At 66.6% G+C, this 45350-nt stretch carries 44 protein-coding genes; 18 read left to right on the top strand and 26 right to left on the bottom strand.

Annotation, left to right across the window (positions count from 1 at the left end; translation table 11 throughout):
* Positions 1–215: 215 nt before the first annotated feature.
* Positions 216–2309: a prolyl oligopeptidase family serine peptidase gene (locus RT456_RS16280; RefSeq protein WP_313348082.1), complete on the bottom strand. Its 2094-nt coding sequence runs from the start codon at positions 2307–2309 to the stop codon at positions 216–218.
* 34 nt (positions 2310–2343) lie between these two features.
* Entirely contained in the window at positions 2344–2700 is a 357-nt protein-coding gene (locus RT456_RS16275; protein ID WP_313348081.1) for a hypothetical protein, read from the bottom strand.
* A 139-nt stretch (positions 2701–2839) separates the two neighbouring features.
* On the opposite strand from RT456_RS16275, the gene RT456_RS16270 reads away from it, so the two are divergent.
* Complete coding sequence (locus RT456_RS16270) at positions 2840–3442, top strand: lipocalin family protein (RefSeq protein WP_313348080.1); 603 nt, start codon at positions 2840–2842, stop codon at positions 3440–3442.
* Here the strand turns inward: RT456_RS16270 and RT456_RS16265 are convergent, their stop codons facing one another.
* The 5 genes from RT456_RS16265 to RT456_RS16245 all read right to left on the bottom strand — a co-directional run bounded on the left by RT456_RS16265 (position 3443) and on the right by RT456_RS16245 (position 6961).
* Positions 3443–3745 (bottom strand): HigA family addiction module antitoxin, encoded by a 303-nt coding sequence (locus tag RT456_RS16265; RefSeq protein WP_313348079.1) that lies wholly within the window; start codon positions 3743–3745, stop codon positions 3443–3445.
* 11 nt (positions 3746–3756) lie between these two features.
* The gene (locus tag RT456_RS16260; protein WP_313348078.1) at positions 3757–4035 is read right to left on the bottom strand and encodes a type II toxin-antitoxin system RelE/ParE family toxin; all 279 of its coding nucleotides are present in this window, start codon (positions 4033–4035) and stop codon (positions 3757–3759) included.
* A 203-nt stretch (positions 4036–4238) separates the two neighbouring features.
* Positions 4239–4928, bottom strand: coding sequence for a methionine ABC transporter permease (locus RT456_RS16255; RefSeq protein ID WP_313348077.1), 690 nt, complete (start codon positions 4926–4928; stop codon positions 4239–4241).
* Positions 4925–5932 (bottom strand): methionine ABC transporter ATP-binding protein, encoded by a 1008-nt coding sequence (locus tag RT456_RS16250; RefSeq protein ID WP_313348084.1) that lies wholly within the window; start codon positions 5930–5932, stop codon positions 4925–4927. The genes RT456_RS16255 and RT456_RS16250 overlap by 4 nt, the downstream gene beginning before the upstream one ends.
* Positions 5933–6064: 132 nt before the next feature.
* Positions 6065–6961, bottom strand: coding sequence for a DMT family transporter (locus RT456_RS16245; RefSeq protein WP_313348076.1), 897 nt, complete (start codon positions 6959–6961; stop codon positions 6065–6067).
* 79 nt (positions 6962–7040) lie between these two features.
* On the opposite strand from RT456_RS16245, the gene RT456_RS16240 reads away from it, so the two are divergent.
* From RT456_RS16240 to RT456_RS16230, 3 genes are all read left to right on the top strand, one after another.
* The gene (locus tag RT456_RS16240; RefSeq protein ID WP_095362991.1) at positions 7041–7523 is read left to right on the top strand and encodes a YajQ family cyclic di-GMP-binding protein; all 483 of its coding nucleotides are present in this window, start codon (positions 7041–7043) and stop codon (positions 7521–7523) included.
* Between the two features lie 178 nt (positions 7524–7701).
* Positions 7702–8280 (top strand): DUF1415 domain-containing protein, encoded by a 579-nt coding sequence (locus tag RT456_RS16235; RefSeq protein ID WP_313348075.1) that lies wholly within the window; start codon positions 7702–7704, stop codon positions 8278–8280.
* Positions 8271–9086: an SDR family oxidoreductase gene (locus RT456_RS16230; RefSeq protein ID WP_313348074.1), complete on the top strand. Its 816-nt coding sequence runs from the start codon at positions 8271–8273 to the stop codon at positions 9084–9086. Before RT456_RS16235 ends, RT456_RS16230 begins: the two co-directional genes overlap by 10 nt.
* Positions 9087–9433: 347 nt before the next feature.
* Here RT456_RS16230 and RT456_RS16225 read toward each other — a convergent pair whose 3' ends face one another.
* Positions 9434–11467 (bottom strand): M3 family metallopeptidase, encoded by a 2034-nt coding sequence (locus RT456_RS16225; RefSeq protein ID WP_313348073.1) that lies wholly within the window; start codon positions 11465–11467, stop codon positions 9434–9436.
* A 94-nt stretch (positions 11468–11561) separates the two neighbouring features.
* Complete coding sequence (locus RT456_RS16220) at positions 11562–12674, bottom strand: PLP-dependent cysteine synthase family protein (RefSeq protein ID WP_313348072.1); 1113 nt, start codon at positions 12672–12674, stop codon at positions 11562–11564.
* A gap of 104 nt (positions 12675–12778) precedes the next feature.
* Here RT456_RS16220 and gloA point away from each other — a divergent pair, with 104 nt between their 5' ends.
* The 5 genes from gloA to RT456_RS16195 all read left to right on the top strand — a co-directional run bounded on the left by gloA (position 12779) and on the right by RT456_RS16195 (position 17809).
* Positions 12779–13306 carry a lactoylglutathione lyase gene (gloA, locus tag RT456_RS16215; RefSeq protein WP_313348071.1) on the top strand — a complete coding sequence of 176 codons (528 nt, stop codon included), beginning with the start codon at positions 12779–12781 and terminating at the stop codon, positions 13304–13306.
* Between the two features lie 108 nt (positions 13307–13414).
* Positions 13415–13849 (top strand): VOC family protein, encoded by a 435-nt coding sequence (locus RT456_RS16210; RefSeq protein WP_313348070.1) that lies wholly within the window; start codon positions 13415–13417, stop codon positions 13847–13849.
* A 100-nt stretch (positions 13850–13949) separates the two neighbouring features.
* A complete protein-coding gene (locus RT456_RS16205; protein WP_313348069.1) occupies positions 13950–15254 on the top strand; it encodes a putative DNA modification/repair radical SAM protein in 1305 nt (434 codons plus the stop codon).
* A 1-nt stretch (position 15255) separates the two neighbouring features.
* A complete protein-coding gene (locus RT456_RS16200; RefSeq protein WP_313348068.1) occupies positions 15256–16719 on the top strand; it encodes a UdgX family uracil-DNA binding protein in 1464 nt (487 codons plus the stop codon).
* 391 nt (positions 16720–17110) lie between these two features.
* Positions 17111–17809, top strand: a complete 699-nt coding sequence (locus RT456_RS16195; RefSeq protein ID WP_313348067.1) for a hypothetical protein — start codon at positions 17111–17113, stop codon at positions 17807–17809.
* Positions 17810–17837: 28 nt separating this feature from the next.
* Here the strand turns inward: RT456_RS16195 and RT456_RS16190 are convergent, their stop codons facing one another.
* From RT456_RS16190 to glmS, 3 genes are all read right to left on the bottom strand, one after another.
* Positions 17838–18269 (bottom strand): CBS domain-containing protein, encoded by a 432-nt coding sequence (locus RT456_RS16190; protein WP_313348066.1) that lies wholly within the window; start codon positions 18267–18269, stop codon positions 17838–17840.
* Positions 18270–18529: 260 nt separating this feature from the next.
* A complete protein-coding gene (locus RT456_RS16185; RefSeq protein WP_313348065.1) occupies positions 18530–19504 on the bottom strand; it encodes a polysaccharide deacetylase family protein in 975 nt (324 codons plus the stop codon).
* Positions 19505–19608: 104 nt separating this feature from the next.
* On the bottom strand, positions 19609–21450 hold the full coding sequence (glmS, locus tag RT456_RS16180; RefSeq protein ID WP_313348064.1) for a glutamine--fructose-6-phosphate transaminase (isomerizing): 1842 nt from the start codon (positions 21448–21450) through the stop codon (positions 19609–19611).
* A 203-nt stretch (positions 21451–21653) separates the two neighbouring features.
* Here glmS and RT456_RS16175 point away from each other — a divergent pair, with 203 nt between their 5' ends.
* The 7 genes from RT456_RS16175 (at position 21654) to RT456_RS16145 (ending at position 29406) form a co-directional block, all read left to right on the top strand.
* Positions 21654–22922 (top strand): efflux RND transporter periplasmic adaptor subunit, encoded by a 1269-nt coding sequence (locus RT456_RS16175; protein WP_313348063.1) that lies wholly within the window; start codon positions 21654–21656, stop codon positions 22920–22922.
* Between the two features lie 32 nt (positions 22923–22954).
* The gene (locus RT456_RS16170) at positions 22955–23674 is read left to right on the top strand and encodes an ABC transporter ATP-binding protein (RefSeq protein WP_313348062.1); all 720 of its coding nucleotides are present in this window, start codon (positions 22955–22957) and stop codon (positions 23672–23674) included.
* A 10-nt stretch (positions 23675–23684) separates the two neighbouring features.
* Positions 23685–24986 carry an ABC transporter permease gene (locus RT456_RS16165; RefSeq protein ID WP_313348061.1) on the top strand — a complete coding sequence of 434 codons (1302 nt, stop codon included), beginning with the start codon at positions 23685–23687 and terminating at the stop codon, positions 24984–24986.
* A 16-nt stretch (positions 24987–25002) separates the two neighbouring features.
* On the top strand, positions 25003–26223 hold the full coding sequence (locus tag RT456_RS16160; protein WP_313348060.1) for an FtsX-like permease family protein: 1221 nt from the start codon (positions 25003–25005) through the stop codon (positions 26221–26223).
* Position 26224: 1 nt separating this feature from the next.
* The gene (locus RT456_RS16155) at positions 26225–26635 is read left to right on the top strand and encodes a PDZ domain-containing protein (RefSeq protein WP_313348059.1); all 411 of its coding nucleotides are present in this window, start codon (positions 26225–26227) and stop codon (positions 26633–26635) included.
* A 78-nt stretch (positions 26636–26713) separates the two neighbouring features.
* Complete coding sequence (locus RT456_RS16150; RefSeq protein WP_313348058.1) at positions 26714–28054, top strand: sigma-54 dependent transcriptional regulator; 1341 nt, start codon at positions 26714–26716, stop codon at positions 28052–28054.
* Complete coding sequence (locus tag RT456_RS16145; RefSeq protein ID WP_313348057.1) at positions 28051–29406, top strand: HAMP domain-containing sensor histidine kinase; 1356 nt, start codon at positions 28051–28053, stop codon at positions 29404–29406. The genes RT456_RS16150 and RT456_RS16145 overlap by 4 nt, the downstream gene beginning before the upstream one ends.
* A gap of 100 nt (positions 29407–29506) precedes the next feature.
* Here the strand turns inward: RT456_RS16145 and glmU are convergent, their stop codons facing one another.
* From glmU to RT456_RS16095, 10 genes are all read right to left on the bottom strand, one after another.
* Positions 29507–30871 (bottom strand): bifunctional UDP-N-acetylglucosamine diphosphorylase/glucosamine-1-phosphate N-acetyltransferase GlmU, encoded by a 1365-nt coding sequence (gene glmU / locus RT456_RS16140; protein ID WP_313348056.1) that lies wholly within the window; start codon positions 30869–30871, stop codon positions 29507–29509.
* A gap of 135 nt (positions 30872–31006) precedes the next feature.
* The gene (locus tag RT456_RS16135; RefSeq protein ID WP_313348055.1) at positions 31007–31429 is read right to left on the bottom strand and encodes a F0F1 ATP synthase subunit epsilon; all 423 of its coding nucleotides are present in this window, start codon (positions 31427–31429) and stop codon (positions 31007–31009) included.
* Between the two features lie 2 nt (positions 31430–31431).
* Positions 31432–32838 carry a F0F1 ATP synthase subunit beta gene (gene atpD, locus RT456_RS16130; protein ID WP_313348054.1) on the bottom strand — a complete coding sequence of 469 codons (1407 nt, stop codon included), beginning with the start codon at positions 32836–32838 and terminating at the stop codon, positions 31432–31434.
* 38 nt (positions 32839–32876) lie between these two features.
* On the bottom strand, positions 32877–33740 hold the full coding sequence (atpG, locus tag RT456_RS16125) for a F0F1 ATP synthase subunit gamma (protein WP_123730109.1): 864 nt from the start codon (positions 33738–33740) through the stop codon (positions 32877–32879).
* Between the two features lie 78 nt (positions 33741–33818).
* A complete protein-coding gene (atpA, locus tag RT456_RS16120; protein WP_313348053.1) occupies positions 33819–35366 on the bottom strand; it encodes a F0F1 ATP synthase subunit alpha in 1548 nt (515 codons plus the stop codon).
* Positions 35367–35410: 44 nt separating this feature from the next.
* Entirely contained in the window at positions 35411–35938 is a 528-nt protein-coding gene (locus tag RT456_RS16115) for a F0F1 ATP synthase subunit delta (protein WP_313348052.1), read from the bottom strand.
* A gap of 3 nt (positions 35939–35941) precedes the next feature.
* On the bottom strand, positions 35942–36412 hold the full coding sequence (locus tag RT456_RS16110) for a F0F1 ATP synthase subunit B (RefSeq protein WP_313348051.1): 471 nt from the start codon (positions 36410–36412) through the stop codon (positions 35942–35944).
* A 111-nt stretch (positions 36413–36523) separates the two neighbouring features.
* Positions 36524–36826 carry a F0F1 ATP synthase subunit C gene (gene atpE, locus RT456_RS16105; protein WP_038686092.1) on the bottom strand — a complete coding sequence of 101 codons (303 nt, stop codon included), beginning with the start codon at positions 36824–36826 and terminating at the stop codon, positions 36524–36526.
* Positions 36827–36893: 67 nt separating this feature from the next.
* Positions 36894–37688, bottom strand: a complete 795-nt coding sequence (gene atpB, locus RT456_RS16100; RefSeq protein ID WP_313348050.1) for a F0F1 ATP synthase subunit A — start codon at positions 37686–37688, stop codon at positions 36894–36896.
* A gap of 36 nt (positions 37689–37724) precedes the next feature.
* On the bottom strand, positions 37725–38093 hold the full coding sequence (locus tag RT456_RS16095) for an ATP synthase subunit I (protein WP_313348083.1): 369 nt from the start codon (positions 38091–38093) through the stop codon (positions 37725–37727).
* Between the two features lie 554 nt (positions 38094–38647).
* Here RT456_RS16095 and RT456_RS16090 point away from each other — a divergent pair.
* Positions 38648–39463, top strand: a complete 816-nt coding sequence (locus RT456_RS16090; RefSeq protein ID WP_313348049.1) for a hypothetical protein — start codon at positions 38648–38650, stop codon at positions 39461–39463.
* 143 nt (positions 39464–39606) lie between these two features.
* On the opposite strand, the gene lpdA is transcribed toward RT456_RS16090, so the two are convergent.
* From lpdA to RT456_RS16070, 4 genes are all read right to left on the bottom strand, one after another.
* Positions 39607–41412 (bottom strand): dihydrolipoyl dehydrogenase, encoded by a 1806-nt coding sequence (lpdA, locus tag RT456_RS16085; protein ID WP_313348048.1) that lies wholly within the window; start codon positions 41410–41412, stop codon positions 39607–39609.
* Between the two features lie 17 nt (positions 41413–41429).
* Positions 41430–42083, bottom strand: a complete 654-nt coding sequence (locus RT456_RS16080) for a hypothetical protein (protein WP_313348047.1) — start codon at positions 42081–42083, stop codon at positions 41430–41432.
* 14 nt (positions 42084–42097) lie between these two features.
* Positions 42098–43501 (bottom strand): dihydrolipoyllysine-residue acetyltransferase, encoded by a 1404-nt coding sequence (aceF, locus tag RT456_RS16075; RefSeq protein ID WP_313348046.1) that lies wholly within the window; start codon positions 43499–43501, stop codon positions 42098–42100.
* A 212-nt stretch (positions 43502–43713) separates the two neighbouring features.
* Positions 43714–44238 carry a DNA-deoxyinosine glycosylase gene (locus RT456_RS16070; RefSeq protein ID WP_313348045.1) on the bottom strand — a complete coding sequence of 175 codons (525 nt, stop codon included), beginning with the start codon at positions 44236–44238 and terminating at the stop codon, positions 43714–43716.
* A gap of 189 nt (positions 44239–44427) precedes the next feature.
* Between RT456_RS16070 and RT456_RS16065 the strand changes: the two genes are divergently transcribed.
* On the top strand, positions 44428–45057 hold the full coding sequence (locus RT456_RS16065) for an OmpW family outer membrane protein (protein WP_313348044.1): 630 nt from the start codon (positions 44428–44430) through the stop codon (positions 45055–45057).
* The last annotated feature ends 293 nt before the right edge of the window (positions 45058–45350 follow it).

Raw genomic sequence — 45350 nt, 5'->3', positions numbered from 1 at the left:
CGAAGGCCGACGCCGGGGGACATTCGCCGGAAAGGGTAAGGCGGCCCGGCGCTCGATTCACCGGCAGCCGCGTCTGCTTCAGAGCGCTAGCCCCGCCGGCAGCCGCGTCTGCTCCAGCGCATCACCCTGTTGGGCGAAGAACCAAAAAAAACGCCGCGCATTACGCGCGGCGTCGAAAAGGGGTGGAGCCAACCTGACGCCCCACCACCCGGAGGTTATTTCAGGCGTTCCCACAGGAAGCTGTACGCCAGCGCCGACATATGCGCCGCCTGCGCGTTGTTCGCCGCACCGCCGTGGCCACCTTCGATGTTCTCGTAGTAGGTCACGTCCTTGCCGGCCGCGAGCATCTTGGCCGCCATCTTGCGCGCATGGCCCGGGTGGACGCGGTCATCGCGGGTCGAGGTGGTGAACAGCACCGGAGGATACGTCTTCTTCGGGTCGAACAGGTGGTACGGCGAGAAGGTCTTGATGTAGTCCCAGTCGGCCGTGTCGGGATTGCCATACTCGGCCATCCACGAGGCGCCGGCCAGCAGGTGGCTGTAGCGCTTCATGTCCAGCAGCGGCACCTGGACCACCACCGCGCCGAACAGCTCGGGGTACTGGGTGAGCATGTTGCCGGTGAGCAGGCCGCCGTTGCTGCCGCCCTGCACGCCCAGGTGCCTGGGCGAGGTGATCCTGCGGTTGACCAGGTCACGCGCGACGGCCGCCATGTCCTCGTAGGCCTTGTGCCGGTTCTGCTTCAGAGCCGCCTGGTGCCAGCGCGGACCATACTCGCCACCGCCACGGATGTTGGCGACCACGTACACGCCCCCCTTGTCCAGCCACGCACGGCCCATGCCGCCGGAGTAGGACGGGGTCAGCGAGATCTCGAAGCCACCGTAGCCGTACAGCAGGGTCGGGTTGGACCCGTCCAGCGTCATGTCCTTGGCATGCACCACGAAGTACGGCACGCGGGTGCCGTCCTTGCTGGTGGCGAAGTGCTGCTCGATCACCTTGCCCTCGGCGTTGAAGAACGCCGGCATGGTCTTGAGCACTTCCGGCGGCTTGCCGACCTCGGCCAGCGCCAGGGTGGTCGGCGTGAGGTAGTCGGTGACGGTCATCCACACCGCGTCACTCTCATCTGCATCCACCGCGCCTACTGCCACGGTACCGAACGACGGTGCACCGGTGAAATCGCTCTGCGTCCAGCCATTCGCCGACGGGGTCAGCACCACCAGACGGCTCTTGACGTCATCCAGCACGTTGAGCACCAGGTGGTTCTTCGTCCAGGTCGACCCGGCCAGCGAGGTGGTCGCGGTCGGGGTGAACAGCACCTCGAAGTCGCGCTTGCCGGCGACGAACTCATCCAGCGTGGTCACCAGCAACGAACCGGCGGTATAGGTCTTGCCGCCCACCGTCCACGGATCGCGCAGCTCCAGAGTCAACCACTGCTTGCGCAGGCCCTTCTCGGCCGAGTTTGGCGCATCGATCCTGGTCAGCGTGCCGTCGTCGGCGCGCAGGTAGAGCTCGTTGTTGTAGAAGGCCAGCGTACGGCTGACCAGGTTGCGCTCGTACCCGGGGGTGTCGTCGTGCATGGCCGCGATGTACATGTCATCGGACTTGCCTTCGTACACCACGCTGGCCGCCGTCAGCGGCGTGCCGCGCTTCCACAGCTTGGCCACGCGCGGGTAGCCGGAGGTGGTCATGCTGTCCTTGCCGAAATCGGTGTAGACGAACACGGTGTCGCGGTCGATCCAGCCCAGGCCGCCCTTGGACTCCGGACGGAAGAAGCCGTCCTTGATCCAGGTCTTGCTGGTCAGGTCGAATTCGCGGGTGACGTCGGCGTCCGCGCCACCGCGCGACAGCGCGATCAGGCAGCGCGCGTAGTCCGGGCGCAGGCACTCGGCGCCATGCCACACCCAGTTTTCGCCTTCCGCCTTGTTCAGCGCGTCCAGGTCGAGCACGGTTTCCCACGTCGGCGCGGGCTTTCGGTATTCGTCCAGGGTGGTGCGACGCCACAGGCCGCGCTCGTGCTGCTTGTCCTTCCAGAAGTTGTAGTAGTAGTCGCCGATCTTCTGCACGCCGGGAATCTTGGCGTCCGAATCGAGCACCTCGCGGATGCTGGCTTCCATCTGCTTGAACGCCGGCGTCTGGGCCAGGCGGCCTTCGGACAGGGCGTTCTGCTCCTTCACCCAGGCCAGCGAGGCGTCGCCGCCGACATCTTCCAGCCAGGCGTACGGGTCGGCCGGGGTCTCAGCGGCCATGGCGGTACCCGCGGTGCCGGCGGACATCAGGCCTGCCATCAGGCAGGCGGAGGCGAATCGTGACATTGCTGCTCCAGGCGTTCATATCCCGATGACGCTATCACACGGCCTGCCCGGCGTTCCCCTGTCGAAGGTCAGGGCGGACCGGGCGCTGCGGCACCCGGCCGCGCCGACGCGCCTGCGGTCCGCGCCGGCGCGGGGCCGGGCGCCGCAGCAGGCGCACGGGCAGTCGGAACCGGTACAGCGCCCACCAGGCCAGCCACGGCATGGCCACCAGCCACATCGGCAGCCAGCCCAGCCACTGGCTGTCACCGCGTGCGGCCGGCCAGACCAGCACCAGTGCAAGACCGGCCAGGGCAACCTGCCTGACGCAGCGCAACACACGCGGATCGGGCGCGTCATGGGACCGCGAGGCGGACTGTGAAGGCCGGGAACGACGCGAAGACGACAGGGACATGACACGACTCCGTGCGAAAGTGATGCGCTACCTTGCCCCGCGTCCATCTCACTGGCTGCGACCTCGGTGTCGATCGCCATTGACGTTCTTCGTCGTCCCACCCACCATGCCCCTGCAAGCCACTGGAGCTCTCCGCCGCATGTCTTCGAACCGCCCGCTTCGCGTTGTCCTGCTGCTGTCGACGCTGTCGCTGCTGTCCGCCTGTTCCTTCGGTGAGAGCAAGCCGACACCCGCGCCGGCGGTCAGCACCACGGCCAATGCCCCGATCGACCTGCAGCGGTTCATGGGTACCTGGTATGTCATCGGCCGCGTACCGAACCCGGTGGAGCGCGGCCACGTCGCCAGCGTCAACCAGTACTCCCTGCGCGGCGACCAGAAGGTTTCCATCTCCTATCGCTTTCGCGATGGCTTCTCCGAGCCCCAGCAGGAACTGACCGTACGCGCGTCGGTGGACGAGGAGAGTGGCAACCACAACTGGCGCACCTGGTTCTACAAGGTCGTGCCGACCCATACCCGCGTGCTGGAAGTGGCGCCGGACTACTCCTGGGCGATGCTCGGCTACCCGGGCCGCGAGATGGCCTGGATCTTCGCGCGCAAGCCGGACATGGACAAAGACCTGTACAAGGAGCTGGCAACGCGCCTGCGCGACCAGTACGGGGTCAACACCGACAAGCTCAAGCGCGTGCCGCAGCACCCCGAGCAGGTGGACCGGCTGGGGTACGAGGTACCGAACGTAAGGTGATCATGCCGCCTGTCGCGGTAAGACCCGGCGTTCGATGTCCTGCCACGTGGCCAGCGTCTTGAGATCGTATTCGGCCTGCAGCGCAAGCCATGAGGCGGGGTCGCCACCGAAGTGACGGGCCAGCCGCGCCGCCGTATCGGCGGTCACGGCGCGGGTTTCATGCACGATGGCATGCAGCCGGGTGGCTGGAACATCCAATGCACGCGCCAGCGCGTTGATGCTCAGCTCCAGCGGCACCAGGAACTCCTCACGCAGGACTTCGCCCGGGTGAATGGCCCTGAGTTTGTTGGTGGGGCGGCTCATGGTCGGCATCCTCAGTGGTAATCAACGATTTCGACACGACAGGGACCCGCGTCTGTCCAGATGAAGCACACGCGCCACTGGGCGTTGATGCGGACGCTGTACTGTCCTCGCCGGTCGCCCCCGAGCGCCTCAAGGCGGTTGCCGGGCGGACAGCGCAGGAACTGAAGGGTCTGCGCCGCGTCGAGCATCTGCAGCTTGCGTTCGGCAACGGCCTGGATGCTGCGGAACTGCCGAGGGCAACGGCCTTCGAAAAGGGCACGCGTCTGACGGCAGTGGAAGGACTGGATCATTCCGTAAAGCGTATTACGTGAAACGGAATATATCACAGACGCGGGTCACGCAACGCCGAACGGGGCCAACGCTCCATCAATCGCACCGGCGCGCTTCAGGCGTTCATGGCGATGCCTTCATCGCAGTGGTGCCCTATGGTCATCGGGCGCGGCGTGGCATTGCGCCAAGGTGCGGCAGCACCGGCCGTTGGCCGGCACCCGCGTCATTTCCGCGAATACCGCCCCACCAGCCAGTCGCCCAGCATCTGCAGCAGCTGCACCAGCACCAGCAGCAGCACCACGGTGACCAGGGCCACGTCGGTGTGCGAACGCTGGTAGCCATCGCGGAAGGCCAGGTCGCCCAGGCCGCCGGAGCCGATCGCGCCGCCCATGGCGGTGAAGCCGATCAATGCGATCACGGTGACGGTGGCGCCGGCGATCAGGCCGGGGCGCGCTTCGGGCAGCAACACGCGGCTGACCAGCTGCCAGGTGGTGGCCCCCATGGCCTGGCTGGCCTCGATCACGCCGCGGTCCACTTCGCGAAGCGCGGTTTCCACCAGGCGGGCGTAGAACGGGGCGGCGCCAATCACCAGCGGCACGATCGCGCCGCGCACGCCCAGCGAGGTCCCCATCATCGACAGCGTGATCGGGATCAGCACGATCATCAGGATGATGAAGGGCACCGACCGCAGCAGGTTCACCAGCAGCGCCAGTCCGCCGTACAGCACCGGCTTGCGGTGCAGCTGCGGCGAGCCGGTCAGGAACAGCAGCACGCCCAGCGGCAGGCCGATGGCCAGCGTCAGTGGCAGCGATCCCCCCAGCATCAGCAGCGTGTCGAGGGTGGCCTGGCCGATGTCGGCCCACTTGGCGGCGTCGAGGTGGCGGAAGAATCCGCCGGCAGCAGCCAGGATCATCGGCGCAGCTCCTCCAGGTGAACGCCCGCAGCGACGAACCCGGCCTGTGCGGCCTGCACGTCGCCGCCGACCAGCGATACCGTCAGCTGGCCATACGGGGTGTCCTTGATGCGGTCGATGCGTCCGGACAGGATGTTGTAGTCCACGCCGGTCTCGCGTGCGATACGACCCAGCACCGGTTCGTAGGTATCGGTACCCAGGAAGGTCAGGCGCACGATGCGCCCGGCCACGGCGTCGAAATCCTTGTGCAGCTCGCCCTCGTCCACCTGCTCGGATTCGTTGACGAAGCGGCGCGTGGTGGGGTGCTGCGGGTGCAGGAACACCTCGGTGACCGGACCGGTCTCGACCAGGTGGCCGGCATCGAGCACGGCGACGCGGTCGCAGACGCGGCGGATGACGTCCATTTCATGGGTGATCAGCACGATGGTCAGGCCCAGCTCGCGATTGATCTTCCCCAGCAGCTTGAGCACCGACGCGGTGGTCTGCGGATCCAGCGCGCTGGTGGCCTCGTCGCACAGCAGTATCTGCGGGCGCGTGGCCAGCGCACGGGCGATGCCGACGCGCTGCTTCTGCCCGCCGGACAGCTGCGCCGGGTACTTGCTGGCATGCGCCTCCAGGCCCACGGTGTGCAGCAGCTCATCCACCCGCGCATCGATCTCGGCGCGCGGCGTGCCGGCGAGTTCCAGCGGGAAGGCGACGTTGGCCGCCACCGTGCGCGAGGACAGCAGGTTGAAGTGCTGGAAGATCATGCCGATGCGCCGGCGCAGTGCGCGCAGGCCGTCGCTGTCCAGCGCGGTCACGTCCTCGCCGTTGATCAGCAGGCGCCCACCGGTGGGCTCTTCCAGCCGGTTGATCAGCCGGATCAGGGTCGACTTGCCCGCGCCGGAATGGCCGATGATGCCGAATACCTCGCCGGCCTGGATGGTCAGGTCCAGCGGCTGCAGCGCGGCGATCGCGCGGCCGCCGACGGCATAGGATTTGTGCAGGCGCTGGAACTCGATCACTTCGCGGTCAACCGGGGCATCGACGGGAGGGGGCGTGCAGCCTACCAGCGCGGGACGGCCCTCGCCCGCTCGGCAGAACGGAATCATATTCCGTTTGATTATAAGGTGACGTCATCGCCCGCCCGGCGGGCCTCAGGGGTGGTCCAACGGCGGGGTCGGCCGGACCTGGCGGACCCGTTCGCGATGCAGCAGGTACAGCCCCGAGGCGACGATGATGGCCGCGCCCAGCCAGGTCACCTGGTCGGGCAGCACGCCCCAGAACAGCAGGTCCCAACCGATCACCCAGACCAGCCCGGTGTATTCCAGCGGCGCGATCAGCGAGGCCTCGCCCAGCTGGAACGCCCGGGTCAGGGCGACCTGCCCGGCGGCGCCGGCCAGGCCCATGCCGGCAATGAGGCCCGCGTGGTCCAGCTGCAGCGGCTGCCAGTCCGGGATCGCGAGCAGGCCGGCGCCGATCGCCAGGATCACCAGGAACCACACCACCATCGACTGCGGGGTGTCGGTGCGGGTCAGCATGCTTACCGTGATCGCGGCAATGGCATAGGCGGTGGCGGCGATCAGGACCATCAGGCCGGGCACCGAGATGAAGCCGCCCACGCCCGGGCGCAGCACCACCAGCACCCCGACCAGGCCGATCCCGATGGCGATCCAGCGCCGCGGACCCACGTGTTCGCCCAGCAGGGGAACCGACAGCGCGGCGATCAGCAGCGGCGCGACGAAATAGATGGTGTACGCGGTGGACAGCGGCAGGCTGCGCAGGGCGTACACGAAGCAGCCGATCATCACCATGCCCAGCAGCCCGCGCAGCAGGTGCAGGCCCCAGCGCACCGGCACCAGCGAACGCGGGCCGGCCGTGGCCAGCACCCACACCAGCACGAACGGCAGCGAGGCGGCGCCGCGCAGGAAGGTCACCTGCAGGGTCGGGTAGCTGGACGAGAGCTGTTTCATGCCCGCGTCCATCAGCGAGAAGCAGGCGACCGCCATCAGCATCCAGGCGACGGCACGGGTTGGGGAGCGTTGCGTGTTCATGACCCATTATCGCCCTCCACGGCGGGCCGTCCATGCGGGGTTGGTTAGAATGGGGGCCTTCACCTGCTGGAGTTTCCCCATGCCCTCCTTTGACGTCGTTTCCGAAGTCGACATCCACGAATTGACCAACGCGGTCGACCAGGCCAACCGCGAGCTGTCCACCCGCTTCGACTTCAAGGGCGTGGACGCAAAATTCGTGCTGGAAGACAGCGTGATCAGCCAGTCCGCCCCGAGCGACTTCCAGCTGCAGCAGATGACCGACATCCTGCGCCAGCGTCTGACCGCGCGGAAGATCGACGCGGCCTGCCTGGAGTTCGGCGATATCGAAACCAACCTGGCCGGCGCGCGCCAGAAGATCACCGTCAAACAAGGTATCGAGCAGAAGGTGGCCAAGAAGATCGCCGCAGCGATCAAGGAAGCCAAGCTCAAGGTCGACAGCCAGATCAACGGCGACAAGCTGCGCGTGACCGGCAAGAAGCGCGACGACCTGCAGGACGTGATGGCCCTGCTGAAAAAGGGGACGTTCGAGGTTCCCCTGCAGTTCGACAATTTCCGCGACTGACCCCCTGATGGCAGCCGGAAATTTCTGACTGCCCGTCTGGACGTATCCGGGTGACTGCAATCACGTGACAATCCGTAGCGCCGGCTGTTGGGCGGCGCTACCGGTCGACGCCCCCGCCACACGCCGCCCTACACGCCCGCCCGTACAATGCGAGCCCCAGCCAGCGACACCGCCCGCCATGAATGACGCTTCCCTCACTGCCACCCACGACCCCATCGCCGAGACCCGGAAATGGCTGGAGCAGATCGTCATCGGCCTGAACCTGTGCCCGTTCGCCAAGGCGGTGTACGTCAAGGACCAGGTGCGGTTCGTGCTCAGCGATGCGACCACGCCCGAAGCGCTGGTTGAAGAACTGGCCGAAGAGCTGATCCTGCTGCGCGATACCCCGGCCGAGCAGATCGACACCACGCTGATCGTGCACCCGGACGTGCTGACCGATTTCCTGGACTACAACGACTTCCTCGACAACGCCGATGCGGCGATCGAAGCACTGGATCTGCAGGGCATCCTGCAGGTGGCCAGCTTCCATCCGCAGTACCAGTTCGCCGGCGTGGCCCCGGATGACGTGAGCAACTACACCAACCGCGCGCCCTACCCCATCCTGCACCTGCTGCGCGAGGACAGTGTCGAGCGCGCGGTCGCCGCGTTCCCGGATCCGGACGTGATCGTGGAGCGCAACATCGAGACCCTGGACAAGCTCGGCATCGAAGGCTGGACGCGCCTGCTGGGCCGCAACGACATGCCCCCGTGTCACTGACGCCGCCGATCCTCGACTGGCCGGCGCAGCCGCTGCGTGATCGCGTGGTGGTGATCACCGGCGGCGCGCAGGGCGTCGGGCGCGGCATCGCGCAGTCGGTGCTGGGTGCCGGCGGCAGCGTGATGATCGCCGACCTGGATGCCGATGCCGGCAAGGCCTGCCTCAAGGAATGGGCGCTGCCCGAACGCGCGGCGTTCCAGCGCGCGGACGTGGCCAGCGAGCGCAGTGTGCAGGCGCTGATGAAGGCCACGCTGAAGCGCTTTGGCCGCATCGATGGCCTGGTCAACAATGCCGGCATCGCCAGTGCGCATGGCACGCCGCTGGCGGAGATGTCGCTGGCCGAATGGCAGCGTCGCCTGTCCAGCCTGCACGGCGCCTTCCTGTGCAGCAAGCATGCGCTGCCCGCGCTGCGCGAACAGGCGGCCGACACGCGTGGCGGCTCGATCATCAACATCGCTTCCACCCGCGCCTGGCAATCCGAGGCGGACAGCGAAGCCTATGCGGCGGCCAAGGGTGGGCTGGTGGCCTTCACCCACGCGTTGGCGATCAGCAACGGCCCGCAGGTACGCGTGAACAGCATCAGCCCCGGCTGGATCACCACCGACGCGTGGCAGGCACCGGCGCGGCGGCGCACGCCCAAGCTGTCGCGTCGCGATCATGCACAGCACGCGGTGGGCCGTGTCGGCCAACCCGACGACATCGGCGCGCTGGCGGTCTTCCTGCTGTCGGACCTGTCCGGCTTCATCACCGGGCAGGACCATGTCGTGGATGGCGGCATGAGCCGCACGATGATCTACGCGGAATAACCCACGTACCGTCCGATCACGCTGCGGGGTAGTGCCGGCCGCTGGCCGGCTCCTCATGGCACCGGCATCGCGCGGAGCCGGGTAGTGCCGGCCGCTGGCCGGCTCCTCATGACGCCGGCATCGCGCGGAGCCGGGTAGTGCCGGCCGCTGGCCGGCTCCTCATGACACCGGCATCGCTTGGAGCCGGCCAGCGGCCGGCACTACGGGATTCATCCGGCATCGCTTGGAGCCGGCCAGCGGCCGGCGCTACGGGATTCATCCGGCATCGCTTGGAGCCGGCCAGCGGCCGGCACTACGTGGTGCATCCGGCATCGCTTGGAGCCGGCCAACGGCCGGCCCACACGCGTTTACGCCATCCCGTTGTGCCGCAGCAACGCATCCACGCTCGGCGCGCGCCCACGGAACGCGGCAAAATTCTCCGCTGCGCTGCGGCTGCCGCCCCGTGACAACACCTCATCGCGGAACCGCCTGCCCGTCTCCGCCACCTGGTCAGGCGCTTCTTCAAACGCCGCATAGGCATCGGCGCTGAGCACTTCGGCCCACTTGTAGCTGTAGTAGCCCGCCGCATAGCCACCGGCAAAGATGTGGCTGAACTGATTGGGGAAGCGATTCCAGGCCGGCGGCCGGTTGACCGCCACTTCGTCGCGCACGCGCTCCAGCAGGGCCTGCACGCTGTCCTGGGTCGGGTCGAAATCGCTATGCAGCTGCATGTCGAACAGCGCGAATTCGAGCTGGCGCACGGTGAACATGCCGCTCTGGAAGTTGCGCGCGGCCAGCATGCGCTCGAACAGCGCGCGCGGCAGCGGCTCACCGCTGTCCACGTGCGCGGTCATCGCCTGCACGCGGTCCCATTCCCAGCAGAAGTTCTCCATGAACTGGCTCGGCAGTTCCACCGCATCCCATTCCACGCCGTTGATACCCGCCACGCCCAGCTCACCGATCCGCGTCAGCAGCTGGTGCAGGCCATGGCCCATTTCATGGAACAGCGTGGTGACTTCGTCGTGGCTGAAGGTGGACACCGTGCCATCGGCGCCCTTGCCGAAGTTGCACACCAGGTACACCAGCGGCGTCTGCACGCCCTGCGCGGTGTCGCGGCGGTTGCGGCAGTCGTCCATCCACGCGCCACCGCGCTTGCCTTCGCGCGCGTACAGGTCCAGATAGAACTGACCCACCAGCTGGCCCTGCGCATCGACCAGGCGGAAGAAGCGCACGTCCGGGTGCCATACCGGCGCCTGGTCGGGCTGCACCTGGAGGCCGTAAAGACCGTGGATGACGCTGAACAACCCTTCCAGCACCTTCGGTTCGGTGAAGTACTGCTTCACCTCCTGCTCGGAATAGCTGTAGCGCGCCTGCTTCAGCTTCTCCGCGGCAAACGCCAGGTCCCACGCATCCAGCGCCGGCAGGCCCAGTTCGTCGCGGGCGAACGCCTCCAGCTCGGCACGGTCGCGCTGCGCGTACGGCTTGGCGCGTGCGGCCAGGTCGCGCAGGAAGCCAAGCACCTGCGGCGCGTCGTCGGCCATCTTGGTGGCGATGGAATACTCGGCGTAGCTGGGGAACCCCAGCAACGCGGCCAGTTCGGCGCGCAGTGCCAGGATGCGATCGATATGCGCGCTGTTGTCCAGCGCGGCATCGCCGAATTCGGAGGCGCGCAGCGCATTGGCGCGGTACAGCGTCTCGCGCAGCGGGCGGTGTTCGGCATAGGTCTGCACCGGCAGGTAGCACGGCATCTGCAGGGTCAGTTTCCAGCCCGGCAGCGCGTCCTTTTCCGCGGCGGCGCGGGCGGCGGCCACGACGTCATCCGGCAGGCCGGCCAGGTCACTGCGGTCTTCCACGTGCAGCGACCACGCGTCGGTGGCATCGAGCACGTTCTGCGAGAACGTCGCCGACAACGCCGAGAGTTCCTCGCGGATGGCGCTGTAGCGGGCCTTGCCCGCCTCGTCCAGCTCGGCGCCGCCGAGGCGGAAATCACGCAGCGCGTTGTCCAGCACCTTGCGCCGTGCCGGTTCGTACTGCGCCGCTTCCGGCGTCGCGGCCAACGCGCGGTACTGCTCGAACAGGGCCAGGTTCTGGCCCAGCGCGCTGCCGAAACGGGTCACCTTGGGCAGGTTGGCGTTGTAGGCCTCGCGCAGCGCCGGCGTATTGACCACGCCCTGCAGGTGCCCCACCTGACCCCAGGCGCGCCAGAGGCGCTCGGTGGCGTCATCCAGCGGCTCGACGAACGTCGTCCAGCTGACCGGCTGCACGCTCTCGGCGGCCTTCACGGCAGCCTCGGCCTGGGCCAGCAGCGTGTCGATGGCCGGCCCGATGTGCGCCGGCTGGATCGCATCGAAACGGGGCAGACCGGAAAAATCGAGCAGGGGGTTGGTGGGGGTCACAGGCATCTCCAGACAGCGGGGCCGCCGCGGCGGCATCCCCCACCATATGGCACCGGCCCCGACCGCGCACAAGGCCCGGCCGCGGACCCGGTTCACGCCGTCAGTACAACGCCTCCAGCGAGGCCTCCGGCAGCACGGGCAGCCCCTGCCCGGCCACGGCGGCGGCAACCACCGCGTCGGCCTGCTCCACGTCGATGCCCTGCTTCGGGTACCACGCCGGGTTGTAGTAACTGTGCGCGTAGCGCTCGCCGCTGTCGCACAGGATGGTCACGATGGAGCCGCTGCGCCCGGCCTGGCGCATGCGCTCGGCCGCCTGCAGCACCCCGATGAAGTTGGTCCCCGTCGAGCCGCCCACGCGCCGCCCGAGCTGGCGGCTGACATGGCGCATCGCGGCCAGGCTCAGCGCGTCGGGCACCTTCACCATCGCATCCACGCTGGTCGGAATGAAGCTGGATTCCACGCGCGGCCGGCCAATGCCTTCCACCCGCGAGCCGCCTGCACAGGTCAGCTCGCGCCACGGCTCACCGGCCAGCGCGGCGCAGTACCCGTCGAAGAACACCGACACTTCCGGGTCCGCGCACAGGATGCGGGTGTCGTGCCGCCGATAGCTCACATAGCGGCCCAACGTGGCGGCGGTACCGCCGGTGCCGGGGCTGCACACGATCCATTCGGGCACCGGATGCGGCTCTTCGGCCATCTGCTTGAAGATCGACTCGGCGATGTTGTTGTTGGCCCGCCAGTCGGTGGCCCGCTCGGCGTAGGTGAACTGGTCCATGAAGTGGCCGCCGGTTTCCCGGGCCAGCTTCTCCGAATCGCAGTTCAGGTCGCAGGCGCGCTCGACCAGGTGGCAGCGGCCGCCATGGAACTCGATCGCGGCGATCTTCTCCGGCGACGTGGTGGCCGGCATCACGGCGATGAACGGCAGCCCCAGCAACCGCGCGAAATACGCTTCGGATACGGCGGTGGAGCCACTGGACGCCTCGATCACCGGCCGCCCCTCGCGCAACCAGCCATTGGCCAGCGCGTACAGGAACAGCGAGCGCGCCAGGCGGTGTTTCAGGCTGCCAGTGGGGTGGCTGGACTCGTCCTTGAAGTACAGCTCGATGCCGGGGTGGCCCGGCAGATCCATCGGAATGAGGTGGGTGTCGGCCGAGCGGTTGAAATCGGCTTCGATCTTGCGGATGGCGGCGGCCACCCATTCACGCTGCGACATGTCGGCGACGGCACGAGGAGATGCAGCATTCTACGTCGCATTGCGCCGGGCCCGCTAAAATGAACGGCCTTGCCGCCCCTTACGGCCCCGTCACAGGATCCCTCATGAGCCTTGCCCCGCTTCAGTCCCCGCCCGGCGTTGCCGCCCAGCCGCCGGTCGAAACCACCGGTTTCGTCTTCAACCACACCATGCTGCGGGTCAAGGACGCCACCGCCTCGCTGGACTTCTACACCCGCGTGCTGGGCTTCCGCCTGCTCGACCAGCGCGACTTCCCGGACGCGCAGTTCAGCCTGTATTTCCTGGCGCTGCTGCCGGCCGGCACCCAGGTCCCGGACGCCGGCGATGCGCGCCGCGTGTGGATGGCGGGCCTTCCCGGCGTGCTGGAGCTGACCCACAACCACGGCACCGAAGCGCAGGAAGGGCGTGTCTACCACGACGGCAACCAGGACCCGCGCGGCTTCGGCCACATCTGCGTGTCGGTGCCGGACATCCAGGCCGCCTGCAAGCGCTTCGACGACCTGCAGGTGCCCTACCAGAAGCGCCTGGAAGACGGCCGCATGAAGCACCTGGCCTTCATCAAGGACCCGGATGGCTATTGGGTGGAGATCATCTCCAACACCCCGATCGCCTGATCCAGGGGGTAACGACCCATGGTCGTTACCTGCCGCTGCGGCGCGCCGCAACAATGTCTCTACCGGCCCGGTGGTATACCAGCGCTTCCCTCGAACGAAGGCGCCCGCATGGACACCATGGAACTGCACCGCGGCCGGCTGATCGACCACCTGCAACTGGTGGTGCGTGACCTGCCCGCCAGCCGCCGCTTCTACCAGGCCGTGTTCGATACCCTCGGCATCCCGATCGCCGGCGAAGGCGAGACGTATTTCTGGGCCGACGAGCTGTTCATCTCCACCGCCGACAGCGAAGCGGCCGCCGGCGAACTGACCGGCCGCCACCATCTGGCCTTCCAGGCCCGTGATCGTGCCACCGTCGATGCCTTCCACGCGGCCGCGCTCGCCGCCGGCGGCAAGGACAACGGTGCGCCCGGCGAACGGCCCTATCACCCGGGCTACTACGCGGCCTTCGCCATCGATCCGGATGGCAACAACATCGAGGTCGTGTACCACGGCCCGGCCACGTACAGCGCCGCGTCGGTGAAGGTCAGCTTCGCCCCGTAGCGCCCCCGCGCGGGTGGCTGCGCTCGACGCCTGCTGAATCCTTCAGGCTCCTGCCGGACCAGTCTCACGGGATGAGATTGGTCTTGCCTACCGTTTCCGCATGGAGACGATACGCAAGCTGGCGATCCTGGCCGATGCCGCCAAGTACGATGCGTCCTGCGCCTCCAGTGGCGCGGGACGCCGCGATTCGCGCACGTCCGGCGGCATCGGCAGCACCGAGGGCGCCGGCATCTGCCACAGCTACACGCCCGATGGGCGCTGCGTGTCGCTGCTGAAGATACTGCTGACCAACTTCTGCATCTACGACTGCGCGTACTGCGTCAACCGCGTGTCCAGCAACGTGCCGCGCGCGCGTTTCAACGTGGCCGAAGTGGTGGCGCTCACCATGGACTTCTACAAGCGCAACTACATCGAAGGCCTGTTCCTCTCCAGCGGCATCATCCGCAATGCCGACTACACCATGGAGCAGATGGTGGAGGTGGCGCGGCAACTGCGCGAGGCGCATCGCTTCTCCGGTTACATCCACCTCAAGACCATCCCAGAAGCGTCGCCGGAACTGCTGGCGGCGGCCGGCCGCTACGCGGACCGCCTGTCGATCAACATCGAGCTGCCCACCGAGGAAGGCCTGGCCAGCTTCGCGCCGGAAAAATCGATGCCCTCGATCCGTGGCGCGATGGGCGAGCTGCGCTGGCGGATCGAGGAGGCCAAGGAAGCAAAGGCAGCCCGCACTGCCAGCTCGACCGCAGTTGCCCCGCCTGCACCGGACGTACCTACCAGGCGGCGCGCCCGTGCACCGCGCTTCGCCCCGGCCGGGCAGAGCACGCAGATGATCGTCGGTGCCGACGGCGCCAGCGACCAGCAGATACTCACCGCCGCCGACACGCTGTACGGCAACTACCGCATGCGCCGCGTCTACTATTCGGCGTTCAGCCCGATCCCCGACGCCAGCCGCCTGCTGCCGCTGCAGGCACCGCCGCTGGCGCGCGAGCACCGGCTGTACCAGGCCGACTGGCTGCTGCGCTTCTACGGCTACGGCGTGGAGGAAATCACCGATACCACGCAGGGCGGCATGCTCGACCTGGACATCGACCCGAAGATGGCCTGGGCGATCCGCCACCCCGAGCGCTTCCCGGTCGACCTCAACATCGCATCGAAGGAAATGCTGCTGCGCGTGCCGGGGCTGGGCGTGCGCAACGTCAAGCGCGTGCTGATGGCGCGCCGCCACGGGCGTCTGCGCGTGGCCGACGTGGCCCGGCTGCGCGCGCCGATGAGCAAGCTGCTGCCGTTCGTGCAGCTGGCCGACCATCACCCGCGCCGTGCGCTGGATGATCCGGCCGCGCTGCGTGCGCGGCTGGCCCCGCCACCGCGCCAGGCATCGCTGTTCCCCGACGTGGCCACGCACTGAGATGACGCGCTGGAGTGTGCGGGTGGATCCGGCCTGGTCGCTGCAGGCATGGCGTGAGCGCGCGCGGTTGGGGCTGCGGCATCGCGTTGCGCCTGAGCAGCTCGACTGGTTGCAGGATGAGGAATCGTCGCTGCTGGACGCGCCGTCCCTGGCCGGCGCGCCGGGACCCGCCGATGCCGGTGCGACGATCGGCGTGCCCAAGGCCTTCGTCGAACTGGCCGCCACCTGCCTGTGCCATCGCGATCCGCAGCGACTCTCGCTGTTGTACCGCATGCTGTGGCGCATCGCCGGCGGCGAGCGCGGGCTGCTCACCAACCCGGCCGATCCGGACGTGCTGCGCGCCATGGCGCTGGCCCAGGCCGTGCGCCGCGACAGTCACAAGATGAAGGCGTTCGTGCGCTTCCGCGAGGTGCCCGGCGAGGACGATGCGTTCATCGCCTGGTTCGAACCCGACCACCACATCGTGGACCGCGTTGCGCCGTTCTTCGCGCGCCGGTTCGCCGGCATGCGCTGGGCGATCCTGACCCCGTACCGCAGCGCAAGCTGGGACGGCCAGGCGCTGGCCTTCGGACCCGGTGCGACGCAGGCGGACGCCCCCGTGGAAGACGCGCGCGAGGAACTGTGGCGCACCTACTACGCCAACATCTTCAATCCGGCACGCCTCAACACGAAGATGATGCAGCAGGAGATGCCGGCCCGGTACTGGAAGCACCTGCCGGAAGCCACCCTGCTGCCTGCGCTGGTGCGCGACGCCGGTGACCGTGTGCAGGAGATGCACGACCGCGAGGCGCTGGCGCCACAGCGACGGATCCCCACGCGGACCATCCCCCTGCGTGGCCCCGCCACCGCCACGGGCGATGCATTGGATGCACTGCGCGAAGCGGCCGCTGGCTGCCGCCGCTGCCCGCTGTGGGAACCCGCCACCCAGACCGTCTTCGGCGAAGGTCCACGCGATGCGCAGGTGATGCTGGTGGGCGAGCAGCCCGGCGACACCGAGGACCTGAGCGGCCACCCGTTTGTCGGCCCTGCCGGGCAGCTGTTGAACAGGGCGCTGGCGGAGCTGGGCATCGACCGCAGCACGCTCTACCTGACCAATGCGGTGAAGCACTTCCGCTATGAGCGGCGCGGCAAAAAGCGCATCCATTCCAAGCCCCAGGTCACCCACATCAACGCCTGCCGCCCGTGGTTGATGGCCGAGATCGAGCAGGTCAGCCCCAAGGTGATCGTGTGCCTGGGCGCCAGCGCAGCGCGCGCCGTGTTTGGCAGCAGCTTCCACCTGGGCCGGGACCGCGGCCAGTGGCACACGCTGGACGATGGCACGCGCGGGTTCGCCACCGTGCATCCGTCGTGGGTGCTGCGGCAGCCGACGGGGGCTGCGCAGGAGGATGCGTATCGACTATTGCTGGGCGACCTGTCGACGTTGGCGGAGCGTTCGAGCAGCGACACTCAACACGGTGTCACGTAAGGCAGCGACATCCGTCACTGCCGTTCGCGACACCCGTTCGCCGCGTCTCTGAAGCGCGGGAGGAGTCAATCAAGGCTGCAGATGTGCGGAATTTTCAGGCGTTTCCATCGCATTGGACGTTGGCCTGCCGCGCTGCGCACCGGGAGAGCGGCCGTAGATGACGGGACAGGGGGTATGCTCTACGCATGGTCACTCCAACGTCCAGAAAGCAGCAGCCCGCCGCCAAAGCGCTGGCAACCCGGCGCGTCCCGATGACAGCCGGAGAGTTGCTCACCTTGAGCGATGAGGAACGGATCCGCAGGATGTACGACATGACGCCGGAGCAGGCAGCCGCAATCATGCGTAAAGCGGGAATACTGACGCCATCCGGCAGGCTTAAACGCTGCTATCGATGAATCATGGTCACCTGCAGATCGGATATCACGGCTGCGATATCACGGTAAGGGATGGTCTGATCTCCGGGAGGTTGGAGCCCGCGCCGAGCAACAACCAGTACGACTGGCTTGGATCGGGCTTCTACCTTTTTGAGGGAGACGAAGAAAGGGCGCTCGCATTCGCGGAGGCCGCTGCCATTACACCGTTGCGCCGGCTCACGGCGAAGCCGATTGCAACTCCCGCCGTCGTCGGCTGCGTCTTCAGCATTCAGCGTTGCCTGGATATGACCACCAAAGCCGGTCGCCTGGAGTTCGAGAAAGCCTATCTGCATTTTCAGGCAGCCAATCTTCTAAGCGGCCAAGGAATGCCAATGAATGTTCCGGTCAATCCCAGCGACGAAGAGGCTCTCCTACGCGGGCTGGACCGAGCAGTGTTCCAGTTCATTCATTCCAACTTCCTGGAAGCCTTCGGATCTGAATACTTTCAAGCCGTAAGGGGCGCATTCCGACAGGGCCAGGAGATCGCACCGGGCTCAGGGTTTCATCGGGACAGCCATGTACAGATTGCCCTGAGAGACTTCACCTGTATCAAAGGCTGGTTTCTACCACTCGGCGCCGAGCAGCTTTCTCAAGCAGACCTGGCCAACGCCCAAGCCGCATTGACTGCAGTGCGCGAAGCCAATCCCAAAGCGCGTCGACGTGTGGAGGCGGACTAGGCGTCCGCTCCACGCCGTGGCGGTGGTTTCAGTGCGCCGCCATGTAGATGTCCTGCAGCACTGCCTTCTCAAGCTCCAGCTCGCTGAGCAGGTTCTTGACGATGTCGCCCAGGCTCAGGATGCCGACCAGCGTGTTGCCTTCGGTCACCATCAGGTGACGGTGGCGCGAGTATGTCATCAGCGCCATGGCCTGCTTCAGCGTGGCCTCCGGCGAAATGCCTTCCAGGCCGGCCGAGGGCAGTGTGGAAATGACCCGCCTGCCTGCCTGCGGACCGTCATCGGCGAGGCTGCGCACGATGTCCTTTTCCGAAATGATCCTGACCGGTGCATCGTCCTTCATCACCACAAGGGCGGCGATCTTGTGCGCGCTCATCTTGTGTGCGGCGGCGCCGATGGTGTCTTCCACATCGATGGTGACGATGGCTTCTTTCTTGGTTTGCAGCAATTCACGAACGTTCATTCTTGTTTCCTGTTACAGGCTACTGAATTCGAGAGGTGACGCGCCTGGGACCGGTTGTCGCACCCACCGGCCCTCACCCCGAGAATGGCACTGTGACTAAAACCGTCGCTGAATGTCGCTGCGGCCCCCTACTAAAGTTTTCCGAACGCCTGAATCGGCAAAGGGCGGCCTGTGAGCAGCGGACTAACAGTCCGCTCTACAGGTGGGGGATGAGGCAGCTGACTGACAGTCCGCTCTACCGGTGGGGCTGGGGTGGCCGGTTACTCCCCTTCCCGCCCGGCCAGGGTCATCACCCAGCCGGGCACCCTCGGTTCGTCGGCGTAGAAGGACTTCGGCGCCTTCCCGGCCATGGCCCAGCGCTGGATCCAGCTGATCCCGCTGCCGCCGTTGTAACCGTCGGCGCGTTGATAGGCCGGGTCCTGCAGGGCCGTGTCCAGGGAGATGAAGCGGTAGCCGCGCCGGCGCGTCGCGGCCACCAGTTCTTCCACGCAATCGGCAGTGAGCGCATTGGCATGGATCAGCCAGACCTGCGCGGGCAACCGGCCCAGCAGTTGCTGCGAGCGCTGCTCGTAGTAGTCCAGCTTGGTCAGCATGTACGGCACGTAGCCACGGCGAAGCTGGCGCAGGCGGGCATCCCGCGTGGCCGGATCGGTCTCCGTTTCACGTACATGGTCGTACGCGAACGCCCAGATCCACTCGCTGTTGTCGATGGTGACCGGCGCAATCCGATATCCGTGCTGCGCCAGGAATACGCCAAGCGCGGCGCGCTTTTCCGGGGTCTGGCCCGCATGCAGGTACGGATGGCGGAACCAGCGCGGTGCCTGTCCGGTTTCGGCGAGCAGCGGGCGCAAGGTGGCTTCACCGCGCAGGATGTCCTGCTCGTACGCCTCCAGCGTCATCGCATGCAGATCGACATGGCCGAAGGTGTGGTTGCCCAGCTCGAAACCGGCATCGCGCCAGTCACGCAGCATCTGCACCCGGGCAGGTTGCACCTGGCCATCGACCTCGAGTTTGGCCTCGTTGACGAAACCCACGACCGGCACGTCGGCCTGCTTCAGGGCAGCCATCAACTGTGCGTGCCGGACAGCAAGCTCGGGCTCGGCGCGTTCATCCAGCCGCTGCCAGGGCAGGTCGTCGATGGTCAGCGCGATGCGCCGGTCCGGCGCGGCCGCGTGTGCGACGCCCGCAAGGCACAGCAGCGCCAGCACGCCGCTGCGGAGAAATCCAATGCGCATAGGGTGCTCCCGTTGTGGCAGCGGACTAACAGTCCGCTCTACTCGTGCTGGTAGCGGACTAACAGTCCGCTCTACTCGTGCTGGCAGCGGACTCACCGTCCGCTCTACTCGACCGTGACGCTCTTGGCCAGGTTGCGCGGCTTGTCCACGTCGGTGCCGCGGGCCAGCGCGGTGTGGTACGCCAGCAGCTGCACCGGGATGGTGTGGACCACCGGGCTGAGCACGCCGGCATGGCGCGGCGTGCGGATCACGTGCACGCCTTCGGATTCGACGAAATTGCTGTCCTGGTCGGCGAACACGAACAGCTCGCCGCCGCGCGCGCGTACTTCCTGCATGTTGGATTTGACCTTCTCCAGCAGGCTGTCGTTCGGCGCGATCACCACCACCGGCATGTCTTCGTCCACCAGCGCCAGCGGGCCGTGCTTGAGTTCGCCGGCCGGATAGGCCTCGGCGTGGATGTAGGTGATTTCCTTGAGCTTGAGCGCGCCTTCCAGCGCGATCGGATAGTGCAGGCCACGGCCCAGGAACAGCGCACTGTTCTTGCGCGCGAAACGCTCGGCCCACGCGGCGATCTGCGGTTCCATGTTCAGCGCATGCTGCACGCTGCCGGGCAGGAAGCGCAGCTGCTCCAGGTAGTCCGCTTCCTGCGCCGCGTCGATGCGGCCGCGCAGCTTGCCCAGCACCATGGTCAGCTGGAACAACGCGGCCAGCTGGGTGGTGAAGGCCTTGGTCGAGGCCACGCCGATCTCGGCGCCGGCACGGGTGTAGCAGACCAGCTCGCTGGCGCGCGGGATGGCACTTTCCGGCACGTTGCAGATCGACAGCGTGTGCAGGTGGCCCAGCGACTTGGCGTACTTCAGCGCCTCCATCGTATCCAGCGTTTCACCGGACTGGGAAATGGTGACGATCAGGTGCTTGGGATTGGCATACGCGGCGCGGTAGCGGTACTCGCTGGCGATTTCCACGGTGCACGGCAGGCCGGCGATGGCCTCGATCCAATAGCGCGCGGTCAGGCCCGAGTAGTAGCTGGTGCCGCAGGCGAGGATCTGCACGCCTTCAATGCCCGACAGCACGGCGTCGGCGTTCTTGCCGAACAGCTCGGCCGGGAAACCACCGGCGTCGATCGCCGCTTCGATGGTGTCACCCAGCGCGCGCGGCTGCTCGTGGATTTCCTTCTGCATGAAGTGGCGATACGGGCCCAGCTCCAGCGAGGCCAGCGACACATCCGACTGGTGCACGCCGCGATCGACCGGCTGGTTGTGCTCATCGAACACCTGCACGCCATCGCGACGGATGTCGGCCGTGTCGCCCTCTTCCAGGAAGATCACGTTGCGGGTGGCCGAGATCACCGCAGAGACGTCCGAGGCGACGAAGTTCTCGCCCTCGCCCAGGCCGACCAGCAGCGGGCAGCCCATGCGTGCGCAGACGAAATGGTCCGGCTCGGCACGGCTCATCACCGCCAGTGCGTAGGCACCCGTCAGCTCCTTGACCGTGCGCTGCAACGCCGAGAGCAGGCTGTCGCCGTGCTTGAGGTTGTGGTGCATCAGGTGCGCGATGACTTCGGTATCGGTCTGCGACTCGAACACGTAGCCCAGCCCGCGCAGGCGCTCACGCTGCTCCTCGTGATTCTCGATGATGCCGTTGTGCACCAGCGCCACGCCGTGGCTGATGTGCGGGTGGGCATTGGCCTCGGTGACGCCGCCATGGGTAGCCCAGCGCGTGTGGCCGATGCCCAGGGTGGCATCGAAGCCTTCGGCGGCAGCGGCCTTTTCCATCTCGGCCACGCGGCCGGTACGGCGCACGCGGCGAACGTCGGGTTGGGCCTGGGTCAGGTCGAGCACCGCGATACCGGACGAATCGTAGCCGCGGTATTCCAGTCGCTTCAGTCCTTCGATCAGTACCGGCACCACATCGCGATTCGCGATCGCTCCCACAATCCCGCACATAGATTCAGATCCCTGCTGTCGAAGCCGCATTCTAGCGTGGGCGCCCGGATGGCTTGGCCGCTGTCCGCTTAACAAAAGTGTCCGGCGGGGTGTCCGCGGACACCCGGACAACCGGAATGCCCGTGCAAGTCATTGTTTTAAAAGGCGTCAAAGTTGGCACGCGGTGTGCTTGGTATACCGCAACCCAACCGCGAACGAGCCCGATGATCCGCGACACTTCCGCACAGGACCAGACCCTCTCCACCCCGTCCACGGCGGCGCCGTGGAAGCGCTGGCTGTGGCCGGGCATCGCCGCACTGGTGGTGCTGCTGGCCATCGGCTTCGCTGCCCGGGCCTGGCTGGGTGCCAGCCGTTCGTTCGACAGCGCGCGGGTGCGCATCGCCGAGGTCAAGCAGGGTGATCTGGTCCGCGACCTTGCCGCCGATGGCCGGGTGATCGCTGCCAACAGCCCGATCCTGTACGCGATCTCGGCCGGTACGGTTGACCTGAAGGTAGTGGCCGGCGACGTGGTCAAGAAGGGCCAGGAGCTGGCGGTGATCGACAGCCCGGAGCTGCGCAGCAAGCTGGCCCAGGAACAATCCACCCTGGCCGGCCTGGAAGCCGAAGCCAGCCGCGCCGTGCTCGATGCCACCCTGGCCCGCGCCAAGGCACGCAAGGACACCGACCAGGCCAGCATCGAGCGGCAAGCCGCCGAGCGTGACCTGCAGCGCTACCAGCGCGGGTATGACGGCGGCGCGGTCCCGCAGATCGACCTGGCCAAGGCCAACGACAGCCTGAAGAAGGCCGACATCTCGCTGGCCAACGCGCAGACCGACGCCCGCCTGCAGGGCCAGGGCGCGGACCTGGATGCGCGCAACAAGCGCCTGCTGGCCGACCGCCAGCGTGCGGTGGTGGACGAGGTGAAGCGCCAGGTGGACGCGCTGACCCTGCGCGCGCCGTTCGACGGCCAGGTCGGCCAGGTACAGGCCACCCAGCACACGCAGGTTGCCGCCAACGCCCCGATCCTGGGCGTGGTCGACCTGTCGCGCTTCGAGATCGAAATCAAGGTGCCGGAGAGCTTCGCCCGCGACCTGTCGATCGGCATCCCGGCCCAGCTCACCAGCGGCAGCGGCCAGCCCTTCCCGGGCGAGATCAGCGCCGTGTCGCCCGAAGTGGTGGCTGGCGAGGTCAACGCCCGCATCCGCTTCACCGACAAGCAGCCGCAGGGTCTGCGCCAGAGCCAGCGCATGCAGTCGCGCGTGGTGCTGGACACCCGCCGCAACGTGATCAAGGTCGAGCGTGGCCCGTTCGTCGAACAGGGCAATGGCCAGGCCTACGTCATGGATGGCGACACCGCCATCCGTCGCCCGGTGCGGCTCGGCGTCAGCAGCCTCGGCGAAGTGGAAATCCTCTCCGGCCTGCGCCCGGGCGACCGCGTGGTCGTCTCCGGCGCCGAACTGTTCGGCGACGCCGACACCGTCTCCCTCAACTGATCACCCTCACCACATCAACCAAGGAAACAGCCATGCTCGAGATGCGCTCGGTCGCCAAAGTATTCCGCACCGAACAGGTGGAAACCCATGCCCTGCGTTCGCTGGACCTGCATGTCCGCGAGGGTGAATTCGTTGCGGTGACCGGCCCGTCCGGTTCGGGCAAGACCACCTTCCTCAATATCGCCGGCCTGCTGGAAACTTTCACCAGCGGCACCTACCTGCTCGATGGGCAGGACGTGAGCAAGCTGGGCGACGACGCCCGCAGCCGCCTGCGCAACCAGAAGATCGGCTTCATCTTCCAGGGCTTCAACCTGATCTCCGACCTCAACCTGTTCGACAACGTCGATGTGCCGCTGCGCTACCGCGGCATGCCGGCCAGCGAGCGCAAGCAGCGTATCGAGCGTGCGCTAGGCCAGGTTGGGCTGGGCTCGCGCATGAAGCACTACCCCTCCGAACTCTCCGGCGGCCAGCAGCAGCGCGCGGCCATCGCGCGTGCGTTGGCCGGCAGCCCGCGCCTGCTGCTGGCCGATGAACCGACCGGCAACCTGGACAGCCAGATGGCCCGCGGCGTGATGGAGCTGCTGGAGGAGATCAATGCCGCCGGCACCACCATCGTCATGGTGACCCATGATCCGGAACTGGCCGCACGCGCGCAGCGCAACGTGCACATCGTCGATGGCCAGGCCACCGACCTGGTGCGCGAGCCGGTGCTGGCCACCCCGCGCGTTGCCATCGCCACGCTCAACGACTGAGGCCGCCAGCATGCTCGCCTACTATTTCCGACTGGCCCTGCGCAGCTTCCGGCGCAACAAGGTGCTGACCGCGCTGATGGTGATCGCCATCGCGCTGGGCATCGGCGCCTCCATGACCACCCTGACCGTGTTCCATGTGCTGTCGGGTGATCCGATTCCGCAGAAGAGCGATCGCCTGTTCACCGTGCAGGTCGACCCGCGCCCGATGATCGGCTACCAGCCCAGCGAAGAACCCGAGGAGCAGGTCACCCGTTTCGACGGCGAAACGCTGCTGCGTGAGAAGAAGGCCAGGCACCAGGTGCTGATGACCGGCGGCGGCGTCACCCTGGAACCGGACAGCAGCACGCTGCGCCCGTTCACCACCGACGCGCGCTACACCTCCACCGACTTCTTCGCCATGTTCGACACCCCGTTCCTGTATGGCCAGGGCTGGAAGGCCGACCAGGACGAAGGCCGTGGCCGCGTGGCGGTGATCTCCAAGGCGCTGAACGAGAAGCTGTTCAACGGCCAGAACAGCGTGGGCAAGCCGCTGCGCATGGATGGGCATACCTTCAACATCGTCGGCGTGCTCGACGCGTGGAATCCCAACCCGCACTTCTATGACCTGGAAACCGGCCGCTACGGCGACAGCGAAGACGTCTACGTGCCGGTATTCACCGCGCTGGACCTCAAGTTCGGCCGCAGCGGCAACATGAACTGCTGGGACAACGCCAACGGCGAAGAGACCGCACTCAACGCACCGTGCGTGTGGATGCAGTACTGGGTGGAACTGGCCTCGCCGGCCGACGCCGCTGACTACCGTGCGTACCTGGAAAACTATTCGGCGCAGCAGAAAGCCGCGGGCCGCTTCCAGCGGCCGCCGAACGTCCGCCTGCGCAACGTGATGGAGTGGCTCGACTTCAAGCAGGTGGTTCCGAGCGATGTGCGCCTGCAGTTGTGGCTGGCGCTGGGCTTCCTGGCGGTGTGCCTGATCAACACGGTGGGCCTGCTGCTGGCCAAGTTCCTGCGCCGCAGCGGCGAAATCGGCGTGCGCCGTGCCCTGGGCGCCAGCCGCGGGCAGATCTTCCTGCAGTCGCTGGTGGAAGCCGGCACCGTCGGCCTGGCGGGCGGCGTGCTGGGGCTCGGACTGGCCCTGCTGGGCCTGTATGCCGTGCGCCAGCAACCCGTGGACTACGCCAAGCTGGCCACGCTGGACGGCAAGATGCTGCTGCTCACCTTCGGCCTGACCCTGGCCGCCAGCCTGTTGGCCGGTTTCCTGCCAGCGCTGCGCGCCATGCAGGTCACGCCCGCCATCCAACTCAAAACGCAGTAAGGCTCCGGAGCACATCATGGATATCCGACCCATCCTGACCACGCTGCGCCGGCACAAGACCGCCGCCGCCCTCATCGTGCTGGAAATCGCCCTCACCTGCGCGATCGTCTGCAACGCGCTGTTCCTGATCGGCCAGCGCCTGGAGACCATCAACCAGCCCAGCGGCATTGCCGAGCAGGAGCTGCTGGAAGTGCGCCTGGGCGGTATCGGCAACCAGGTCAACGCCACCGCGCGCACCCGTGAGGACCTGGCCGCGCTGCGGTCCATCCCCGGGGTGAAGAATGCGGTGCCGATCAACCAGCTGCCGTTCCGGCGCAACTCGTGGAACACCAGCCTGTCGCTGATCCCCGACCAGGAGCGCCCGAACTTCAACGCCGCGCAGTACTTCGCCAGCGAAGGCACGCTGGATACGATGGGGCTGCAGCTGATTGCCGGCCGCGATTTCGAGGGCGACGAGTTTGCCAACCTGGAGGACGTGGAGAAGGACGCGACCGTCGAGCAGCGCGGCTCGGCGGTGATCCTGAGCAGCAAAGCGGCCACCAAGCTGTTCCCCGATGGCCAGGCCGTGGGCAAGACCATCTACACCGGGCGCATGCCGCTGCGCATCGTCGGCGTGGTGAAGGAACTGGCGCGTCCGGTCACGGTGGAGGCCGACACCGGTTACTCGATGATCCTGCCGGTGCGGGTGAACTACGACATGGGCCTGTACCTGATCCGGGTGACCGACGCTGCGCGGCGCCAGGAAGTGCTCGCGGCGGCCGTGGCGGCGCTGGAGAAGGTGGACACCAACCGCATGGTGCGCGGCAAGCTCACGTACGAGGAACAGCGCGCCAAGTACTTCCAGAACGACCGCGCCATGGTCGGCCTGCTGATCACCGTGTGCGTGGCCCTGCTGGTGGTCACCGCACTGGGCATCGTCGGCCTGGCCAGCTTCTGGGTGCAGCAGCGGACCAAGCAGATCGGCATCCGCCGCGCGCTGGGCGCCACCCGTGGCCAGATCCTGCGCTACTTCCAGACGGAGAACTTCCTGCTGGCCACCGTGGGCATCGTGCTCGGCATGCTGCTCGCGTACTCGATCAACCTGTGGCTGATGGGTGCCTACGAGCTGCCGCGCATGCCGATCAGTTACCTGCCCATCGGCGCGGTGCTGCTGTGGCTGCTGGGCCAGATCGCGGTGTTCGGTCCGGCCCACCGTGCCGCGGCGGTGCCGCCGGCCGTCGCCACGCGGAGCGCCTGACATGATCCCCTCCCGGATCCGCCTGGCGTTGGCCGTGATGCTGCTGGTGAGCACCACAGCGTGCGCCGAGAGCACGCGCAGCGAGTCCTCGCGCATGGACTGGCGGCAGGACGGCGCGCGCCTGACCATCGAGTCCGCACAGGGCGTGGTCAGCATCACCGCCGCATCGCCGGCCAGCCGCTTCGGCGTGCAGGCCGGCGACCAGGTGCTGCGCGTGGATGGCGTTGCCGTACAGAAGGTGGGCGCCCTGACCGACGCACTCGGGGCCAGCGACAAGGCCACGGTGCCGGTCACGGTGCGCCGCGCCGGCCGCGACCAGGTGCTCAGCGTGCCCACCGCTGCATGGCGGGCGCTGCGCCCTCCGCCGGCGCCGCGCCCGCCGTCGCCCCCCTCGCCGCCGGACCGCCCGTAATCCGCGTCCCGGGCCCACCCTGCCGGTGGGCCCGGCGCTCGGGTACTCTCTGCCTACTTTCCGGTCCTTTGTTGCCGCATGCCTTCGATCCTGATCATTGACGACAACGCCAGCGTAGGTACCGCGCTGGAAGTGCTGTTCTCGCTGCACGACATCGAGGCCGTGCACGCGCTGTCGCCGGAGGCCGGCCTGGCCCTGCTTGCGGAGCAGCCCATCGACCTGGTCATCCAGGACATGAACTTCACCGAGGACACCACCTCCGGCGAAGAGGGCGAGGCGCTGTTCCAGCAGATCCGCGCCCGCCACCCCGACCTGCCGGTGATCCTGCTCACCGCCTGGACGCACCTGAGCAGTGCGGTGGACCTGGTCAAGGCGGGTGCGGCCGATTACCTGGCCAAGCCCTGGGACGACCGCAAGCTGCTGACCACGGTGAACAACCTGCTGGAGCTGTCCGAGACCCGTCGCGAGCTGGACCGCCGCCGGGACCGCGAGCAGCGCGACCGCACCGCACTGGAAGCACGCTACGACCTGCGCGGTGCGGTGGTGGCCGACCCGGCCAGCGAGCGCGTGGTGAATCTGGCCTGCCAGGTGGCGCGCTCCGAACTGCCGGTGCTCATCACCGGACCCAACGGTGCCGGCAAGGAGAAGATCGCCGAGATCATCCAGGCCAATTCGCTGGTCGCCAGGGGCGCATTCGTCGCGCTCAACTGTGGTGCCATTCCTGCCGAGCTGATCGAGGCCGAGTTGTTCGGCAGTGAAGCCGGCGCGTACACCGGCGCCAACAAGGCACGCGAAGGCAAGTTCGAGGCGGCCGACGGCGGCACGCTGTTCCTGGACGAAATCGGCAACCTGTCGCTGGGCGGCCAGATGAAGCTGCTGCGCGTGCTCGAGACCGGGCGCTTCGAACGCCTGGGCTCCAACCGCGAACGCCAGGTCAAGGTGCGCGTGATCAGCGCGACCAATGCCGACCTGCCGGCGATGATCCGCGATGGCCTGTTCCGCGAGGACCTGTATTACCGTCTCAATACGGTGGAGCTGGCGCTGCCGCCGCTGGCCGAGCGGCCCGGCGACATCCTGCCGCTGGCCGAACGTTTTCTCGGCGACGGCAAGCCCTTGTCGAACGCCGCTGCCACCGCGCTGCAGCGACACAGCTGGCCGGGCAACGTGCGCGAACTGCGCAACGTGATCCAGCGCGCCGGCCTGCTCGCACAGGGCGCACGCATCGAGGCCAGCGACCTGAACCTGCCGCGCGCAGCGACCCCGCGCGTGGCCACGCCTGGCGTCGATCCGGACCGCAGCCGCATCGAATCGGCGTTGTCGCACAGCCACGGCATCATTGCCCAGGCGGCGGCGGAACTGGGCCTCAGTCGCCAGGCGCTGTACCGCCGCATGGACCGTTACGGCATTCCGCGCGAATGAAGCGCACCTCGTTCACCTTCCGCCTGTTCGTGCGCCTGCTGCCGGTGCTGGCACTGGCGGCGGCCGGACCGTGGCTGCTGGCCTTCTGGCTGGACCATGGCTGGCTGGTGACGCTGGTCTCCAGCGTGGGTCTGCTGCTGCTGATGTGGTGGACCCTGCGCCGCGCCACGGCGCCGGTGCGTTCGCTGCTGCGTGCGCTGTCGGGCACCACCAGCAGCTACCGCGACGGCGAATACAACTTCAGCGTGTACTGGCCGGGCAACGACGAACTGGGCGACCTGGTCAAGGCGCACCGCGAGCTGGGCGACGTATTGCGTGAACAGCGCCAAGGCCTGGTCCAGCGCGAGCTGCTGCTCGACACCATGGTGCAGAACACGCCGGTATCGATGCTGCTGCTGGCCAATGGCGGCGATGGCATCCAGCGCGTGGTGTTCTCCAACCTGGCCGCGCGCAAGCTGCTGCACAACGGCTGGAAGCTGGAAGGCCAGCCCATGCAGAACGTGCTGGAGACCATGCCGGTGGAGCTGCGCGACGCCATCGAACGCGGCGGCGACAGCCTGTTCGCGGTACGCGGCCCGGGCGATGAAGCCGAGGATGGTGATGACGACGACGAGCAGGTGTACCACCTGTCTCGGCGCAACTTCCACCTCAATGGCCGTCCGCATGACCTGCTGCTGATCCGCCTGCTCACCGCCGAGCTGCGCCGCCAGGAAGTGCAGACCTGGAAGAAGGTGATCCGGGTGATCAGCCACGAACTGAACAACTCGCTGGCCCCGATCGCCTCGCTGGCGCATTCCGGTGGCGAGCTGGTGAGGCGCGACAAGACCGAACGCCTCGAGGAAGTCTTCGCCACCATCGAGGAGCGCGCGCGCCACCTGGAAGGCTTCATCCGTGGCTATGCGCGCTTCGCCAAGCTGCCGCAGCCGCAGTTGCAGAACGTGCAGTGGCGGCAGTTCCTGGGCGGCCTGCAGTTGCAGATTCCGTTCCGCATGGCCGACATCCCTGACGACCTGTACGGGCGCGTGGATATTGCCCAGCTCGGCCAGGCGCTGTTGAACCTGCTCAAGAACGCGCATGAGGCGTGCGCCGACGCCGACCCGCCCAACGAGGACGTCGAGCTGCGCCTGACCCGCCTGCCGCAGTGGCTGCGGGTGGAGGTGCTGGATCGTGGCAAGGGCATGAACGAGGCGGTGCTGCAGAATGCGTTGATGCCGTTCTATTCCACCAAGCGCAACGGCACCGGGCTGGGCCTGGCGTTGACCCGCGAAATCGTGGAGGCGCACGGGGGCCGCGTGTCGCTGCAGAACCGCCGCGAGGGCGGGTTGTGCGTGGCCATTTTCCTGCCGGCGTGATGCGTACCCGCCAACGGTGGGTGCCTGCCGATTGCGCGGCGTACCCACCAACCGTGGGTACCTGCCACGGCGGCAGATGCCGACCGTTGGTCGTCACCCGTTATCGTTTTACCGGGCGCTTCCAGCCGTCGATGGTCTCCTGGCGCACACGCGCCAGGGTCAACTTGCCTTCCGGCGCGGTGCGCGTGATCACCGACCCGGCCGCGATGGTGGCGCCTTCACCGATCGTCAGCGGGGCCACCAGCGAGCTGTTGGAGCCGATGAACGCGTTGTCGCCGATGGTGGTCTGCGACTTGTTCACCCCGTCGTAGTTGCAGGTGATGGTGCCCGCGCCGATGTTGACCTTGCTGCCGATCACCGCGTCGCCCAGGTAGGTGAGGTGGTTGGCCTTGCTGCCGGCGCCCAGGCGCACCTTCTTGGTCTCCACGAAGTTGCCCACGTGCGAGCCCTCCGCCAGCACCGTGCCCGGACGCAGGCGCGAGAACGGGCCGATGTCGGCCGCGCCGTCGCTGACCACGCCTTCCAGGTCGCAGTGCGGCTTGACCACGGTACCGGCGGCCAGCGTGACGTCCTTGAGCCGGGTGAACGGCCCGATGCTGACTCCGTCGCCCAGTTCGACCCTGCCTTCGAGGATCACGTTGACGTCGATCTGCACGTCGCGCCCCACCGTGACCGTGCCCCGGATATCCAGCCGCGCCGGATCGATCACGCGTGCGCCCTGCGCGCACAGCGCGCGCACTTCGCGCAGCTGCCAGGCCCGCTCCAGCTGCGAGAGCTGCCAGGGATCGTTGGCCCCTTCCGCCTCCTGGGCGTCCTCCACGAAGGCCATGTCGGCCGGGGTGTAGTCCGCCGCGGCCGACGCGAACACGTCGGTCAGGTAGTACTCGCCCTGCGCATTGCTGTTGGACAGCTGCGACAGCCACGTACGCAGCGCGGTCGACTCGGCGGTGATGATGCCGGTGTTGATGGTGCGGATGGCCAGCTGCTCATCGCTCGCATCCTTCTGCTCGACGATGGCGGCGACCTTGCCTTCGGCATTGCGCACGATGCGGCCGTAGCCGGTCGGGTTGAGCATGTCGGCCACCAGCACCGCCAGCCGACCCTGCTGGGACAGCAGGTGGCGCAGCGTGTCGGCGCGGATCAGCGGCACGTCGCCGTACAGCACCAGCACGGTGGCGGCTTCGGGCACCTGCGGCATGGCCTGCTGTACCGCGTGGCCGGTGCCCAGCTGCTGGCTCTGTTCGGCCCACTGCAGGTCCGGCTGGTCGGCGAACGCCGTGCGCACCGCCTCGCCACCGTGGCCGTACACCACATGGATCGCGTCGGGCTGGAGCTGGCGCGCGGTGTCGATCACATGCGCGAGCATCGGCCGCCCGGCGATCGGCTGCAGCACCTTGGGCAGGGCGGACTTCATGCGCTTGCCAGCGCCGGCGGCGAGGATGATGACGTGCAGGGCTTGGGTCATGGACAGAGGCGTGATCGACGGGTGTGGCTGCGATTCTATGACGCGCGCGGTCAACGTGCTGCCAATGCACGGCACCGGCCGGAAACAACAACGCCGGCACTGGGCCGGCGTCGTCGGTTGTTACGGGCGCTCCCCTCAGTGCTTGAGGGTCTTGCGCAGGCGCTCCAGCGCCTGCAGCTGCACCACTGCCTCGGCCAGCTTCTGCTGGGCCTCGGCCACTTCCATCGCCTCACCGCGGTTGGCGAGGATGCGCTCGGCTTCTTCCTTGGCCTTGCGGACCGAGGCTTCGTCGATGTCCTGCGCGCGGATGGCAGTGTCGGCCAGCACGGTCACGACCTGCGGCTGCACCTCGAGGATGCCGCCGGAGATGGCGAAGTCCAGCTGCTCGCCCGTCTGCAGGGTGACCACCACCTTGCCCGGCTTGAGCCGGGTGATCAGCGGGGCATGCTTGGGCGCGATGCCCAGTTCGCCAAGCTCACCCGTGGCCACGACCAGAGTCGCTTCACCACGGAAGATTTCCTGCTCGGCGCTGACGATGTCGCAACGGATGGTGCTCATGATCAGGCCTTCTCAGCCATCTTCTTGGCCTTCTCGACCGCTTCTTCGATGCTGCCGACCATGTAGAACGCCTGCTCCGGCAGGTGGTCGTACTCGCCATCGACGATGGCCTTGAAGCCACGGATGGTGTCCTTCAGCGACACGTACTTGCCCGGCGAGCCGGTGAACACTTCGGCCACGTGGAACGGCTGGCTGAAGAAACGCTCGATCTTGCGGGCGCGGGTCACGGCCTGCTTGTCTTCTTCGGACAGTTCGTCCATGCCCAGGATGGCGATGATGTCCTTCAGTTCCTTGTACTTCTGCAGGGTCTGCTGGACACGCTGGGCGGTGTCGTAATGCTCGTGGCCGATGACCAGCGGGTCCATCTGGCGGCTGGTCGAATCCAGCGGATCCACCGCCGGGTAGATACCCAGCGAGGCGATCGAACGCGACAGGGTCACGGTCGAATCCAGGTGGGCGAAGGTGGTCGCCGGCGACGGATCGGTCAAGTCATCGGCAGGCACGTAGACGGCCTGGATCGAGGTGATCGAGCCGTTCTTGGTCGAGGTGATGCGCTCCTGCAGGACGCCCATTTCCTCGGCCAGGGTCGGCTGGTAGCCCACCGCGGACGGCATGCGACCCAGCAGTGCCGACACTTCGGTACCGGCCAGGGTGTAACGGTAGATGTTGTCGACGAACAGCAGCACGTCCTTGCCCTTGCCGTTCTCGTCCTTCTCGTCGCGGAAGTATTCGGCCATGGTCAGGCCGGTCAGCGCGACGCGCAGGCGGTTGCCCGGCGGCTCGTTCATCTGGCCGTACACCATCGCGACCTTGTCCAGGACGTTGGAGTCCTTCATCTCGTGGTAGAAGTCGTTGCCCTCACGGGTACGCTCACCCACGCCGGCGAACACGGACAGGCCGCTGTGCGCCTTGGCGATGTTGTTGATCAGTTCCATCATGTTGACGGTCTTGCCGACGCCGGCGCCGCCGAACAGGCCGACCTTGCCGCCCTTGGCGAACGGGCACATCAGGTCGATGACCTTGATGCCGGTTTCCAGCAGTTCGGTGGCCGGGGACTGGTCTTCGTACGACGGGGCGCCACGGTGGATTTCCCACGTGTCGCTGGCGGTCACCGGACCGGCTTCGTCGATCGGACGGCCCAGCACGTCCATGATGCGGCCCAAGGTGCCTGCACCGACCGGCACCGAGATGGCGCGTTCGGTGTTGGTGGCCACCAGGTTGCGCTTCAGGCCGTCGGTGGAGCCCAGCGCGATGCAGCGGACCACGCCGTCACCGAGCTGCTGCTGCACTTCGAGCGTGATTTCGGTGTTGTCCACCTTCAGCGCGTGGTACACCTTCGGCACCGATTCACGCGGGAACTCGACGTCGACGACGGCGCCGATGATCTGAACGATCTTGCCCTGACTCATTGCTGCATCCTCTAAATGTGTGCTTTGAACGAACGCGGTCAGACTGCTGCCGCGCCGCCGACGATTTCCGAAATTTCCTGGGTGATCGCTGCCTGGCGCGCCTTGTTGTAGACGAGCTGCAGGGTTCCGATCAGCTTGTTCGCGTTGTCGCTGGCCGACTTCATCGCCACCATGCGTGCCGCATGTTCGGAGGCGACGTTTTCCAGAACCGCCTGGTACACCAGCGACTCGACGTAACGCGTCATCACGTGCTCGAGCACGGTCGCGGCGTCGGGTTCGTACAGGTAGTCCCAGTCGTGATGCGCGACCTGCTTCTCGGCGGCCGGCAACGGCAGCAGCTGGTCGAAGCTGGCCTTCTGCGTCATCGTGTTGATGAAGCGGTTGTAGACCAGGTACACGCGGTCGACCTTGCCTTCGGTGAACGCATCCAGCATCACCTTGATCACACCGATCAGCTGTTCCAGGTGCGGAACATCGCCCATGTGGGTGACGCTGCCCACCATGTTGACCTTGACCCGGCGGAAGAAGGTGGAGGCCTTCTGGCCCACCGTCACCACATCGATCTCGGCACCCTTTTCCTGGTACTGGCGGACTTCGCCCAGCATCTTGCGGAACAGGTTGTTGTTCAGGCCGCCGGCCAGACCGCGATCGGACGAGATCACGATGTAACCGACGCGCTTGACCTCGTCACGCTGGACCAGGAACGGATGCTGGTAATCGGTGCTGGCCTGGGCCAGGTGACCGATCACCTGCTTCATCGCCTGCGCATACGGACGCGACGTCTTCATCCGCTCCTGCGCCTTGCGGATTTTGGAGGCCGAGACCATTTCGAGCGCGCGGGTCACCTTGCGGGTGTTCTGCACGCTCTTGATCTTGGTTTTGATTTCGCGTCCGCTAGCCATCTTTGATTCCCGTAGAGCGGGGCTCTGCCCCGCTGCATTCAACGGTGTGGCAGGGCAAGGCCCCGCCACACATGCGCCTTACCAGCTGCCGGTGGTCTTGAACTCGGCGATGCCCTGCTTGAAGGCCGCTTCGATGTCGTTGTCCCAACCGCCGGTGGCGTTGATCTTGTTGATCAGCTCGCCCTGGGTGTTGGCGAAGTGCGCGTGCAGGCCCTCTTCCAGCGCCAGCAGCTTGTTGACCGGCACGTCGTCGAGGTAACCCTCGTTGACGGCGTAGATGGTCAGCGCCTGGTTGGCGATCGACATCGGGGCGTACTGCTTCTGCTTCATCAGCTCGGTGACGCGCTGACCGCGCTCGAGCTGCTTGCGGGTGGCTTCGTCCAGGTCGGAAGCGAACTGCGCGAACGCCGCCAGCTCACGGTACTGGGCCAGCGAGATGCGGATGCCGCCCGACAGCTTCTTGATGATCTTGGTCTGGGCTGCACCACCGACGCGCGACACCGAGATACCGGCGTTCACGGCCGGGCGGATGCCGGAGTTGAACAGATCGGTTTCCAGGAAGATCTGGCCGTCGGTGATCGAGATCACGTTGGTCGGCACGAACGCCGAGACGTCACCGGCCTGGGTTTCGATGATCGGCAGCGCGGTGAGCGAGCCGGTCTTGCCCTTGACGGCACCGTTGGTGAACTTCTCCACATACTCTTCCGAGACGCGGGCTGCGCGCTCGAGCAGGCGGGAGTGCAGGTAGAACACGTCACCCGGGTAGGCTTCACGGCCCGGCGGACGCTTCAGCAGCAGCGAGATCTGGCGGTAGGCCACGGCCTGCTTGGACAGATCGTCGTACACGATCAGGGCGTCTTCGCCGCGGTCCATGAAGTACTCACCCATGGTGCAGCCCGAGTAGGCGCTGATGTACTGCATCGCGGCCGATTCGGACGCGGTCGCAGCGACCACCACGGTGTGGGCCAGGGCGCCGTTCTCTTCCAGCTTGCGCACGATGTTGGCCACGGTCGAGGCCTTCTGGCCGATCGCGACGTACACGCACTTGATGCCGGTGCTCTTCTGGTTGATCACCGCATCGATGGCCAGGGCGGTCTTGCCGGTCTGGCGGTCACCGATGACCAGCTCGCGCTGGCCGCGGCCGATCGGGATCATCGAGTCGACGGACTTGTAACCGGTCTGCACCGGCTGGTCGACCGACTTGCGCCAGATCACGCCCGGGGCAACACGCTCCACCGGTGCGGTGGCCTGCGCGGCGATCGGGCCCTTGCCGTCGATCGGCTCGCCGAGCGCGTTGACCACGCGACCCAGCATTTCCGGACCGACCGGCACTTCGAGGATGCGGCCGGTGGTCTTGGCGACATCGCCTTCGCGCAGCTGCTGGTAGTCACCCAGGACCACGGCGCCGACCGAGTCGCGCTCCAGGTTCAGGGCCAGGGCGAAGGTGTTGTTCGGCAGTTCGATCATTTCGCCCTGCATCACGTCGGCCAGACCGAAGATGCGCACGATGCCGTCGGACACGCTGGTCACGGTGCCTTCGTTGCGCGATTCCGCGGCCAGCTTGACCTTCTCGATGCGGTTCTTGATCAGTTCGCTGATTTCGGAGGGGTTGAGCGTGGTTGCCATCGTCAAGTCCTAGTGCCGGCGGTCACGCCGGACGTTAAATGAATTCAGTTAGCGAGCGCGGTCTGCAGGCGCGACAGCTTGCCCTTGAGCGAGCCATCGATCACCACGTCGCCAGCGTCGATCACCGCACCGCCGATCAGCGAAGCATCGATCGCGGTGGTGACGTCGACCTCTTGGCCGAAGCGCTTGCGCAGCGCGGCCTTGATGGCGTCCAGTTCAGCGGTGGACAGCTCGGCGGCCGAGGTCACCGTGGCCTTGACCACGTGTTCGGCTTCAGCGCGCAGCTGGTCATACATGCCTGCGATTTCCGGCAGCAGCGGCAGACGGTGTGCTTCGGCCAGGATGGCCAGGAAGCGACCGAAGGCCTCGCTGGACGATTCCGGCACCAGCAACGCGACGGCATCGGCGCGGTCCAGCTCCGGGTTCGACAGCAGGGCCGACACGCGCGGATCGGCGGCTACGTGGGCGGAGAACGCAAGCGCGTCCGACCACGGCGCGAACGTGCCTTCGTCGCGCGCGGTCGCGAACGCGGCGCGGGCATACGGGCGTGCAAGCGTGAGGGCCTGGCTCATCGATCAGATCTCCGAGGCCAGCTCGTCGAGCAGCGCCTTGTGGGCGTTGGCGTCGATTTCGCGCTTGAGCAGCTTTTCGGCACCGCTCACGGCCAGCACGGATACCTGCTTGCGCAGCTCTTCGCGGGCACGGTTGGCGGCAGCCTCGATTTCAGCGTGGGCCAGATCTTTCTGGCGGGTCGCTTCGGCGATGGCTTCATTCTTGGCGGCTTCAACGATCTGATTGGCGCGCGCGTGGGCCTGGTCGATGATCTCGTTGGCCTTGCCGCGTGCATCCTTCAGTGCTTCGTTGACCTTTTCCTGCGCCTGGGCCAGATCCTTCTGGCTGCGGTCGGCAGCGGCGAGGCCTTCAGCGATCTTCTGCTGGCGCTCTTCGATGGCATTCATCAACGGCGGCCAGATCTTGGTCGCGATGATCCAGATCAGACCGGCAAAAGCCAGTGCCTGGGCAACGAGGGTAAAACCGATATCCATGGGGTTCGCTCAATCGGGGGTGACGGGGTGGATGGGCCGCCGAAGCGGCGCATCCGATCCTTCATCCGCGACCAGGCGCACAAGGCGCCTGATCGTTTCGCTGTTGCTGGATCAGCCAGCAACTGCCGGCAGGCGTGCAACGAACTCGCCGATCGTCGGGTTGGCGAAGGCCAGCAGCAGGCCAACGGCGACCGAGATGATGAACGCGGCGTCGATCAGGCCGGCGGTGATGAACATGCGGACCTGCAGGACCGGAATCAGTTCCGGCTGGCGGGCAGCCGATTCCAGGAACTTACCGGACATGATGGCCAGACCAAGACCGGCACCCAGCGCGGCCAGGCCGATCATGATGCCGACGGCGAGGACGGTGGAGCTCTGGACTTGGGCGAGGTTGGTCAGGACGGCGAGGTACATGGTTTTCTCCTGGAACTTTGAATAGCTAAGGGTTTAGAAACAAACGGATGAAGGGTGAAGCGAAAACTCAGTGAGCGTCTTCCGACAGGCTCAGGTACACGATGGACAACATCATGAAGATGAAGGCCTGCAGCGGAATCACCAGCAGATGGAACAGCATCCAGCCCAGGCCGAATGCACCGCCTGCGATGGCGCCGGCAATACCCGCGCTGCCCAGCACCCAGATCAGCAGGAAGACGATTTCGCCGCCGAACATGTTGCCGAACAGTCGCATCGCCAGCGAGATCGGCTTGCTGAGCCACTCGACGATGTTGAGGATCAGGTTGAACGGCAGCATCCACTTGCCGAACGGTGCGGTCAGGAATTCCTTGGTGAAGCCACCCAGGCCCTTGGCACGCAGCGCGAAGAACAGCATCAGGAAGAACACGCTGATCGACATGCCCAGCGTGGCATTGACGTCGGCGGTCGGGACCGGCTTCCAGTACGGAATGCCAAGCGCTTCCAGCGGAAGGGCGATGAAATCGGCCGGGATCATCTTGATGAGGTTCATCAGGAGGATCCAGAAGAAGATCGTGATGGCGATCGGGGTCACCAGCTTGCTGGTGCCGTGGTAGGTGTCCTTGGCCTGGCGGTCAACGAACTCCAGGCAGATCTCCACGAACGCCTGCCACTTGCCCGGCACGCCGGCCGTGGCCTTGCGGGTTGCCATCCAGAAGCCAAACACCATCAACAAACCCATCAGGACCGAAGTCACAATGGTGTCGACGTGAATCGCCCAGAACCCACCTTCCTGCATATGGAAGGTCAGGTTGTGCAGGTGATGTTGGATGTAGGAGGTGGGTGTAAGCGCCTCGCCTGCCATGTGTCCGGAACCTTAGAGTTTAAAAATGAATGGGGATCAGTGCCTGGCCAGTGCCAGGGCCTGAAAGGTCAGTCCGATGATGATTCCGGCCAGCAGCGCCAGTCCAGGCAGCTTGAAGACCAGGATGCTCACCACCAGCACGACAACAAGCAGTGCCAGTTTTGCCGCCATGCCGAGCACCAGCCTCAGCAGGGCCGAGCCGGCCGGGCGCACGCGTCCGTCCAGCCCCATCCGTGCAACGAACCAGCCCCCCGCCGTAACCGCCACGCCGGAGGCCAACGCCCCGAGGGCGGCCTTCGGGCCTGCCAGCAGCAGGAGGACCACGGCCAGGACAGCCACTGCGACCAGCGGGTAGACCGCGGCGCGCAGCATCAGTCGCCGACCCGCTTCAACGGAGTTCAGCACACGATTGTCCTGCATGTTGATGGAAAGAAGGGCCGAGGCCGCAAACACTATTGCCTCGTCGAGCCCCCGAATTATAGCAACGGGACAATTTGCGAGACAACCGCCCCCTGTTCATCCCGGATGACGCAAGTTGCTGCATCGCCAAAGATTTTGGCCCGGCAGGGCGGTCCAGGCCCATGGAAGCAACCCCCAATTCATGTCGCGCCGCAGCATATTGAACTTTGGTCGCACCGACGGGTCTCACTGATCGGCCTGTCGTTCAATCCTCGTCGACGCCCCTGAAGCAGGCTGGTACCGGGTGGCCCCGAACTCTCTCCGGGGCCGCTCTTTTTCCCGGCCCCGGCACTCTACCGTCTTCATCCCGCCCGTGCGCATCCCCGGGCGCGCCTGCCGCAACGGAATCGCGGCGAAAACCGGCCATCGGTGGGCCTGGACGGGCACCGGCGCTGCATGAACGGTACACATGCCGTCCACCATACGTTCACGAATGGTGGACGCCGCGGTGGGCAGAGTGCTTCCACTTATTCAGACATCACCGCAAGGACACCCACACGATGCGCCTGCTTCCCCTGCTCGCCCTGCCGCTGGCCATGGCCGCCCTCACCCACGCCACCACCGCGAGCGCGGCCGAGGGTGATGACCGCTTCGCGCTGCGCCTGGGCGCGATGAACATCGACTCGGACAACACCATCCGCGGCAACACCACGGTGCTGGGCCAGGATGTTGGCTTCTCTGAAGATTTTGGCCTGGGCGGCAAGGAGTGGGAGCCGCGCATCGACGGCCTGTTCCGCATCAGCGACCGCCAGCGCCTGCTGTTCAACTACTTCAAGTACGACAAGGATCGCCGCGAGACGCTCAACGACGGCATCAGCTTCGGCGGCGAGACCGTGCCGGCCGGCAGCTTCGTGAAGGGTGAGCTGAAGTACCAGGTGGCCAGCCTGGTGTACGACTACTCGGTGGTGGACACCGAGAAGTTCGACCTCGGCCTGCAGCTGGGTGCCGAATACGCGAAGGTCAGCACCAAGGCCTACGCCGACCTGGGTACCGTGTATGAAGGGACGTTCCTGGACGAGAAGGCCGACGGCGTTGCGCCGGTGGTGGGCGCACGCTTCACCGTGACCCCGTCCGAGAAGTGGATGATCACCGCGCAGGGCCAGTACCTCAACACCAAGTGGGGCAACTTCGACGACTACGACGGCGACCTGAGCCGCGCCAACGTCATCGTCGACTACCGCTTCACCGACAACTTCGGCATCTTCGCCGGCTACGACTGGTTCAAGCTGGACGTGGACCAGACCGGCAGCGATGGCACCATCGGCCTGAAGCAGGAGTTCAAGGGCCCGGTGGCCGGCATCAGCGTTTCGTTCTGATCCAACCGCGTTGGTTGGTTGTGTTACCGCACGAAAAACCCGGCGAAAGCCGGGTTTTTTGTTGATGGAGCAGCGGACTAACAGTCCGCTCTACCAGTCCGCTCTACCGAGATGAAGAAACCCGGCGTTCGCCGGGTTTCTTTTTATTTCTTTTTCGGGATGTACAGATCGGTGATGGTGCCGTCGTAGATCTCCGCGGCCATCGCCACCGATTCGCTCAGCGTCGGGTGGGCGTGGATGGTGTGGCCGATGTCCTCGGCTTCCGCGCCCATCTCGATCGCCAGGCCGATCTCGGCCAGCAGGTCGCCGGCGTGCACGCCGACGATCGCGCCGCCGATGATGCGGTGGGTTTCCTCGTCGAAGATCAGCTTGGTGAAGCCTTCGGTACGACCGATGCCGATCGCGCGACCGCTGGCGGCCCACGGGAACTTGGCGACGCCGACCTTCAGGCCCTGCGCCTTGGCTTCAGTCTCGGTCACGCCGACCCACGCGATTTCCGGGTTGGTGTAGGCCACCGACGGAATCACCCGCGCCACCCACTCCTTCTTCTCGCCCGAGGCCACTTCCGCGGCCAGCTTGCCCTCATGCGTAGCCTTGTGGGCCAGCATCGGGTTGCCGACGATGTCGCCGATGGCGAAGATGTGCGGCACGTTGGTGCGCATCTGACGGTCCACCGGGATGAAGCCACGCTCGGTGACACCCACGCCGGCCTTCTCGGCGCCGATCTTCTTCCCGTTCGGCGAACGGCCCACGGCAACCAGGACGCGGTCGAAGGTGCCCTGCTCCAGGCCCGGCTTCTCGCCTTCGGCGGCGGCGTCGAAGGTCACCGTGATGCCCTTCTTGTCCGCACTCACGCCGGAGGCCTTGGTCTTCAGGTGGACCTCGACGCCCTGCTTCTTCAGGCGGTCGGCCAGCGGCTTGACCAGGTCCTTGTCGGCGCCCGGCATCAGCTGGTCCATGAACTCGACCACCGTGACCTTGCTGCCCAGCGCCGCATACACCGTCGCCATTTCCAGGCCGATGATGCCGCCACCCACTACCAGCAGCGAACCCGGCACGTCGGCCAGCTCCAGCGCATCGGTGGAATCCATCACGCGCTTGTCGTCCCACGGGAAGTTCGGCAGCTTCACCGCCTGCGAACCGGCCGCGATGATGCACTTCTCGAAGCGCAGCAGCTGGGTCTTGCCGTCGTCGCCGACGATCTCCAGCTCGTTGGCCGAGACGAACGTCGCCACGCCCTGCACGGTGCGCACCTTGCGCTGCTTGGCCATGCCGGACAGGCCCTTGGTCAGCTGGGTGACCACTTTTTCCTTGTAGCCGCGCAGCTTGTCCAGGGTGATCTTCGGCGCACCGAAGTCCACGCCGAACTCACCGGCATGGGCTACTTCGTCGATCACCGCCGCCGCGTGCAGCAGCGCCTTGGACGGAATGCAGCCCACGTTGAGGCAGACGCCGCCGAGGCTGGCGTAGCGCTCGATCAGCACGGTGTCCACGCCCAGGTCGGCCGAGCGGAACGCGGCGGTGTAGCCGCCCGGACCCGCACCCAGCACCACCATGGCGCACTCGATATCGGCCGGCTTGCCGGAGGACAGCGCCGGCTGCGGCGCGGCCGGTTCGGCCGGGGCGCGGTGCGACGGGGTCACCGGCGGCTTGCTGGCCGGGGCATCCGCCTTCGGCGCGGCGGCCGGAGCAGCGGGCGCGGCGGCCTCGCCTTCGGCCTCCAGCAGCAGCACCACGTCGCCCTCGGAGAGGTTGTCGCCGAGCTTGACCTTGATTTCCTTGACCACACCGGCGGCCGAGGACGGCACTTCCAGGGTTGCCTTGTCCGATTCCAGCGTGACCAGGCCCTGGTCCTTCTTCACCGTGTCACCCACGGCAACCAGCAGTTCGATCACCGGGACACCGCTGTAATCGCCGATGTCGGGAACCTTGATTTCAATAGCGGCCATTCGTGTTCTCCTGGTGCTCAGCCGGCGGTGCCGGCGAGCAGTTGCTGCAGTTCGTCGAGCGACTCGTCCAGATCCTTCCAGCGACGGTCGAGCTTCTTTTCCTTGGTGTCGCTGGCTTCGATCAGCAGCGCCACCTGTTTCATCATCAGCTTGCCGGCGCCGCACTCCCAGCGCGGACCGCTATACCGCTCGCCGTCCACCAGGAAGGACACCACTTCACCGTCGCCGACCGGCGCCTTGCGCTCGGCCGGTACCGCCGAATCGAGCGCGGCACGCCAGTTGCGCATCAGGCGCTGTGCCAGCGCGGCCGGAATGGCCACCTGGTACTGGTCCGGCTCCTGGTCCACGCGCAGCTCAAGACCCCCGCTGCGGGCACTGTTGTTCCAGTTGTACACGCGCTTGTCGGCCTTGCTGTAGCGCAGCGTCCATTCCTGGTCCTGGGTGCCGGGCAGCAATGCCACGCCGGTTTCGACCCCGCCCGTGGGCAGGACCACCAGCGACAGCGCCGGCTGTGCCTTGCCCTCGAACAGGGTTTCCACGGCCTGGCCGTAGTTGCCTACCGCCGGCGGCCAGCCGCGGCCGAGATCGGTCGTGCACGCGGCCGATGCGCCGGGCGCAACGACCCACCCCATCAGGGCAACCACGCAGAGCCGGGCCACGCCCGGCCGCATTGCCCGCGGCTGCCTCACAGCAGCACGCGCCGCATGTCGGCCAGCACCTGCGACAGGTACGTGGTGAAGCGGGCGGCCAGCGCACCATCGATGACGCGGTGGTCGTAGCTCAGCGACAGCGGCAGCATCAGCTTCGGAGCGAATTCCTTGCCGTTCCAGACCGGCTGGATCGAGGACTTGGACACTCCCAGGATGGCCACTTCCGGCGCATTGACGATCGGGGTGAACGCGGTGCCGCCGATGCCGCCCAGCGAGCTGATCGAGAAGCAGCCGCCGCTCATGTCGGCCGGGCCGAGCTTGCCGTCGCGGGCCTTCTTGGCCAGTTCGCCGGATTCCTGCGCGATCTGCACCACGCCCTTCTTGTCGACGTCGCGGATCACCGGCACGACCAGGCCGCTCGGCGTATCGGCCGCGAAGCCGATGTTGAAGTACTTCTTCAGGGTCAGGTTCTCGCCGCTGGCATCCAGCGAGGCGTTGAACTCGGGGAACTTCTTCAGCGCCGCGGCGCTGGCCTTGACCAGGAACGCGAGCATGGTGAGCTTGATGCCGGCCTTCTCGTTTTCCTTGTTCAGGGCCACGCGCAGGGCCTCCAGTTCAGTGATGTCGGCCTGCTCGAACTGGGTGACGTGCGGGATCATCGCCCAGTTGCGGGCCAGGTTCGCGCCGGAGATCTTCTTGATGCGCGACAGCGGCTGCACCTCGATCTCACCGAACTTGCTGAAGTCGACCTTCGGCCATGCCAGCAGGTTCAGACCACCCCCGGCCGCCACGGTGCCGCCGGTGGCTGCGCCGCCGCCGGTCAGGGCCGATTTGACGAACTTCTGCACGTCGCCCTTGGTGATGCGGCCGCCCTTCTCGGTGCCGCTCAGCTGGTTGAGGTCCACGCCCAGTTCGCGCGCGAACACACGCACCGCGGGGGAGGCGTACGGGACCTTCTGCGGCAGCACGCTGTCCGCGTTGAACTGCACCGGCGGGCTGCTCGGGGCGCCCGCAGACGGCGCGGCAGCGGCCGGGGCCGGCTGTGCCGGCTTGGCGGCGGCCTGCTCGATCTCACGGGCGGCCAGGCGGTCCGGCTCGGCGGGGGCAGCCACCGGCTCCACCTTGGTGGCGGTCTCGGCGGCGTCGACCTTGGCAGCCGGGGCCGGGGCGGCGGCGGCGGCCGGTTTGGCCTCGCCTTCGCTGACCTCGATCAGGGCCACGACCTTGCCCTCGGAGAGGTTGTCGCCGATCTTGACCTTGATTTCCTTGACCACGCCAGCCACCGAGGACGGCACTTCCATCGTGGCCTTGTCGGATTCCAGCGTCACCAGACCCTGGTCCTTCTTGACGGTATCACCAACGGCGACAAGCACCTCGATTACCGGGATATCGCTGTAGTCACCGATATCGGGGACAAGTGCTTCCTTGATTTCGGCCATGGGGATAACTCCGGCAATCTGGTGTAGGGAATCGCCTATTGTGGGGGCATGAGGCGTCAGCGCCAACCAGCTTGCGCAATTTTCAATCGATCTGTCCCGGGACAGCCTGTTGCAGCGGCTGCGTAGCGTGCAATCCGGGGCGTACACCCGGGTGCCGCAGGCTGTTCCAGTCGGTACCGTATTGTCTTCGCTGTCCTGCCGCGCCCATCGGCTCAGCCGCCCAGGACATCGGCCAGCGGCTGCCACGCGGCCTGCAGCCGCGGCAATGGCCAGGCCGCATTGGCCGGGCTGGTCGACGGCAGTGACCACACCGGCAGCGACAGACCCCGTGCGCCCAGCGCCGGTTGGACCCAGCGCAGGAAGGCCCGGTGCGCGGTGCCCCCGTTGCAGGCCACCGCGCGCACGGACGGCAGCCGCTCGATCAGCGCAGGCACCGCATTGGCGACCTCGCTGCCGCGCACGATCGCCGCATCCAGGCTGCCGCGGCGCTCACAGGCACCGATCACATCCCACAGGCCGACACCGGCCGCCTGCACCGCGTGCAGCCGCGCGGCATACGGCAGGGTCGCATCGATGCCGGTCAACGCGCCCATCAGCGGCCAGAAGCGATTGCGCGGATGCGCGTAGTACTGCGCCGCCTGCAGCGACGCAACGCCGGGCATCGAGCCGAGCACCAGCACGCGGCAATCCGGTGCAACCTGCGCGGCAAGACCGATACAGCGGGTCAATTCCGTCACACCGCCTCCAGATGCGTGAATGTCGAGCGTTGCATGATCGCGCGCCACCACGGCGATTTCGCGCTGCTCGCTGAACGCAACAAACTAATTTTTAACGTGCGTCGGATTCGATTCATGTTGAGAGGACTACGTTTGCCTCGCCCCGATGCACGGGGTCCAGAACAAAAAAAGACCTGAGGAGATTCCCCCATGCGCTCCATCCGTACCCTGACCCTGGCTACCCTGACTGCACTTGCCTTCGCACCTGCCGCCTTCGCGCAGGACAGCAGCACCGACACCGCGTCGGGCAAGCATTTTGCCGTTGTCGGCGGCGTTGCGCTGCTGCAGCCGAAGAACGACGCGCTGGAGGGCATCGACAAGGTCGACGGCGGCCCGGCTCCGACCCTGAGCGTCAGCTACTACATCAATGACAACTGGGCCGTTGAACTGTGGGGCGCAGCCGACAAGTTCGACCACCGCGTGCGCGGCAACAACGGCCCGCTGGGCACCGTCGAGCAGCAGCCGATCGCGCTGAGCGGCCAGTACCACTTCGGCCAGGCCGACAATGTGTTCCGTCCGTTCGTCGGCGCCGGTTACTACGAGTCGAACTTCAGCAACGAGAAGCTGGCCAGCGACGTCGGCCACATCGGGCTGGAAACCGCCAAGGGCGCCATCGGCACCGTCGGCGTGGACATGAACATCAACAGCACCTGGTTCGCCCGCGCCGATGCCCGTTACATGCATTCGCGTCCGGAGCTGACCGTCAACGGCGACAGCACCGGCGACAAGGCCAAGCTGGATCCGTGGACCGTGGGCTTCGGTATCGGCGCCCGCTTCTAAGCGCTGCTGTCGGACGTTCTGCAACGGGCCCCTTGTGGGCCCGTTGTTGTTTCTGCTCCCCTTTTTATCTTCTTCGGCTGAAGGCTGTAGGAGCTTTGCGCACGGTTTTCGATCGGATCTGCCGCGAGCGTTGAGGGCCCCGCCGCGGCCGGCAGGCCCCAACGAGGTTCGTCTCGCGATGATGGGAGCGTGTCGGTTCGACGGCTGTAGGAGCCGGGGCGCGGTCTTCGATCAGATCCATCGCGAGCGTTGAGGGCCCCGCCGCGGCCGGCAGGCCCCTATGCAAATGTCCC

It is taken from the genome of Stenotrophomonas sp., from assembly GCF_032099025.1.
In the GTDB taxonomy this organism is placed as follows: domain Bacteria; phylum Pseudomonadota; class Gammaproteobacteria; order Xanthomonadales; family Xanthomonadaceae; genus Stenotrophomonas.
This window is presented reverse-complemented; position numbering and strand designations above follow the sequence as displayed.

What these genes read in the sequence shown, in the direction of transcription:
- RT456_RS16110 (WP_313348051.1), bottom strand. Translation starts at nt 36,412, where the DNA reads ATGGATATCGGTTTTACCCTCGTTGCCCAGGCACTGGCTTTTGCCGGT.
- RT456_RS16235 (WP_313348075.1), top strand. Translation starts at nt 7,702, where the DNA reads ATGAATGACGCTTCCCTCACTGCCACCCACGACCCCATCGCCGAGACC.
- RT456_RS16080 (WP_313348047.1), bottom strand. Translation starts at nt 42,083, where the DNA reads ATGCGGCCGGGCGTGGCCCGGCTCTGCGTGGTTGCCCTGATGGGGTGG.
- RT456_RS16265 (WP_313348079.1), bottom strand. Translation starts at nt 3,745, where the DNA reads ATGAGCCGCCCCACCAACAAACTCAGGGCCATTCACCCGGGCGAAGTC.
- RT456_RS16245 (WP_313348076.1), bottom strand. Translation starts at nt 6,961, where the DNA reads ATGAACACGCAACGCTCCCCAACCCGTGCCGTCGCCTGGATGCTGATG.
- RT456_RS16210 (WP_313348070.1), top strand. Translation starts at nt 13,415, where the DNA reads ATGGACACCATGGAACTGCACCGCGGCCGGCTGATCGACCACCTGCAA.
- RT456_RS16225 (WP_313348073.1), bottom strand. Translation starts at nt 11,467, where the DNA reads ATGCCTGTGACCCCCACCAACCCCCTGCTCGATTTTTCCGGTCTGCCC.
- RT456_RS16160 (WP_313348060.1), top strand. Translation starts at nt 25,003, where the DNA reads ATGGATATCCGACCCATCCTGACCACGCTGCGCCGGCACAAGACCGCC.
- RT456_RS16135 (WP_313348055.1), bottom strand. Translation starts at nt 31,429, where the DNA reads ATGAGCACCATCCGTTGCGACATCGTCAGCGCCGAGCAGGAAATCTTC.
- RT456_RS16195 (WP_313348067.1), top strand. Translation starts at nt 17,111, where the DNA reads ATGAATCATGGTCACCTGCAGATCGGATATCACGGCTGCGATATCACG.
- RT456_RS16065 (WP_313348044.1), top strand. Translation starts at nt 44,428, where the DNA reads ATGCGCTCCATCCGTACCCTGACCCTGGCTACCCTGACTGCACTTGCC.
- RT456_RS16115 (WP_313348052.1), bottom strand. Translation starts at nt 35,938, where the DNA reads ATGAGCCAGGCCCTCACGCTTGCACGCCCGTATGCCCGCGCCGCGTTC.
- RT456_RS16090 (WP_313348049.1), top strand. Translation starts at nt 38,648, where the DNA reads ATGCGCCTGCTTCCCCTGCTCGCCCTGCCGCTGGCCATGGCCGCCCTC.
- RT456_RS16255 (WP_313348077.1), bottom strand. Translation starts at nt 4,928, where the DNA reads ATGATCCTGGCTGCTGCCGGCGGATTCTTCCGCCACCTCGACGCCGCC.
- atpB (WP_313348050.1), bottom strand. Translation starts at nt 37,688, where the DNA reads ATGGCAGGCGAGGCGCTTACACCCACCTCCTACATCCAACATCACCTG.
- RT456_RS16145 (WP_313348057.1), top strand. Translation starts at nt 28,051, where the DNA reads ATGAAGCGCACCTCGTTCACCTTCCGCCTGTTCGTGCGCCTGCTGCCG.
- RT456_RS16155 (WP_313348059.1), top strand. Translation starts at nt 26,225, where the DNA reads ATGATCCCCTCCCGGATCCGCCTGGCGTTGGCCGTGATGCTGCTGGTG.
- atpE (WP_038686092.1), bottom strand. Translation starts at nt 36,826, where the DNA reads ATGTACCTCGCCGTCCTGACCAACCTCGCCCAAGTCCAGAGCTCCACC.
- RT456_RS16190 (WP_313348066.1), bottom strand. Translation starts at nt 18,269, where the DNA reads ATGAACGTTCGTGAATTGCTGCAAACCAAGAAAGAAGCCATCGTCACC.
- lpdA (WP_313348048.1), bottom strand. Translation starts at nt 41,412, where the DNA reads ATGGCCGCTATTGAAATCAAGGTTCCCGACATCGGCGATTACAGCGGT.
- RT456_RS16170 (WP_313348062.1), top strand. Translation starts at nt 22,955, where the DNA reads ATGCTCGAGATGCGCTCGGTCGCCAAAGTATTCCGCACCGAACAGGTG.
- RT456_RS16240 (WP_095362991.1), top strand. Translation starts at nt 7,041, where the DNA reads ATGCCCTCCTTTGACGTCGTTTCCGAAGTCGACATCCACGAATTGACC.
- aceF (WP_313348046.1), bottom strand. Translation starts at nt 43,501, where the DNA reads ATGGCCGAAATCAAGGAAGCACTTGTCCCCGATATCGGTGACTACAGC.
- RT456_RS16175 (WP_313348063.1), top strand. Translation starts at nt 21,654, where the DNA reads ATGATCCGCGACACTTCCGCACAGGACCAGACCCTCTCCACCCCGTCC.
- atpD (WP_313348054.1), bottom strand. Translation starts at nt 32,838, where the DNA reads ATGAGTCAGGGCAAGATCGTTCAGATCATCGGCGCCGTCGTCGACGTC.
- glmS (WP_313348064.1), bottom strand. Translation starts at nt 21,450, where the DNA reads ATGTGCGGGATTGTGGGAGCGATCGCGAATCGCGATGTGGTGCCGGTA.
- RT456_RS16260 (WP_313348078.1), bottom strand. Translation starts at nt 4,035, where the DNA reads ATGATCCAGTCCTTCCACTGCCGTCAGACGCGTGCCCTTTTCGAAGGC.
- RT456_RS16205 (WP_313348069.1), top strand. Translation starts at nt 13,950, where the DNA reads ATGGAGACGATACGCAAGCTGGCGATCCTGGCCGATGCCGCCAAGTAC.
- RT456_RS16165 (WP_313348061.1), top strand. Translation starts at nt 23,685, where the DNA reads ATGCTCGCCTACTATTTCCGACTGGCCCTGCGCAGCTTCCGGCGCAAC.
- atpG (WP_123730109.1), bottom strand. Translation starts at nt 33,740, where the DNA reads ATGGCTAGCGGACGCGAAATCAAAACCAAGATCAAGAGCGTGCAGAAC.
- RT456_RS16220 (WP_313348072.1), bottom strand. Translation starts at nt 12,674, where the DNA reads ATGTCGCAGCGTGAATGGGTGGCCGCCGCCATCCGCAAGATCGAAGCC.
- gloA (WP_313348071.1), top strand. Translation starts at nt 12,779, where the DNA reads ATGAGCCTTGCCCCGCTTCAGTCCCCGCCCGGCGTTGCCGCCCAGCCG.
- atpA (WP_313348053.1), bottom strand. Translation starts at nt 35,366, where the DNA reads ATGGCAACCACGCTCAACCCCTCCGAAATCAGCGAACTGATCAAGAAC.
- RT456_RS16185 (WP_313348065.1), bottom strand. Translation starts at nt 19,504, where the DNA reads ATGCGCATTGGATTTCTCCGCAGCGGCGTGCTGGCGCTGCTGTGCCTT.
- RT456_RS16270 (WP_313348080.1), top strand. Translation starts at nt 2,840, where the DNA reads ATGTCTTCGAACCGCCCGCTTCGCGTTGTCCTGCTGCTGTCGACGCTG.
- RT456_RS16280 (WP_313348082.1), bottom strand. Translation starts at nt 2,309, where the DNA reads ATGTCACGATTCGCCTCCGCCTGCCTGATGGCAGGCCTGATGTCCGCC.
- RT456_RS16150 (WP_313348058.1), top strand. Translation starts at nt 26,714, where the DNA reads ATGCCTTCGATCCTGATCATTGACGACAACGCCAGCGTAGGTACCGCG.
- RT456_RS16275 (WP_313348081.1), bottom strand. Translation starts at nt 2,700, where the DNA reads ATGTCCCTGTCGTCTTCGCGTCGTTCCCGGCCTTCACAGTCCGCCTCG.
- glmU (WP_313348056.1), bottom strand. Translation starts at nt 30,871, where the DNA reads ATGACCCAAGCCCTGCACGTCATCATCCTCGCCGCCGGCGCTGGCAAG.
- RT456_RS16200 (WP_313348068.1), top strand. Translation starts at nt 15,256, where the DNA reads ATGACGCGCTGGAGTGTGCGGGTGGATCCGGCCTGGTCGCTGCAGGCA.